The sequence below is a fragment of the Pseudomonas sp. LARHCG127 genome, from assembly GCF_052871455.1.
In genome coordinates this window covers 1-57,671 of record NZ_JBIXJT010000013.1, presented here as the reverse complement: position 1 = coordinate 57,671, position 57,671 = coordinate 1, and the positions used below count along the sequence as shown (strand labels likewise).

Below are 57,671 nucleotides of genomic sequence, written 5' to 3'. Positions count from 1 at the left end.
AGGGGCAAGGTCGGCCGGGCGTAGAACTCGTCGCGGTTGGCCGCCACGACCAGCGGCTGGGCGTGGCCAGGGCGCCAGGCAAATACGATCAGGCACATCAGGTTGTCCTGTTAACAATGCCAATCCGTTAAAAGAATAAAGCCGAACACCACCTTTGTGGCGAGGGAGCTTGCTCCCGCTGGGCTACGAAGTAGCCCCAAAAGCCTTGTTGGGTGGGCTTCGCCCACCAGCGGGAGCAAGCTCCCTCGCCACAAAGGCTATTCGTCGCATCCCCACCACTCTACCCATACATCACTGACGCATCCATCGCCTTCAGTAGAGCCCAAGCCCCTCGATCCGTTACCATGCCGCTCTTATTTCGGGGATGGGCGGGGAGAGTCTGGTGGAATTTGTGCTCTATCTGCTACTCGGCGCCTGCGCCGGCGTGCTGGCCGGGTTGTTTGGTGTAGGGGGCGGGATCATCATCGTCCCGGTGCTGGTATTCAGTTTCACCCTGCAGGGCTTCGACCCGCAGGTGTTGACGCACCTGGCCGTCGGCACCTCCCTGGCGTCGATTATCTTTACCTCGGTCAATGCCGTGCGCGAACATCAGCGCAAAGGCGCGGTGCGCTGGCCGGTATTCGCCTGGATGACCGTCGGCATCCTGATCGGTGCCGGTTTCGGCGCGATCACCGCCGAAGCGATTTCCGGCCCACACCTGCAAAAGATCATTGGCGTGTTCGCCTTGGTCGTTGCCGTGCAACTGGCCCTGGACTTCAAGCCCAAGGCCAGCCGCACCGTACCGGGCAAGGCTGGGCTGACCGTGGCCGGCACGGTGATCGGCTGGGCCTCGGCGATTTTCGGCATCGGTGGTGGTTCGCTGACCGTACCGTTCCTGACCTGGCGCAGCGTGCCGATGCAACAAGCGGTGGCGACGTCATCGGCCTGCGGCTTGCCGATCGCCCTGGTCAGTGCATTAAGTTTCATGATTCTGGGCTGGCACGATCCGTTGCTGCCGGCCCATAGTCTCGGTTTTGTGTATTTGCCGGCGCTGCTGGGCATCGCCTTGACCAGCATGATCTTTGCCCGCTTTGGTGCGCGGCTGGCCCATCGCCTGTCGCCACGCTTGCTCAAGCGCTTGTTCGCCGCCTTGCTATTCTGCGTGGGGGTGAGTTTTCTGCTCTGACGCAATCCTGGCTTAATCCCGTGGTGGCAGCGTCGCCCGGGTATTTTTGACGTTTACGAGGAATATCAATGCTGCCTTACCCGCAGATCGATCCGGTAGCCCTGGCCATCGGCCCGCTGAAAATCCACTGGTACGGCCTGATGTACCTGATCGGCATCGGCGGCGCCTGGTGGCTGGCGTCGCGCCGGCTCAACCGCTTCGACCCGACCTGGAACAAGGAAAAGCTCTCCGACCTGGTGTTCTGGCTGTCCATGGGCGTGATCGTCGGCGGACGCCTGGGCTACGTGCTGTTCTACGACCTGAGTGCCTACCTGGCCAACCCGACGCTGATCTTCGAAGTCTGGAAAGGCGGCATGTCGTTCCACGGTGGGTTCATTGGTGTGATGCTGGCGGCGTTGTGGTTCGGCAAGCGCAACAACAAGTCGTTTTTCGAGCTGATGGACTTCGTCGCGCCGATGGTGCCGATCGGCCTGGGTGCCGGGCGCATCGGCAACTTCATCAACGCCGAGTTGTGGGGCAAGCCGACCGACGTGCCCTGGGCGATGATCTTCCCGCCGTTCAGCGACCCGGCGCAGTTGCCGCGCCACCCGTCCCAGCTGTACCAGTTCGCCCTCGAGGGTGTGGCACTGTTCCTGATCCTCTGGCTGTTCTCGCGCAAGCCGCGCCCCACCATGGCGGTGTCGGGCATGTTCGCGCTGTTCTATGGCATCTTCCGTTTCATCGTCGAATTCGTCCGTGTGCCGGATGCCCAGCTCGGCTATCTGGCGTGGAACTGGCTGACCATGGGCCAGGTGCTGTGCCTGCCGATGATCATCGGTGGCCTGGCGCTGATCTGGCTGGCTTATCATCGCGCGCCGGCTGCGGCGGCCAAGGTTTAAAATTCGAACCCCGGGGCGCAGGCCCCGGGTTCAAGGACACAGGTAACCCATGAAGCAATATCTCGATCTGGTGGCCCACGTCATCAAGAACGGCACCAAGCAAGCCAACCGCACCGGTGTGAACACCATCAGCTTCCCCGGCGCCATGCTGCGCTATGACTTGAAGGAAGGCTTTCCCGCCATCACCACTCGCAAGATGGCCTTCAAATCGGCCATCGGCGAGATGTGCGGTTTTCTCCGTGGCGTGAACAATGCCGCTGAGTTTCGCGCCCTGGGCTGCAAGGTCTGGGACCAGAACGCCAACGAAAACGCCCAGTGGCTGGCCAACCCGTTCCGCCAGGGCGAAGACGACCTGGGCGAGATCTACGGCGTGCAGTGGCGCAAGTGGCCGGCCTATAAGCAGATTCCGGTAAGCAACCCGGCGGCCATCGAGCAGACGCTGGCCCAGGGTTACCGGCAGATCGCCGAGGGCGAAGAAAACGGCCAGGCCTACGTGGTGCTGTACAAGGCCATCGACCAGGTTCGCCAGTGCGTCGACACCATCATCAAGGACCCGGGCAGCCGGCGCATCCTGTTCCACGGCTGGAACTGCGCCCAGCTTGATGAAATGGCCCTGCCGCCGTGCCATCTGCTCTACCAGTTCCACCCGAATGTCGAGACCAGGGAAATTTCCCTGACCCTCTACATCCGCTCCAACGACCTGGGCCTGGGCACGCCGTTCAACCTCACCGAAGGCGCCGCGCTGCTGAGCCTGATCGGCCGCCTGACCGGCTACACGCCGCGCTGGTTCACCTATTTCATCGGCGACGCCCACGTCTACGAAAACCACTTGGACATGCTCAACGAACAGCTCACCCGCGAGCCGTTCCCGATGCCCAAGCTGGTGATTTCCGAGCGCGTGCCAGAGTTTGCCAAGACTGGCGTGTACCAACCTGAGTGGCTGGAGTTGGTGGAACCGAGCGACTTCTCCCTCGAAGGCTACCAGCACCACGCGCCGATGACCGCGCCGATGGCGGTCTAGAAAACACCACCATTCCCCTGTGGGAGCGAGCTTGCTCGCGATAGGGCCAGTACATTCAACATCAATGTTGACTGATAGGTTGCTATCGCGAGCAAGCTCGCTCCCACATTAGATCGCCATGTGCTTCAAGAGCAGTTCAATGCCCATGACTCCTGCCCACATGTGAATGCTCCACCTCCGGCGCCACCGCCCCGCTCACCTCCAATCGCTGCAAGATCCCGCATTGATCCAGATCCGGCCCTTCGCCACAGCGATGGCGCAGGTCGATCAGTTGCGCCTGCAAGGCCAGCAGGCCATCGATGCGGGCCTTGACGTGGTGGATGTGTTCGTCGATCAGCGCATTGACGCTTTCACATTGATCCTGGGGGCTGTCGCGCAGGGCCAGGAGACTGCGGATTTCCTCCAGGGTCATGTCCAGGGTGCGGCAGTTGCGGATGAACGTCAGTCGTTCGGCATGGGCCTGGGTGTAGACGCGGTAGTTGCCGTCGCTGCGGGCCGGTTCCGGCAGCAGGCCTTCGCGCTCGTAGTAGCGGATGGTTTCGACTTGGCAGTCGGTGATTTTCGCCAGTTCTCCGATCTTCATGGTGCGATCTCCCCAATAGGTGCTTGACCCTATAGTGGCTACAGGGTCTTTACTGCGCAACAGGCACTTTTCACGGACGTCACCCGATGAGCGATTCCCTTCACATCCACAAACCCGACCACGGCCATGACCACGGGCATTCCTGCTGCGCCTCGAAAGCGGCGCCGGCGGTGGTCGATCTCGGCAAAACGCCGACGGACGGCGCGCGGCTGAGCAGTTTCCGCATCGAAGCCATGGACTGCCCTACCGAACAGACGCTGATCCAGAACAAGCTCGGCAAACTCGAAGGCGTGCAGCGACTGGAGTTCAACCTGATCAACCGCGTCTTGGGCGTGACCCACGATCTGCCCAGCGACGCGCCGATCATCAAGGCCATCGAATCCTTAGGCATGCAGGCCGACCCGCTGATTGCGGGCGAGAAACCGCAAAGCCACGACCTGCCCGCCCCGGCCAAGCCCTGGTGGCCGTTGGCGCTGTCCGGCGTGACGGCCCTGGGCGCCGAGGTGATCCACTTCACCAATGCCGCGCCAAACTGGGTGGTCGCGCTGGTGGCGTTGGTGTCGATCCTCAGCGGTGGCCTGGGTACCTACAAGAAGGGCTGGATCGCCCTGAAGAACCGCAACCTGAACATCAACGCGCTGATGAGCATCGCCGTGACCGGCGCCGTGCTGATTGGCCAATGGCCGGAAGCGGCAATGGTGATGTTCCTGTTCACCGTGGCCGAACTGATCGAAGCCAAATCCCTGGATCGGGCGCGCAACGCCATCAGCGGCCTGATGCAGATGGCCCCGGAACAGGCCACCGTGCAGCAGGCCGATGGCACCTGGCAGGTCCAGGAGGTCAAGGCCATTGCCCTCGGCGCGCGGGTGCGGGTGCGGCCCGGCGAACGCGTCGGCCTGGACGGCGAGGTGATCGCCGGCCGCTCGACCGTCGACCAGGCACCGATTACCGGTGAAAGCCTGCCGGTGGAAAAAATCGCCGGTGACAAAGTGTTCGCCGGCACCATCAACCAGGCTGGCGAACTGGAATATCGGGTGACGGCGGCGGCCGATCAATCGACCCTGGCGCGAATCATCCACGCCGTGGAACAGGCACAGGGCTCCCGGGCGCCGACCCAGCGCTTCGTCGACCGCTTTTCGACGATCTATACCCCGGCGGTGTTTGCCCTGGCCCTGGCGGTAGCGGTCATTCCTCCGCTGTTCATGGGCGCCTTGTGGTTCGACTGGATCTACCGGGCCCTGGTGCTGCTGGTGGTCGCCTGCCCGTGCGCGCTGGTGATTTCCACCCCCGTGACCATCGTCAGCGGCCTCGCCGCCGCCGCGCGCAAAGGCATCCTGGTCAAGGGTGGCGTCTATCTGGAGGGCGGCTACAAGCTCGACTATCTCGCGTTGGACAAGACCGGCACGATCACCCACGGCAAACCGGTGCAAACCGACTATGTGGCCTGGGACCCTACTCTGGAAAGCACAGCCCCGGCCCTGGCCGCCAGCCTCGCCGCCCGCTCCGACCACCCGGTGTCCCGGGCGATTGCCAACGCGGCGGTGGATAAGCAAGTGGTGCAGCAGGCTGTGGATAACTTCGCCGCGCTGGCCGGGCGCGGCGTGCGCGGCGACATCGACGGCCGGACCTATCACTTGGGCAACCACCGCCTGGTGGAAGACCTCGGCCTGTGCTCTCCCGAACTGGAAGAAAAACTCTTCACCCTGGAAAAACAAGGCAAGTCGGTGGTGCTGCTGCTCGACGCTACAGGCCCCTTGGCGCTGTTTGCCGTGGCCGACACCGTGAAGGATTCCAGCCGCGAGGCCATCCGGCAACTGCATGAACTGGGCATCAAGACCCTGATGCTCACCGGCGACAACGCCCACACCGCCGAAGCGATTGCCGCACAGGTGGGCATGGATCAGGCGCGGGGCGACCTGTTGCCGGAAGACAAGCTGCAAGCCATCGAAGCGCTGTACGCCCAGGGTCACCGCGTCGGCATGGTGGGCGACGGCATCAACGACGCCCCGGCCCTGGCCCGTTCGGAAATCGGTTTCGCCATGGCGGCGGCCGGCACCGACACGGCCATCGAGACCGCCGATGTCGCCTTGATGGACGATGACCTGCGCAAGATCCCGGCCTTCATTCGCCTGTCGCGGCAGACGTCCAGCATTCTGAAACAGAACATTGCCTTGGCCTTGGTGATCAAGGCGATCTTTCTCGGGGTCACCTTCGCCGGGTTCGCCACCATGTGGATGGCGGTGTTTGCCGACATGGGGGTGAGTTTGCTGGTGGTGTTCAATGGGTTGCGGTTGTTGCGCAAATAAAAAAACGGGGTGATTGGGCTGGACCCATCGCGAGCAAGCTCGCTCCCACAGGGAGCTCCAGTGAACACATATTCTGTGGGCAACAGAGAACCACTGTGGGAGCGAGCTTGCTCGCGATAGCGGTATGTCAGCCAACGCGGTGCTGGAGCAGGTGCAAAGCCTGTTCCAGCAACCCAGAGTTCAAGTTTGCGACGTATCCCTGTGGCGAGGGAGCTTGCTCCCGCTGGGCGGTGTAGGAGCTGGCGAAGCCTGCGATCTTTTGATCTTGATCTTCACTCCGGACTCAATTGGTAGTGGAAAGATCGCAGCCTCGTTGCACTCGACAGCTCCTACAGGACCGAGCGGGAGCAAGCTCCCTCGCCACAAGGGCAGCGAAGGCGGCCGCGTCAATCACGCTTCGGCTCGCGGATCTTGTACCAGGCCACATACAACGCCGGCAGGAACAGCAGCGTCAGCAACGTGGCGATGATGATCCCGCCGATCATCGCGTAGGCCATCGGCCCCCAGAACACTTCCCGGGCAATCGGGATCATCCCCAGGCTCGCCGCGGCGGCCGTGAGCAGGATCGGCCGGCGCCGGTGTTCGGTGGCCTCCACCACCGCGTCCCAGGGTTCGTAGCCGTCACGCTCGTATTCATCGATCTGGGTCACCAGGATCACCGAATTACGGATAATGATGCCGATCAGCGCGAGAATCCCGAGGATCGCCACGAAGCCCATGGGCGTGCCCGTCGGCACCAGCGCCAGCACCACGCCGATCAGCCCGAGGGGCGCGACGCTCGCCACCAGGAACAGTTTCTGCACGCTGTGCAACTGGATCATCAGGAAAGTCGCCATCAAAAACAGCATCAGCGGCACGACGCTGGCGATCGGTCCCTGGGCCTTGCTGCTCTCTTCCACCGTACCGCCCGTGGCGACCTTGTAGCCCACCGGCAGGCCGGCGGCGAACTTGTCGATGTCCGGTTGCAGTTGCTTGACCAGGTCGGTGGGCTGGATCTCATCGCGCACCGCGGCCTTGATGGTGATGGTCGGCTTGCGGTCACGACGCCACACCAGCGGTTGCTCCAGTTCATAGCGCACCGTGGCAAACGCCAGCAACGGAATCGAGGTGCCACTCGGGGTGACGATCTGCAGGTTCTGCAGGGTTTCCGGCGAACCGCGCTCGGCATCCTCGGCACGGCCGACCACGTTGATCAAGTAGATATCATCGTTGACCTGGGTTACCGGCGAGCCGCTGACGATACTGTTCATCAGCCTGGCCACATCATCGGACGACAAGCCCAATTGCCGCGCCTTGTCCTGGGCGATGTCGATGCGCAGCACTTTGCCCGGCTCGTTCCAGTCGTAGATGATTTCGCCAATGTGCGAGTTCTTGTCCAGTTCGGTAGCCAGTTCGATCGCATGCTTGCGCACCAGGTCGATGTCCTTGCCGCTGACCCGGTACTGGATCGGCCGGCCCACCGGCGGGCCCATTTCCAAGGCCTGGACGTAGCTGCCAATCCCGACGAAATCCTCACGCAGACGCTTTTGCAGGCGTTCGGTCAGCGCCGTGCGCGACTCCAGGCCTTTGCTGACGATCACCAGTTGCGCGTAGTACGGGTTCTGCAACTGCTGGTCCAGCGGCAGGTAGAAACGAATCGCGCCTTCGCCGATGTAGGTACTCCAGCGCTCAATGTCCGGGTCGCCCTTGAGGGTCGCCTCCAGGCGATCGACGGCTTTGCGGGTCTCGTCCATCGAAGCGTTTTGCGGCAGGTTGAGGTCCACCAGGATTTCTGGCCGGTCCGAGGACGGGAAGAACTGGTTCTGCACAAAACGCATGCAAAACACCGCCAGCACGAACAGCAGCACGGTGATACCGATGGCCCACCAGCGATTGCGCATCGCCCACAACAGGCCGCCGTTGAATGCCCGGCCGATCCGCCCCGGCTCGGCGCTGTGGGGTTTGACGTTGGCGCTGAGGATATGCACGCCGATCACCGGGGCAAACAGCACCGCGACGATCCACGATACCAGCATCGCCACGGCAATGACCGCGAACAGGGTGAAGGTGTATTCACCGGCGGAGCTGGCGTTCAAGCCGATAGGCACGAAACCGGCCACGGTCACCAGGGTCCCGGTGAGCATGGGAAACGCCGTCGAGGTGTAGGCGAACGTCGCGGCCTGCTCCTTGCTGTCGCCTTTTTCCAGGCGTGTGACCATCATCTCCACGGTGATCATCGCGTCGTCCACCAGCAGGCCAAGGGCGATGATCAACGCGCCGAGGGAAATCCGCTGCATGGTGATGCCGCTGTATTCCATGAACAGGAAGACCATCGCCAGCACCAGCGGAATCGAACAGGCCACCACCAGCCCGGCCCGTACGCCAAGGCTGATGAAGCTGACGACCAGTACAATAATCACCGCCTCGAACAGCGCACTGGTGAAGCCGCCGACCGCCTCCTCCACCACTTCGGCCTGGTCCGACACGGTATGTACGCCAACGCCCACCGGCAGGTCGGCGGTCAATTCGGTCATGCGCGCGTGCAGCGCCTTGCCGAAATCCTGGATGTTGCCACCCTTCTTCATCGCAATGGCGAGGCCGATGGCCGGCGTGCCGTTGAAACGGAACATCGGTGTGGCGGGGTCGACGTAGCCGCGACGGATGTCGGCGATGTCGGCCAGTCGATAGAACCGGTCATTGAGCCGCAGGTTGACGTTGGCCAGGTCTTTTTCCGACTGGAACTGCCCGGACGTACGTACGGAAATCCGCTCCGGTCCCGCATCGATCACCCCGGCCGGGGTCACGGCATTTTGCGATTGCAGGCTCTGCACCACCTGGCGCTGGTCGATGCCCAGGGCGGCGAGTTTGCGCGTGGAGAAGTTCAGGTACAGCACTTCGTCCTGCTCGCCCACCATCTCGACCTTGCCCAGGCCCGGTACCTCGCGGATCTCGGCACGCACCTGTTCCACGTAGTCGCGCAACTGGCGCATCGACAGGCCGTCGCCGGTGAAGGCGTACACCGAACCGTAGACATCGCCGAACTCATCATTGAACCCGGGCCCTTGCAAGCCTTCGGGGAAGTCGCCGCGAATGTCGTTGATCTTCTTGCGTACCTGGTACCAGATCTCGGGGATTTCCTTGGCCCCGGTGGTATCGCGCAGGTACACGAACACCGTCGACTCTCCCGGGCGGGTGTAGCTCTTGACGTAGTCGAGGGAGTCGAGCTCTTCGAGTTTCTTCTCGATGCGGTCGGTGACCTGCCTGAGGGTTTCTTCCTGGGTCGCGCCCGGCCAGCGAGTCTGGATGATCATGGTCTTGATGGTGAACGACGGGTCTTCCTCGCGACCCAGGTTCATGTACGAAAACACGCCCATCAACAGCGCCACGAACATCAGGTACCAGACGAACGACTGATGCCGCAGGGCCCATTCGGATAAGTTGAAAGGCCCTTTCATCGTACGTCCTCGTCGAGTTTCACTTTCTGTCCTGGCTGGAGGCTGTGCACGCCGGCACTGACCACGCGGTCGCCGGCCTTGATGCCGTTGGCCACCAGCACCGAGTTGGCCGAACGCTCGATAATCCGTACCTCACGGGGAGAGACGGTCTGCGTTTGCGGGTCGATCAGCCAGATGCGTGCCTTGCCATCAATCTCTTGCAACGCGCTGAGCGGCAGTTCGATGCGCGGTTCGATGGTCGAGCTCAGGGTCACGCTGATGGCCGTGCCCAGGCGAAAACCTGGCGGTGTGTCGGTCAGCGTCAGGCGCGCGCGGCGGGTGCGGGTCGCGCTCTGGGCCTGGGGCTCGATCTCGCGGACGATGGCGGTGGTGTGGATGCTCGGGTCCAATTGCGCGGCGACCTCGAATACCACGTCCGTGGGCAAGCGTTCGACCAGCCCGGCCGGCAGGTCGATCACCGCTTCCTTGATGTCCGGGCGGGCCAGGGTCACCACTTGCTGGCCGGCGGTGACCACCTGCCCGGCTTCGGCGTTCCAGGCGGTGACGACGGCGTCGTGGTCCGTGTGCAATTGGCTGTAGTTGAGTTGGTCGCGGGCCTGTTCCACCGAAGCCCGGGCCTGTTCAAGGGACGCCCCGGTGGTTTTCAGGTCGGTCTGGGCGACGTCCAGTTGCGCCTGGGCGCCGACACCACGGTCGAACAATTGCTGCTGGCGACGGGCATTGGCCTGGGCATTGATGTACTGCGCCTCGATCCGCGCCAGATCGCCCTGGGCGGCGCGGAGCTGGTTCTGCTGGTCGGTGGGATCGAGCGTGGCGAGCAGGTCGCCCTTCTTCACTTCGGCGCCAACATCGACGTTGCGGCTGGCAATGCGTCCGGGCACGCGGAAACCGACGTTGCTCTCGTAGCGGGCCTGGATATTCCCGGCGAAACGCCCGAGGGCCTGCTGGTCGAGGGCCCGGACTTCAACGGACAATACCGGGCGTACCGGTTCGGGCGGTGCTTCTTCCTGGGAGCAGGCGGCCAGCAAGAGGCCGGCCGCGACCATCCACACACGCTTCATGGCTGGGCTCCCGGCGTGGATTTTTCATAAGTGTTTTCAGCGATCTCGACGCGTACGCCGGGGTGCAGCAACTGCCCACCGGCGGTGACGATTTTCTCTCCCCCCTTGAGGCCCGCGCTGATGATGACCTTGCCGGTCAGGTAGCGGCCGACCGTCACCGTCTGCAACTGCGCCTTGCCGTCACCGTCCACCAGCCACACGGCCGGCTCACTGAGGTTCTTGGTCAGGGCCGACCAAGGCAACTCGAAGGCGGTCTTGCCGGCGGACTTGGCCGTGGCGCTGACCACCGACCCCAAGCGCATGCCTTCGGGCAAATCATCGAGGGTCACCTTGACCTGCACGGTGCCGGTCTGGGCGGACACCGCCGGGGTGATCTCGCGCACCGTGCCGGTGGTCTTGATGGTGGGGTTATCCAACAGGCTGATGGTGATTGCAGGGTCCGACGGCGGTTCGCTCAACAGTGATTCATAGATGTTGAACACCGCGTCGCGTTCACCATCCCGGGCCAGGCTGAAGATCGGCTCCGTGGCCTGCACCACTTGGCCGACTTCCGCCTGGCGCGCAGTGATGATGCCCGGCGCTTCGGCAATCAGCGCGGTGTAGCTCAGTTGTTCGCGAGCGTTGGCCAGTTGGGCCTGGGCGGCGGTCAGCGCACTCTGGCTGCTGCGCAGTTGGGCCTGGGCCGCGTCGTATTCGCTCTGGCTGGTGTAGCCCTTGGGCAGGAGTTTCTGTTGGCGCACGAACGCCGCCGCACTCTGCTTGACCCGCGCCTGCTCGGCGGCCACCTGGGCTTGGGCGGAGTCGACGTTGGTCTGCAGGTCCCGGGGATCGAGCCGGGCCAGCACTTGCCGGGCCGAGACTCGGTCGCCGACATCCACCTTGCGCTCGATGATCTTGCCACCCACGCGAAACGACAGGTCGGCCTGCACCCGCGCCTGGACATCGCCGGTCAGGGTCACCGAGGCCGCGTATTCACTGGGCACGGCCTGCTGCACGAAAACCCGTGGCAGGGCCTTTTCTTCGGGCTTCTTGTCACCACACCCCGCCAACAACGCACACACGCCCAAGCCAACAATCAATTTGATTCCGGGACCAGCCATGCAGACTCCTTTGCGTTGTACGGACGTACCAGTGACGATACGACTGTGAGCTTAGAACAGGGTTCCACGAATACAACGGCTGCGGCAAATCAGGCAAACTGATCGCCTCCCGTAGGAGCTGTCGAGCAACGCGAGGCTTCGATCTTTTGTTCTTTCGCTTGAGATTCAATTGGGTTCGGAAAGATCGCAGCCTCGCTGCGCTCGACAGCTCCTACGAACCCACACAGCAGGAGTCTGCCCATGCTCAAGACATTGGCGGTGGCCAACTACCGATCCATCAATAAATTGGTCATCCCGCTGGGCCGGTTGAACCTCATCACCGGCCCCAACGGCAGCGGCAAATCCAATCTGTACCGTGCCCTGCGCCTGCTGGCCGAGACGGCCCAGGGCGGGGTGGTCAACGCCCTGGCCCGGGAAGGCGGACTGGACTCGACCTTCTGGGCCGGGCCGGAGGAAATCAGCCGTCGCATGCGCAACGGCGAAGTGCCTGTCCAGGCGGTTGTGCGCCAGGGCACCAAGCGCCTGCGCCTGGGCTTCGCCGGCGAAGACTTCAGCTATTCCATCGCCCTCGGCCTGCCTGCACCCAGTCGCTCAGCGTTTTCCCTGGACCCGGAAATCAAGCGTGAATGCATCTGGGCCGGCCCGGTGTTTCGTCCCGCCAGCCTGCTGGTGGACCGCAACGGGCCGATGGTCCGTGCCCGCGAAGGCCGTTCATGGGATGTACTGGCCCAGCACACGCCCACCTTCGACAGCCTGTTCGACCAGGTCGGCAGCCTGCGCGCTTCGCCGGAGGTCCTGCAGATGCGCGAGTTCATTCGTCGCTGGCGCTTCTACGATCATTTTCGCAGCGACGCCGACGCCCCGGTGCGCCAACCACAACTGGGCACCCGCACGCCGGTGCTGCATCACGATGGGCGCGATCTGGCCGCCGCGCTCCAGACCATTCTTGAAATCGGTGACGTCGAGGCCTTGCATGCCGCCATCGGGGACGCGTTCCCCGGCGCCCGACTGCACATCGATAAGCTGCAAGGTGGACGTTTCGCCATCGCGTTCCAGCAGCACGGCCTGCTGCGGCCGCTGTCCGCCGCCGAGCTGTCGGACGGGACCTTGCGCTATCTGTTGCTGGTGGCCGCCCTGCTCACCCCCAGACCGCCCTCGCTGATGGTGCTCAACGAACCGGAAACCAGCCTGCACCCCGACCTGTTGCCGGCCCTGGCGCGGTTGATTATCCGCGCCTCGGCAAATTGCCAGGTCTGGGTGGTGTCCCATGCCTCGCGTCTGATTGCCGCGTTGGAGCAGGATGAACAGTGCAATTGCATCGTGCTGGAGAAAGACCTTGGACAGACCGGGATTGTCGGGCAGCGGGCGCTGGATGAGCCGGCCTGGCATTGGCCGGACTAGGCAGTGTCCTGTGGCGAGGGAGCTTGCTCCCGCTCGGCTGCGCAGCAGTCGCAAAAGCGGCTAATACGGTCAGCCTGCAGGAATGCAGGGGCCTGCTTCGCAGGCCAGCGGGAGCAAGCTCCCTCGCCACAGGACTATGGGTTACCTGCTGGATCACATTCTTCAGCCCATCACCCCTGCCACTTCCCACCCTCGACAATCACGCTCTCAGGCTTGGTGTCATCGCTCAGTTCCTTGCGCACATATTGGTCGTACAGCTTGAGCAAATACTTCTCTTCACCCAGCTTCGCCAGCTCGGCATTGACCCAATCGCGCAACTCGACATTGCCCTTCTTCACCGCTGGTGCAATCGGTGCTTCGGCGCCCAGGGTCTGCTCAAGCACACGATAGCCAGGGTTCTGCTTGGCCCAACTGAACAGCACCAGGTTGTCTTGGGCATACGCATCGCCGCGACCATTGGCCAACGCCTGCAAGGACTCGGAATTTTTCTCGAACTTGAGCAACTTCCAGTCCGGGTGATTCTTGGTCAGCCAGATGTCCGCCGTAGTGCCGGTGGTGACGATGGTGGTGCGGGTCGCCAGGTCATCGAGGCTTTTCACCGCGCTGGCTTGTGGCACCAGCGCCTGCACCGCGACTTTCAGGTTCGGGTTGGTGAATTCAACCGCTTCCTTGCGCTCCAGGGTCACGGTCATGTTGGCGAGGATCAGGTCGACCTTGTCGCTTTGCAGGAACGGAATCCGGCTCGCCGGTTCAACCGCAACGAACTCCACCTTGTTCTCATCGCCGAGCAGATCCTTGGCGAATCGACGGCCGATGTCGGTATCGAAGCCGACATACCGCCCTGCCTCATCGACGAAGCCAAACGGTGGCTTGTCGGTAAAGACGCCGACGATCAATTTGTCCCGTGCCTTGATTTTGTCCAGGTAGCTGACCGGTGCGGTGCCTTGGCTGGCGACGTTCGGCTTCGGCGGTTCTTCGGGTTTATTGCAGCCGGCCAGTAAGGCGGCGAGCAGCGGCAGTAGCAGCAGAGAAGACTTGGCAGCTTTCATGACAGTTCCAGTTCCTTTTTTTGAGTCGTTTCAGGGAGTGCGGCGACGTAGGAGAACTTCTCCAGGAACTGCTGCGCGCGTGCGGTTTGCGGGTTCGTAAAGAAAGTCTCGGGTGGGTTTTGTTCAAGGATGCGCCCGGCGTCCATGAACACGATGCGGTCAGCCACGGCGCGGGCGAACGCCATTTCGTGGGTGACGATCAACAGCGTCTTGCCTTCGCGGGCCAAGCCCTGGATGACTTCCAGGACCTCCTTGACCATTTCCGGATCGAGGGCGGCGGTGACCTCATCGAACAACATGACCTTGGGGTTCATGCACAGCGAACGCACGATGGCGATACGTTGCTGCTGGCCGCCGGAGAGCTGGCGCGGGAAAGCATCACGCTTGTCCAGCAGGCCCACCCGCGCCAGCAAGGCTTCGGCCTGGTCGCGTGCTTCGCGGCGATCGCGCTTTTGCACCTTGACCGGGCCCAGCAGCAGGTTATCGAGCACGCTCATGTGCGGGAACAGGTGATAGCTCTGGAACACCATGCCGATCTGCTGCCGCACTTCGCGCCAGTCGGTGCCCTTGTCCAGCAACTCGCGACCGGCGAATGCCAGGCTGCCGCTGTGGGCCGCTTCCAGCCCGTTGAGGCAACGCAGCAAAGTACTTTTGCCGCAACCACTAGGGCCGAGAATGACGATCACTTCGCCTGGCTTCACGTGCAGGTCGATGCCATCCAGCACCTGCTGTTCGCCGAAAAACTTGTTGAAACCCTTGAACTCGATCAATGCGTTCATGCTTGCGTCCAACGCCGCTCCAGCACGCGGGAGGCGGCCGAAAGCGGGTAGCAGATGAAAAAGAAAAACAGGAACAGCGCGCCGTAGATCAGCACGGATTCGTAGGTGCGTTCGATGATCTGCTGGCCGACCTTGATCACATCCACCACGCCAATCAGCACGGCCAGGGAGCTGGTCTTGATGATGCGTGTGTAGACGTTGATGGTCGGCGGCGTCATGCGTCTCAGCGCTTGCGGAAGCAGCACATGGCCGTAGAGTTGCGGACCGTTCAACCCAATCGACAAGCCCGCCTCGCGCTGGCCGCGCGGCAACGAATGCAAGGCGCCGCGCACCACTTCACCGACCTCACTGGCACCCCACAGCGACAACACCAGGACCGCGCACCAAAAGCTTGGAAGGCTCACACCGAAAAAGATCGGCAAGCCGAAGAACAGCAGGTACAACCAGACCAGCACCGGGATCGCCCGGAACAACTCCAGGTAGACCCGCAGGACGGCGTCCAGCCACTTCACACCCAGCGTACGCAACACCCCATAAAGCACACCGCCCACGGTGCTGAAGGCGATACTCAGAAAGGAAATCGACAAAGTTTGCGCAGCGCCCTTGCCCAGTTGCGGCAGAGACACCCAGAGCAACTCAAGACCCGAACTGGCCATGCTGGAGCCTCCTTTCCAAGCGGCTGAGCAACAGCGACAGCGGCAAAAACAGCAGCACGCAAATCAACGTCAGCACGGCGAGCATTTCGTAGGTCTTGTAGTAGAGCGCGATGTAGCTTTTGGTGGTGTAGAGGATCTCCGGCACCGCCACGGCCGAGACCACGGTGGTCTCCTTCAGCAGGAAAATGAAGTTGGCGAACAACGACGGCAGGCTGAGAATACCGGCCTGTGGCAGGACTACGTAGCGCAGCAATTGCCCGTGGGACAGCCCGATGGAGCGACCGGATTCCAATTGCGCCTGGGGCACCGCGTCCACCCCCGCCCGCAGCACTTCCGTGAGGTAGGCACCGCCCAGGAACGTCATGGTGATGATCGCAGCCGCAAACCCCGAGACCTTGACGCCCAGCGCCGGCAAGGCGAAGTAGACGAAGAACAACTGGATGAGCAGCGGCGTGTTACGGGCCAGCTCCACATACAGCCCCACCAAGCGTTGCAGGTAAGGCGTGCGCGACACGAGGATCGTCGCGTTGACCAGCGCCACCAGCAGCGACGTGGCGATGGCGATAAGGCCGACCTGCAGCGTCACGCCCACAGCCTTGAGAAACGCCGGGAGGGTGCTGAGGATAAAAGCGTAATCGAAGTTCATTGAGCATCCTGGACGCCGCTCGGTAAGCGACGGTGATACGGTCCATGGGCAGCGGATAGCTGCTCGGCAGGAGCTGACTTTAAAGGCATAAGAACTGTAATTTAAATACCGTTAAAGCATATTGATATCACACAAAAAACTATCTTCGGATTTGCCGGAAAGGACAAAGACGACTATTTTCCTTGTGCCGCAGGGAGCATCTTTTCGACATCCCCCTCACCATTACAAGGAAGAAAAACATGGCTGACGTGAAAGTGCCGCAGCGACTGGAACCACAGGAAATAGTGAAATTATTGGTGGCGTTGCGCCGCGCGTTGAAGACCAGGGTGGCCTGATTTGCGCCTCTGATCTGTGACCTGTAGGAGCTGTGTAGGAGCTGACGAGTGCAGCGAGGCTGCGATCCTTCCAAAGACACTTGAATCCCAAGCGAAAGATCAAAAGATCGTCCGAACGCGGCCCGAGCCTTCGCCAGCTCCTACAGAGCCGAGCGGGAGCAAGCTCCCTCGCCACAGGTAATCCTGTCCTCTACCCAAGCAATCTTTCGAGCATAAAAAACGCCGACGCTGTATCAGCCGTCGACGTTTGAAACCGTAACAGGGTTAACCGCGCGAATCAGAACGCCGGCAGTACCGCGCCGCTGTATTTCTTCTCGATGAACGCCTTCACTTCAGGACTGGTCAGGGCCTTGGCCAGTTTCTGGATGGCCGGGCTGTCCTTGTTGTCCGGGCGGGCAACCAGGAAGTTCACGTATGGCGAATCCGAACCTTCGATCACCAAGGCGTCCTTGGCCGGGTTAAGACCTGCTTCCAAGGCGTAATTGGTGTTGATCATGTCCAGGTCGACCTGATCCAACACACGCGGCAGCATGGCCGATTCCAGTTCCTTGAACTTGAAGTTCTTAGGGTTCTCGGCAATGTCCTTCGGCGTCGCCAGGGCGTTTTTCGGATCCTTGAGTGTGATCAGGCCAGCCTTCTGCAGCAGGATCAGCGCACGGCCGCTGTTGCTGCCTTCGTTAGGGATGGCAATGGTTGCGCCGTCCTTCAGCTCAGCCAGGCTCTTGACCTTTTTCGAGTAGCCGCCAAACGGTTCGACGTGCACGCCGATGACCGTCACCAGGTGAGTGCCTTTGCCTTCGTTGAAGCTCGTGAGGTAAGGCAAGGTCTGGAAATAGTTGGCGTCCAGGCGTTTCTGGTCGACTTGTACGTTGGGTTGGACGTAGTCGGTGAAAACCTTGATCTGCAAATCCACGCCTTCTTTAGCCAGGGCCGGCTTGATCAGCTCGAGGATTTCCGCGTGGGGTACTGGCGTGGCGGCCACGACCAGCTTCTCCGCGGCCTGGGCCAGGCCCGAGGCCAGGGCTGCCGCCAATGCGGTGAACAACAGAACCTTTTTCATGCAGTGTCCTTATCGAAAATCACGGTCGTCATGGACGACGGCTAAATGTGGGTGTGCCAGTGAAGTGCTATCGCTGGCGTGATGCGGACAATACCGATATTTTTTATTCCTTAACAATATCTTTTATTCAAGTTCATATTCATTTCTCTCATATAGAAAACACCGTTTTTGTGGCGAGGGAGCTTGCTCCCGCTGGGCCGCGCAGCGGACCCAAGATTTTGCGGTCGCTGCGCAACCGAGCGGGAGCAAGCTCCCTCGCCACAGGTGGGTATCCAGTCTAGAGCGTTTGGCTCAATTGATTGAGCAGCGCCTTGAGGGCTGTACGCTCGGCGTCCGAACCCAGGGCAATGACCTGCGCCACTTGCTGATCGATCAGCTCCAGGGCCGATGGTTGGGACGGCAGATTCAAATGCTCCGGCAAAATTTCATCCCCTGTGCTCACCAGCAATGCAAAGTGAATGACGTTCTCCAGCTCGCGAGTGTTGCCCGGCCAACTGTGCCGCTCAAGAGCTTGCTGCGCGGCTTCACTGATCAGCGGCACGGCCAGGCCGAGTCGCTGACTGTAGATGCCCAGGAAATATTCGGCCAGGGACAGGATATCGCCCACCCGTTCGCGCAGCGCCGGCAGTTCGAGCCGACCTTCGCCCAGATAGTGGTAGAGCCGTTCGTGGAATTTCCCGGCCGCCACCGCTTGCGCCAGGTCGATGCTGGTGGCCGCGACCAGGCGAACATCCACCGGACTGGGCTGATGAGCGCCGACACGGGTGACTTCATGGTTTTCCAGGGCCGCCAGCAGCTTGATCTGGATCGGCAGCGGCAAATCGCCGATTTCATCCAGGTAAAGGGTGCCGCCGTTGGCCGAACCGAACCAGCCGGCCCGGCTGCTGGCCGAACCGCTGTAGCTGCCGGCGGCATAGCCGAACAGTTCGGCGTCGGCGTAGGTCGGGCTGATGGCGCCGCAGTTGACCGACACAAACAATCCGCCGCGATCGCTTTCGCGATGGATATGCCGGGCCAGCAGTTCCTTGCCGCTACCGGTTTCGCCGCGTATCAGCACTGAAATCGCCCGGGGCGCCAATTGCTCCAATTCCTGGCGCAACTGCCGTGAACGGGGATCGACGAACACCAGCGCCTTGGCGCGAATGCTCAGGGGGCTTTTTTCCGCATCGGGAAAGGTCAGCAAGGGCTGACCGAAGGTTTCATGCAAACTCATGGCAGGCTCCCGCCCCAGACCGCCGGGAGACGGGGGGCGCTAAAAATTCAGGCGCGACGCAGGGCGTGATGCTCCATGCGGTTTTGCAGACGGTAGAGGTAAGCGAAACCCTGCTCCCAACGCTGGTGGCCAGACTTCACATTGATATGCCCCGCCCCTGACAGGATCCCGGCCTCGGCGCCCCAGTTGCGGGCCAGCTCCAGGGCGCGCGGGGCGCTCACGGCGGCGTCGTTGTCGGAGCTGACCACTTGGCTTGGGAACGGCAGCAGATCATTGGGAATCGGCGCGAAGTTGCGCAGCGCCGGGACGCAGGCCGGCCGCTCGACATCCGCCGGCGCCACCAGCAACGCCCCGCGCACCTGCCGCAGGAACTGCACCGGTGCGGTGGCGGCCCAATGGGCCACGGTGATGCAACCCAGGCTATGGGCAATCAGGATCACCGGCGTGCTGTCGGCGGCCACGGCCTCGGCCAGCGCCGCGACCCAGTCCTCACGCCGGGGCGTCATCCAGTCGGCCTGCTCGACCCGGGCGCTGTTGGGCAGGCTGTTCTGCCAGTGGGTTTGCCAATGATTTTCCGGCGATCCTTGCCAGCCCGGCACAATCAGGTAGCGAATCGATTCGTTGCGCATGGGTGCTCTCCTGCGTGTCTGTTCCCGGACGAGTATAGGGAGGAGAGGTATATTACTTAAGGAATAAGAAGCTATTTGTTAATGCTTAAAACGAATAACAAGTTAACCCTGTGGGAGCGAGCTTGCTCGCGATAGCGATATGTCTGTTGCATCAGTGTTGGCTGACGGTCCGCCATCGCGAGCAAGCTCGCTCCCACAAGTTATTGCCCAAGCCCTGCATCGGCATCACTCACTGCGGCCCTTGCGCAACAGCACGTCGAGTTGATCCACCACCACCGCCCAGTCCGCATCCTCGAGGATTTCGTCGCGCAGGAGTTGCCGCTGACCCTCGCTCCAGAAGAAGGCATCGGACAGGTGCAGATCGGGTTTAAGGGGAGAATGGCTGGCAATGAATTGATCGATGCTGATGGCGTCGTCAGGCAGGCCGAGTTGTTTGAACAGGGCGGGAAGTGTATGGATCGGGGTTTCCATGCGGGACTCCTGGGCATGAATGGATGGCTGGGCGCTATTCCTGCAGTCTAGTCCCTTGGAGCTGAGCACACCGTGGCGAGGAGGCTTGCTCCCGCTGGGCCGGTCCGACGCTTCGGGCGAAGCGGCCCCACGACTTTGCGGTTGCTGCGCAACCGAGCGGGAGCAAGCTCCCTCGCCACAAAAGCGGGTTGAATCCCGCTACGGAGGGAGTGAGTTCAACGCCTCGTAAGGCCCCTGCGCCCAGCGCAGGACCCGCTCACGCAACAGCGCCGAAGCCTCCCGGCGCTTGTCCTCGCTGTCGCCAACAAACACCTGCGCCGGCTGCTTGGCATGTTGCCCGACCGCTGCGAACATTTGTTTGCACTGCCCTTCATCGAGGCCGAAAAACGCCGCCAGTCTGCCCGTCATCGCCTCAGGCAGGTCAGTGTAGTTGACCGCCATCCCAGCCAATGCCTGGCAGTGGTCCAAGCCCGTCGCCAATAACCGTCCCACCCGGCGCGGGATGAAATCTTCCTGGCCGGCGAACGGCAATCCATCGTCCAGGACCGTCGCACCGATCATCCCCGGCACCATGTGCATGCCGGGACGGCGCAGGTGAGAGACCGAGATTTCCAAGGGGTCGCGGTACACGAACAACCAGGGCGTGTCGGGAAAGCACTCACGCAACAACGGCAGTTCACCGATGTTCCAGGCGTCGAGCTTGACCACCAGCCGTTGCTCCACGCCTCGGCGGCGCTGCCCATAGGCCGACATCAAGCCCTTGAGCGCCACGCACCGCTCGGGCAACGGCAAATCACTGCGCAGCAGCGTATCCAGGGGCGGTGGTTCCGAAATGACGATGTGATGGTCCAATTGGGCAAGCATCTGGCTGATCAATGTCGAGCCGCAACGGGAAGCATGGAAAATGAACGCATTGGGCGCCAGGCCCGGGCTTTGTCGTTGCCACTGACCGAGCACCTCCAAGGGTGTCTGGCGGCGGAACGCCTGGTTGAAGGGCAGGCGCAGGGCGTCTTCCACCGCATCTCCAAAGAACGGCTGTGACAGTCGCATGTCGCCGAACCAGCACCAATCGACCCGCCACTGCCCGGCCTCTTGCCATACGCGGATCGGCAACCAGCCGTGCAGATTCAGGTCTTCCACTGGTTTCTCCACTGCTGGCGACCGGTGCGCATCGCAGCCCGCAATTCCTCCCGGGTGAAGTGAAGCCCTTGTTCGGCCCCCAGTGCCAGGGCAGAGTCAATGAAAGCGTCCAGCTCATGCAAGTTCTGCAAGGTTCGCGCGAGATGAGGATCCGTTTCCACGCGCTGCTGAAAACGGACAAAGTCGCCTGGCCCGACGCCCGCGGCGGGTGTGGTGGGTAGCCCATCGGCAATCTGCTGCGCCAGCCACGGCCCGGGGCGACAATCGAGCACCAGGTGAACCCGCGAATGAGCACTTCGATTCATAACGCGATGGGGCCGCGCCAGGTCGAGAAACCAGCACTCGCCGGCCGTCATCGGAATAATGTGTCCATCCAGGAAAAAATCCACGTCAGGTGGGCTGAGCAGCGGCACGTGCAGGCGCAGATCAGCATCCGGCCCGCCCAGATCATAGTCGCGATGCTCGTGGATGCGCCCACCGGGGCCCAACCGCAGCAGCCGGGCCGAGACGATCTCCAGGGGCCAGTCATGCAATGCCTCTTGCCAGCGACTGTCCGCTGTCCAAGGCGCGCGATGCACGGGCTGACCGTGCCCGGGCGACAGTTCGGTAACGGCATCGGCCGCCGATATCAGCGCCACGCCGCTCCAGTCGCCGCTGTGATAGGCACTGTTGAAGTGCCCCTGCCAACGTGCGTCGTCAATGGCCGCCAGTGCGTGCAACAGCAACGGCAGGTTCACCGCCACCGGCAGCCGGGAAAACGCCGGGCGCGTCATCATGGTTGCGCCCGGTTATTGAGTCACCGTGGCAGGCTTCGGCAGCGTTATATCACCCTGGGCCCAGGCCGCTTCGCGGTTGGCCAGCGCCATGGCAATCGACTGGACTTCGGTCGATTGCACTTCGTTCGGCAGTGGATCGAGGCCGGCGCTGGCAAAGATCTGCCCGTAGGCGTTGCGCAGGTCGGCATAAGCCAAGTCCCGACGCAGGTCGGCCTGCAAGGTGTTCAGTTCACCCTGGATCAGGTCCAACTCGCCAATGCCGGCAGCCTGGTGACGGCTACGCAATTGACCGACAATCTGCCCATCGATGTCCGACAGTTGCTGGCTGGTCTTGAACTGGCGCAGGGCTTCACGATAGTTGGCATTGGCCACGTACAGCTGCGCCAGCACGGCGATTGACATCGCCTGACGCCGTGCCGACGCCACTTCTTCACCGGCCTTGGCCACGTCGATGGCCGCCGGGGCGGAGATCACGTTGAACAGGTTCCAGGTGACTTTCACGCCATAGTCGGCCCAGCCTTGTTCCACCAAAAACGAGTTGCTGTCGTAGTGCCCGCCGGCGGAAAACTCCAGCCCCGGCAGCAGGCGCAACATGGCCTTGCGGGTTTCGGCGGCGGTGATGCGGGTCTGGTAATCCTGCTCGCGCAATTCCGGACGACTGGCCAGGGCTTCCTGTTCGAGACGAGCCAGGTCGACCTTGAGTTCCGGGATGGTGTATTCATCCTGGGTCGCCAGGGTCAGCTCGGTGCCCAGGGGCAAGTTGATCAGCGTCGCCAGTTCGGTCTTGGCCAGGGACAGCGCCCGGCGTTGCTCTTCCAGTTGGCGGGTGGCCTGGATCAGCGAACGCTGGTAACCCAGGGCTTGCACCGGGTCGCCGATGCGCTGTTCACTCATGCTCTGGCTGTTGTCACGTGCCGCCTCGACCCGGACCATCAGGCTGTCGATCTGCTTGAGCAGGCGCTCGGCGGCCATGGCGCGCCAGTAGGCCGAACGCACGTCCTGGACGATGGTGTTGATCACCTTGCGCCGACGTTCCTGCACGATCAGCCGCTGGTCCCCGGCTTGCTTGGCACTGATGTAGCTGACACCGAAATCGAGCACGTTCCAGACCATGGTCAGGTCCGCCACTTCACGGTCACGGTCTTGGGAGGTCGACGGCTCCAGGGACTGGGTACCGGTTTCCACGCTCTGGCTGCTGGAGGCACTGACGTTGTTACGGCCCACGTACCCGGCGTCCAGGGCCATGCGCGGCAGCATGTCGAAACTGGCCAGATCCAGCTGACGCTTGGCCAGGGCTTCCTCCATGATCTTCAAGCGACCTTCGAGGTTGTACTTCACCGCCCGGGCCATGGCCTGGTGCAGGGTCAGGGGGCCGCTCAGCGGCTCCTGGTCCTTGTACATGTTCTGCAGGTCGGTTCGAGCGCGCTGTTCGCTGACGCTACGCTCGATCGGATCGCTGGTGACCGCACATCCACTCACCACCAACGCCAGCACACTCATACCGAATAACTTCTGACTTCTATTCATTCCCTGGATTGCCCCTGGCTGCCCCAATATTTTTTAGAATTCAGGCCTGCACTTGGCTGATGCCGACCTGTCGTAACGCGGTTGCCAGGCTGTCGACCTGATGTTGTTCAGTGTCCTTGAGCTGTTGCAGTTGCTGACCCAGGGTGGGCGCCCCGAACACCCCACGCACCCCTTGGGACACATCGCCGCCCTGCATCGACTGGCTGCCGAAGGCCTCCATCGACTCGCCCTCGGAACCAGAGTCCTGGTTGAACAGGGTCGAAAGCGTGCTGCTGCCGAACACCCCGCCATCACCCCCCCCAAAGCCCAGGAACCCCTGGCCGCTACCGTCGCCGGCGGCGTCAGTGCTGAACACCTGGGCGATATAGCTCGGCGCCAGGGCGCCATGGTTGATGAAAATATCCCCGATCGGCCGCAGGCCCCCACCCACGTCCCGTTGCTCGAACAGCGGCGGGAAGCCCAGCGGCGAACCCAGGTTGCCGGTCGGCGGGGTAAAGACGATCGGTTGCAGCGGCACCTCGGACGGCGGGATCACCGTGACCGGGTCGGACGTCAGGAACTCCGGTGGCGGCTTCACGTCGTTGGGCACCACGGTGTCGATCGCATAGTTGTTGGACACCGCCACGCTGGCCCCGGCGTTGCTCGTCAGGTCGCTGACGTTGCTGGTGTCCAGGGCGATGAAGTTGCTCGGGTCGGTGAGGTTCACCGTTGGCGTGAATGTCGCCGTCCAGGTCTTGCCGCCGTCGCTGGTGGTCAGGTTGGTCAGTTCACCGTTGGTGACGCTGAGGTCCGACAGGTCGAAATCCGTCACCGCTTCGCTGAAGGTGAAGGTCACTTGGGTCGTCTCGCCCACCGTCAGGTCCGGATCGGCGACGACGATGGTCGCCGTCGGCCGGGTGGCGTCGAGTGCATAGTTGCTGGAAATCGCGATGCCCACCCCGGCGTTGCCGGCCAGGTCCTGCACAGTGCTGGCGTCGAGCAGAATCAGGTTGGTGGCATCGTTGACGCCCGCAGTCGGCGTCAGTGTCGCCGTCCAGGTCAGGCCGCCGTTACTGCTGGCGAGGTTGGACAACACGCCATTGGCGACGCTGAGGTCCGACAGGTCGAATCCGGACACCGCCTCGCTGAAACTGATGGTCACGGTGGTGCTCTGGCCAATGCCCAAGGTGGTATCGCCGACGGTGATGGTCGCGCCTGGACGAACCGTGTCGATCGCGTAGTTGTTGGAGTTCACCACGTCGACACCACTGTTGCCCGAGGCGTTGACCACGCCGCTGGTGTCCAGGCTGATCAGGTTGCTGGTGTCGGTGATGCTGGTGGTCGGGGTGAAGGTGGCCGTCCAGGTGACGCCGCCGTCGGAAGAGGAAACGTTGCTCAGCGTGCCGTTGCTGATGGTCAGGTCGCTGTTGTCGAAACCGCTGACCGCTTCCGAGAAGGTGATGGTGACCTGCGAGGTTTCCCCTATCCGCAGCGCACTGTCGGCCACCACGATGGTGGCCGTCGGGACGCGTGTCTCGACCGCATAGTTGGCCGAATCGGTCGTGCCTGTCCCGATGTTGCCGGCCGCATCGCTCACACCGGTATTGTCCAGGGTGATCAAGTTGCTGGCGTCGGTCACGCCCAGGGTCGGCGTAAACGTCGCGGTCCAGGTCAGGCCGCCGTCGCTGCTGCTGACGGCGCTCAGGGTGCCGTTGGCCACGCTCAGGTCAGCGTTGCTGAAACCCGTCACCGCCTCGCTGAAGGTGATGGTCACCTGGGCAGTTTCGCCCGGTTTCAACACCGAATCGCTCAGCACAATGGTGGCAGTCGGACGCTGGCTGTCGACGCTGTAGTTGTTCGAATCGGTGGTGCCGCTGCCGGCGTTGCCCGCCAGGTCGGCGACACCGCTGTTGGCGAGGGTGATGAGATTGCTGGTGTCGGTGATGCCAACAGCAGGCGTGAAGGTCGCGGTCCAGGTGATGCCGCCGTCGCTGCTGCTCAGCCCGCCGAGCGTACCGTTGGCGACGCTCAGGTCGGCGTCGGTGAAGCCCGTCACGGCCTCATTGAAGGTGATGGTCACCAGCGAAGTTTCACCTGCGGCGATGGCCGTGTCGGCAACGACGATGGTTGCCGTTGGACGCACGGTGTCGATGGCGTAGTTGTTCGAATCGGTAGTGCCGACGCCGGCGTTGCCCGAGACGTTGACGACACCTGTATTGTCCAGGGTGATCAGGTTGCTGGTGTCGGCAATGCTCGCGCTCGGCGTGAACGTGGCCGTCCAGGTAACGCCGCCGTCGGAGGACGACACATTGCTCAGCGTGCCGTTGCTGATGGTCAGGTCGCTGTTGTCGAAACCGCTCACTGCTTCGTTGAAGGTCATGGTTACCTGGCTGGTTTCACCGATGCTCAGGGACGTATCGGCCACCACGATGGTCGCCGTCGGCACCTGGGTGTCGATGGCGTAGTTGGCCGAGTTGGTCGTGCCCGTGCCGGTGTTGCCCGCCGCGTCGCTTACGCCGCTGTTATTCAGGACGATCAGGTTGGTCGCGTCCCGCACGCCGAGGGTCGGCGTGAAAGTCGCGGTCCAGGTCAAGCCGCCATCGCTGCTGCTGACAGCGCTGAGTGTGCCGTTGGCAACGCTCAGGTCCGAATTGTCGAAACCGCTGACCGCCTCGGAGAAGGTGATGGTCACCAACGAGGTCTCACCGACACTGAGGTTGGAGTCGGCCAGCACGATCGTTGCGGTGGGACGTTCAGTGTCCAGCGCATAATTGTTGGAGTCGGTGCCGCCGACGTTGACGTTGCCGGCCAGGTCGACGATGCCGCCACTGTTGAGCGAGATGACGTTACTGGTGTCCGTGACGCCAGCGGTCGGCGTAAAGGTCGCGGTCCAGGTGATGCCGCCGTCGCTGCTGCTCAACCCTGAGATCACGCCGTTGGCGACCGTCAGGTCGGCACTGGTGAACGCCGTCACGGCCTCGCTGAAGGTGATGGTCACCAGCGAAGTCTCGCCGGCGGCAATGGCCGTGTCGGCCACGACGATGGTCGCGGTCGGACGCACCGTGTCGACCGCGTAGTTGTTCGAGTCGGTAGTGCCCACACCGGCATTGCCCGCGCCGTTGATCAAGCCAGTGTTGTCCAGGGTAATGACGTTGCTGGTATCGGAAATGCTCGCGCTCGGCGTGAACGTGGCCGTCCAGGTGACGCCGCCGTCGGTGCTGCTCATGGTGCTCAGGGTGCCGTTGCTGACGGTCAGGTCCGCATTGTCGAACCCGCTGACCGCCGAGTTGAAGGTCACGGTGACCACGGTGGTTTCACCGATGCTCAGAGACGAGTCGGCCACCACCACGGTCGCCGTCGGCACGTTGGTGTCGATGGCGTAGTTGTTGGAACTGGTCGTGCCGGTGCCGGTGTTGCCCGCCCCATCGTTGATCCCGGTGTTGTTCAGGACAATGAGGTTGGAGACGTCGGTGACCCCGAGGCTGGGCGTGAACGTCGCGGTCCAGGTGATGCCGCCATCGCTGCTGCTGACCGCACTCAGCGTGCCGTTGGCTACGCTCAGGTCCGAATTGTCGAAACCTGTGACCGCCTCGCTGAAGGTAATGGTCACCAGCGACGTTTCGCCGACGCTCAGCGCCGTGTCGGCCACCACGATGGTAGCGGTCGGACGCTGGGTATCGACGGCGTAGTTGTTGGAGTCGGTGGTGCCGCTGCCGGTATTGCCCGCGCCGTCCACCACCCCCGTGTTATTGAGGGTGATCAGGTTGGAGGCATCGCTGACGCCCGCGCTCGGCGTAAAAGTCGCGGTGTAGGTAATGTTGTCGCTGGTGCTCAGGCCGCTCAGGCTGCCGTTGGTGACACTCAGGTCCGCCAGGGTGAAACCGGTCACCGCCTCGCTGAAGGTGATGGTCACCACCGAGGTTTCGCCCACGGCGATGGCCGTGTCGGCGACCACGACGGTGGCGGTCGGACGCGCGGTGTCGACGGCGTAGTTGTTGGAGTCGGTGGTGCCGCTGCCAGCATTGCCCGCCGCGTCGCTCACGCCGGTGTTATCCAGGGTGATGAGGTTGCTGGTGTCGCTGGTGCTGGCGCTTGGCGTGAGCGTCCCGGTCCAGGTAATGCCGCCGTCGCCGCTGCTCAGGCCGGTGACCGTGCCGTTGGCGACCGTCAGGTCGGCGGTGGTAAAGCCGGTCACCGCTTCGTTGAAAGTAATGGTCACCAGCGAGGTTTCGCCGACGCTCAGGGAGGTGTCGCTCACGACGATACTGGCGGTTGGGCGCTGTGTGTCGACGGCGTAGTTGTTGGAACTGGTGGTGCCGCTGCCGGCGTTCCCGGCCGCGTCCGCCACACCGGTATTGGCCAGGATGACCAGGTTGGTGGCATCGCTGATGCTGGCGCTCGGGGTGAGCGTCGCGGTCCAGGTGATGCCGCCGTCACCGCTGCTCAGACCGCTCAAGGAGCCGTTGGCCACGGTCATGTCCGCCAGGGTGAAACCCGTGACGGCCTCGCTGAAGGTGATCGTGACCAGGGACGTTTCGCCGATGTTCAGCGCGTTATCGGCCACCACGATGGAAGCGGTCGGACGCTGGGTATCGACGGCGTAGTTGTTCGAGTCGGTGGTGCCGCTGCCGACGTTGCCGGCCAGGTCGGCAATGCCACTGTTGGTCAGCGTGATCAGGTTGCTGGTGTCATCGATGCTGGCGCTCGGGGTGAGCGTCGAGGTCCAGGTGATACCGCCGTCACCGCTGCTCAGCCCGCTCAAGCTGCCATTGGCAGCGGCCAGGTCCGCCAGGGTGAAACCACTCACCGCCTCGGTGAAGGTGATCGTCACTACGGAGGTTTCACCGATCCTCAGCGCGGTATCGGTCACTACGATGGTGGCCGTCGGGCGTTGCGTGTCAATGGCGTAGTTGTTGGAGTTGGTCGTCCCCACGCCGGCGTTGCCATTGAGGTCGGCCACGCCCGTGTTGTTCAGGACAATGAGATTGGAGGTATCGGTGACAGTCGCATCCGGTGTCAGCGTGGCCGTCCAGGTGATGCCGCCGTCACTGGTGCTCAGGCCGCTGATCGAGCCGTTGGCGACGGTCAGGTCGGCCGTGGTGAAGCCGGAGACGGCCTCGGAGAACGTGATGGTGACCGTCGAGGTCTCGCCAATCCTGAGGGCCGTGTCACTCACCACGATGGACGCCGTAGGCGCCACGGTGTCGTTGACGATGTAATTGTTCGAATCGGTGGTGCCCACCCCGGCATTGCCGGCCAGGTCGGCCACGCCGGTATTGTTCAGGGTGATGATGTTGGTGGTGTCGGCGATGTTGCTGGCCGCGGTCAACGTACCGGTCCAGGTGATGCCGCCGTCGCCACTGGTCAAGGTGCCGACGGTGCCGTTCTGCACCGTCAGGTCCGCCGCGGTGAGGCCGGTCACGGCTTCGGAGAAGGTGATGGTCACCGTCGACGTGCCACCGGAGTTCAGGTTGGTATTGGCCACCACGACGGTCGCGGTGGGCGGCGTCTCGTCCGGCACATAGTTGGTGTTGATGGTGCCGCCATCGCCGTAGACGTTGGCCACCGACGCTGGCGAAACACCTGCGGTGCCCGCACTCGTCCCACCCACGCCGCTGCCGCCGACGTTGCCGGCCAGGGCGGCGAAGTTGGCGGCAGTGATCAGGATCGAGCCCTTGTTCCAGATGGCACCGACACCGACACCGCCCGCACCACCTGCCTGGAGATAGCTACCGCCCGCCCCGCCGCCACCACCGCCACCACCGGCGCCGACGTTGTTGGAAATGGTCGAGTTGCCGATGATCCGCAGGGTCGCGCCGGTGTCGTTATAGATACCACCGACCGCACCGCCGCCGTCGCCGCCGAAGTTGTCATACCCGTCACCACCGCCGCCACCGCCGATGGACAAGCCACCGCTGGAGGCCGTGCCGCCGGCCGAACCGGTGCTGTAGCCCGGATACGCCGCACCACCCGCGCCACCCGTGGTGGAACCGCCACGCCCGCCAATGTTGAAGAAACCGCCGCCCGCGCCGCCCTGCCCGGCCGAGCCATTGGAGCCCGTGGAGTTGAGCGTGTCGCCGCCCTTGCCGCCGATACCGCTACCGACCGCACCACCGCCACCGCCGCCGCCACCGGCGTACTGCGGCGTCACACCGCCGCCGCCACCGCCGCCTGAAGCGGCGTTCGCGGTGACCGTAACGTTGCGCAGGGTCAAGGTGCCGGCGTTGTAGATGCCGCCGCCCTGGGACACCAGCGCATCGTCGCCGCCATTACCACCGTTGCCTGCCACCATGCCCCGGGTGATCACCAGGCCATCGAGGGTGGCCGTGGTGCCGGACGTCACTTGCATGATCTGGGTGCGGTTCTGGCCGTCGAGGGTCACGTCGGCGACGTTGTCATTGTTCAGGTCACCATCGATGGTGACGTTCCTGTTGACCACCAGCACCTGGGTCAGGGCGACGGTCATGCTGGTATTGAACGTGACAATGTCGCCGTTCTGCGCGGACGTCAGGGCGGCGCGCAGGGAGCCCACGCCGCTATTGAGGTTGTTGGTGGCGGTCCAGGTAGCCAGGCCCCACTGGTACTCGCTCATGGCATTGGCCGAGAGCACGTTGGCGCTTTCGATGGTGCCGGTGGCGATTTCCAGGTCCCAGTCGCCACCCAGGCCGGTGCGGTCGTTGGACGCCGCCACATCGCGGCCGGTCAACTGCGCCAATGAATCCACCAGGCTCAAACCACGCTCGCCTTCGGCGGTGTAGCAGCCATAGATCAGGATATCGCCACCGGCGTTCATGTCCTGGCCGATCTGCGCCAGCACTTCGCTACGGGCCTGGACGTTATCCGCCGACAGGTAGCTGTTGCCCAGCCACAAATCACCGGCGTTGCCGTGGGCGATGATCTGCACCGAGCTGACGCCCTGGTGGGTGTCCAGGTAATCGGCAATCTGCTGCAAGCCGTCCTTCGTGGCATCCAGCTGTACGACCTGGGTACCGGGCGCCACGCCTTCGAGCAGGCTGGCGGAATCCTTGACCCGGGAATCGACAAACACCACGGATTTGCCCGGCACGGCAGCCTGGGTGGCATCGACCTGGCCCTGGGGCGCATGGGTATCGGTCGCCTGGTCCGCCGTTGGCGTCTTGGCCGCCTCGGCAGTGGGCTGCGCGTCCGGCTGCGCGGCATCGGCCACGGTGGCCGCCACCGCGCCGTCGAACAGCATTCGCGGTTCCAGGGACATGATCATTGGCGATGCCAGGGCCTGTGTGCCCTCGGTTACCCGCGATTTGCCTTTGCTCCACCACATGACGATCACCTGGACTCGAACTTTCTGAAACGCAAATGAAAAAAACCGCAGTCAGCTGACGGCGGCGTCGGTTTTCATACGAATGACATTGGCGGCGCTTGCTGACCCATCGCGCCAGAACGACAACTCGGCATACTTTTCAAACAGGTCCGGCGGCAACAAGGTCCGCCGGGCTTGCGGCGCGACCTTGGGCTTGACCTTATGCAGGCCGGCCACGCCCAAGGCCTGGTCGAAGGCCGGTGCGTCGTAGGTCAAGTGATTGAAATCGTGTTCGAACCAGGGCTCGCCGATGAACTCGTACACCAGGCGCATCACCCGCTCCGGGGCCTGGCTCAACAAGTCGTAGTCGACGATCAGCAGCGACTCGGCGTTCTCGCCGTAATAGGCCTCTTTGAGCGCCGTCCAGGCGAACCCCACCAGGCGGTTGCGCTGGGCCAGGGTTTCACAGCGGCTGTAGACGGTGTTGCGCTCGTCATCGTCATTGAACAGCTTGGTGTTCTCGAACGGGTTGGCACGGTAGAGCCGCTCCAGGCTGTCGAGCACCCAGGCCACGTTGCGCACACAGGCGATGGTCTTGGCTTGGGGGAACAGGTCCTGCAGGGCTGGCAGGCGGGCACACCATTGGCGGTTGGTGTCGAAGATGACCGGCTTGTCGGCTTTGTCGGCGTAGTAGGAATCGAAGAGGCCGCGCAAGAGGCGGCGGCGCAGGTCGGTGTCGATCACCGAGCCGAACTCGCTGCCGGCGCTGCATTGCTGCAGGACGCTGTTGAACAGCGTGCCGACGGGACTGGTCATGCCGGCATGAAAGCGCGGGTTCTGCAACAAAATGGCAGAGAGCAGGGTCGAGCCTGAGCGCGGCAAACCGGAAATGAAGTGAAACTGCGGCAATCCATTCACCTTTGTTTGTAGTCCTTTTGTAGCCGAAGCGTAGCCGAGGAAACAATCTTCGCCTAGTAGTACTTTGATATCAGATTCATCCCAAGCCATAAAAGAAGATGGACGGTAGCGACGCTCGGGAACCTGAATCGATTAAGCCGTGTCGCGACATTTTTCCGCCCGCTTCGCTCGGCAAAATCAAACATCCCGGTCTACGCTCAGCCGTGCGTGACCAGGCCAGGGAAACAAGGAGTCGGGCTGATCGCACTCTTGTCCTTCACGTCCGGGCACTGCAAGAACCAATCACCTGAAGGATGAGGAATCTATGGAAGTATTCATCGGCACTATCCAGTCGTTCGCCTTTAACTTTGCACCCAGGGATTGGGCGCTGTGCAACGGGCAGACGCTTGCCCTTTCCCAGTACCAGACCTTGTTCGCCCTGATCGGCGTGACCTACGGAGGCAACGGCCAGACCACCTTCATGCTACCCAACCTGCAAGGTCGCCTGCCCATGGGCCAAGGCAGTGGCCTGGGCCTGACCCCGCGGGTCATCGGAGAGATATCCGGCACCGAAAACGTCACGGCAACGCTCAACAACCTGCCCAACCACACCCATGCCCTCACCGGCATTACCGCTTCCACTACCCTGCAGTTGGCCAACCCGGCCAGCAACCCGGTGAATACGCCCACGGCAACCAACTCGTTCATCGGCACCTCGGGCACCGGGCCGGGCTCGGCGGCGATCTATTCCGACCAGATAGGCGCTTCGCCAGTGCCGCTGCAAGGCGTGACCACCACGGTCAACGGCACGGTCGCCCCCACCGGCGGCAACACGCCGATGACGGTCATGAACCCGTTCCTGGCCATCAACTTCAGCATCGCCCTTCAAGGCTACTTCCCGTCCCGTAACTGATGAGCCGCCGGAGGGCTGCGGTCCTCCGGCCCTTTGGAGTGTCGACATGCTGCAACAGGTTCATAGCCGCCATTTCCAACCGCTGCTGGGCCAGACCGGCAGCCTGACCCTCCCCGACGGCAGCTGCCTGCCGGTGCGCTTCGAAACCCTTGAAGAAAGCCCACGGGCGAAGATGCCGAACACCGCGCGGATGCCGTTCAGCGTGGAATTCAACAGCCTGGAAGGTACTGAATTCGTCGACGGACTCTGCGCTCTGGAAGTGCCGGAACTGGGCAAGATCGAGGGGGTGTTCGTATCACGGATACCGCCCATGGGGCGGGATCCGACGCTGGGGTATTTCTACATCGCGTTTAATTAACGACTGATGAGAGCCCTGTGGGAGGCCGGGGTACAAGCAAGAATAGCGGTCGCCACAAGTCCTTGTGGGAGCGAGCTTGCTCGCGATGGCGGCGGGTCAGCTTGCATCCATGCGGGATGTGCCGCACGCATCGCGAGCTCGCTCCCACATGGGCCATGCATGGGGTAGATCAGTTGCCTTTCGGATACCAGACCAACCGCTCCGCCGCCGGGTTGCGCTCTTGCACTTCGAAGCCCAGCGCCAGGTAGTGCCGACGGGCGTGGGGGTTGCTGGCCCAGACCACGGTCGCCACCGGGCAGCGGATCTGTTGCGCGGCTTTCTGCACCCCTTGCAACACCGCCCGGCCATAGCCCTGGCCACGGGCCTGGGGGATGAAGGCCAGGTACAGCACGCGAATCTCATTGGGGCCGAAATCCGTACTCAAGGCGCCAATCGCAGTGCCGAGTTTTTCCACGACGTAATGCATGGCGTTGGGGAAGTTCTCGCCCAACCCTTGCTCCTGCACTTGGAACTGCTGGGCAATCACCTGCTGTACCTGTTCATGTTCGCCGTCGATCCATTGCAGGTCCGGCCGCGCCGCCTGGTACAGGCCCTGCAGGAACGGACCATCGCTGATCCGCGATGGACGCACCACCAACCCCTCTGCCGCCACCGAATCCATGCTTGCCCCCTAGGCCTAGAACCCGCTTTCCCTGACACCCAACGCCGCCAACCGACGCCAGGCCGCTCCCAACACCGACTCGCCCTCGCCCTGCAACACCGCCACGCCACGCAGCGGCTGCACCGGAGCGGACGTGGCGTCCACCGTACTCAGGCGCACGCCGTACTGGGCCTGGACCGGCTCGGCCCGTTGTTGCGAGTCGCGGCGCACCGCAATCGGCCCGTGATGGTCGGACGTCAACGCTTGCTGTTCGACCCAGGCCACGCCGTTGGTGTCGATTTCATTCAACCGCACGGCCATCGATGTGTGCATCGGATCGTCAGCGATGAACCGGCCCGTGGCACCCGGCCCGACCCGCCAAAGCTCGGCTTCGGTGAGGTAGCCGCGCAACCGCGAATCGGTCTGCACCACCCGCGCCAGTGCCTGTGTGGGTGACAACCAGCGCCCTATCGACAGTTGCGGCAACACATCGCGCACCTGGCCGGCATGGGGCGCACGCAACAACAGCCGTTCGCGCTGGGCCACCAGGCCGCGGTACTCGGCCACCGCTTCGGCCAGTTGCTGTTCGACGATGCCGGCATCGGCGGCGGTTTCGCTGCGCCCGGCCTGACGGCGCATCTGCAACTGCTGGATCTCGATTTCCCGGCGCACAATGGCCAGGCGCGACGCCATGTCCGGCGACTCCAACTCAATCAGCACATCGCCTTGGGCCACGGTCTGGCCGTCGTGCACATTCACCTGCTTGACCCGCGCCGCCACCGGCGCATGCAAGGCACTGGCGCGCCCGGCCTCGAGCATGGCCGGCACTTCCACCGCGCTGCGCCAAGGGAGCAGCAACACCAGCAGCAGCGCCAGCAACACCAGGCCACTCAGGAGCATCCGCCCGCCGTGGGCTTGCTCACGACGACTCCACCATTGCCGCCACTCATTCACGATGGGCATGAAAATGAACCACACCAATTCCACCATCATTAGAAAAATGCCCAGCACCTTGAAGAACAGGTGATAGACCGCCAAGGCAATCCCGAAAAACAACAATGCCCGCCACAGCCACGAGCCATAACCCCACACCAGCAAACGCCGACGCATCTTCGGCGACCAGGGTTCCGGCGCCGCCGCGCCATACCCGAACAAGGCTTCGCGCAGGCGCCAGCGACACAGGGCAAACGCCCGCCCCTGAAGGTTATCCACCGCCCAGAAATCACTGAGCAGGAAATACCCGTCGAAGCGCATGAAGGGGTTCAGGTTGATGATCAACGTGGTGATCCAGGTGGCGCTGGCCAACATGAACGCCGCGGTACGTGCCGGCCCGTCGGGCAACAGCGACCAGGCCAGCAGCGCGATGCACGCCAGCAGCAATTCGGCCAGCACCCCACCGGCACCGATCAGCAACCGTGCGCGGCGATCCCTGATCCGCCAGGCGTCGCTGACGTCGGTATAGAACATCGGCAACAGCACCATGAACGCCACGCCCATGCTCTGCACCCGGCAACCGGCGCGCTTGGCCATGAAGGCGTGGCCGAACTCGTGGCACAGCTTGGCGAAGAGCAACGCCGCCCCGAACGCCAGCGCACCGCCCAGGCTGAACAGGTGTGGAAACGTCGCGACGAATCGCTGCCAGTCCCGCGACACCAGGAAGATGCCGAGACCCAGGGTCAGCGGCAGGCCATAGCGCAGGATCCCGGGGCCGAACCGCGCCAACCAGGGCCAGGCCCGATTGAGGAAGGCGTCCGGGCGCCACAGCGGAATGCGAAAAAACAGGTACTGATGCAGCAGGATCTGCCACACGCTCTGGCGTTGTGCAGCGGTCTTGAACAGATAGCTGTCGCGCTGTTGCGGGTCCATCGCGCTGATCAGGTCATGACCACGCAAGAAGCCCAGCAGTTGCTCCAGCGATTCGCCATTGAGCGGCAGGCCCGGCTCGCGGTTCGCGGCCTGCAGTACCTGTTCCGGATCGCCCAGGGACCAGTGCCGCAACATGCGCATCGCCGCCGCGCCCAGTTTGAAATAGCGCCCGCGCACCGGATCGGCCAAGGTCCACTGCGGCGAACCGTCCGGGTCTGAGGCCGCCGGGGACAGTTGCAGGTCCGGCCGCAGGCTCGGCAAGTCCATGCTACAGGCCTACGCTCTGGCGCAGGCCGGCCAGCGGCCGCCGCAGCAGGTACAACGCCAGCGGGGCACGGTCGCCGAAGACCTTCGCCGTGCCTCGCAGGCCAATGCGCGGCGCCGTGGCATCGAAACGCGCATCCAATCGATACGCCAGTTGGCCGGCGGCGGTAGGCTGCGCTTCATAGGCCGAACGCTCGAGCCGGGCCAGGTGCCGCTGCAACGGGTCGCTGTCGAGAAACAACGCCACTTGCGCACCGGGCTCAAGGGCAATCGCGTCACCCACCGCCAATTCAATGCGTAACTCGGCCTGGTTTGGATCGGCGATTTCCATCAGCCGCTCACCGGTCTGCACGGGCTTGCCGAGCCAGCGCTCAGCGTCGGCAAACACCGCGATGCCATCCCGCTCGGCGCGCACTTCGCTGCGCTTGAGCAGTTCAAGTGCGTAGTTGCGCTCGGCGCGCTTCTGCTCGACGCGGGCAGCCAGCAGGTCAATCTTGGAACTGGATTCAGCGTCGGCAAACGAGCGCTGGGAATTGGCCTTGAGTTCGGCCTCGGCCACGCCCAACGCCCGCTCGGCCACATCGGCCTGGGCCTTGAGACTGGTACTTTCGAAACGCAACAACAGGTCGCCGTTCTTGACGCTCTGGTTGGGCTTGACCAGGAACTCGGCGATCACCCCATCCAACGGCGCCGCCACCACTTGCCCGCCCAGCGGTACCACTTCGGCCGGGGCCAAAACGGACTGGCGCACCGGGATCAGCAAGCCCAGCAGCAACAGCGCCACCAGCGCCACCTGGCGCTTGCGTGTCCAGCGCAGGCGCCATGGCTTGCGCGGTTGCAACGCCAACCACGCATGGCTGTAGGTGTCGCCCAGTTGCGACAGCAGCACTTGCTCCGGCGGCGTCCATGGCAGGTCGCGGGCCAACCACAAACCGCCGAACACCTGGCCCTGATGATCGATCAACGGCAGCCAGAACACTTGCCCGGCCGACAGGCTGCGCCAGTCTGCCCGGATGGATTCGCTCACCCCATCGGCGGCGATCACCCGGGCCTGGTTCAACAGGCCCTGTTTGAACAACTGCGCCACCGCCTGCTCGACAAACGCCACGAACGGCGCATTCGGCTCCACGGTACTGACGCCGGTCACGGCCTGGACCTTGCCGGCGATCAACAACGCGGCGTGGCGAAAGCCGAACAGCGCCTGGCCGTCGTTGACCAGGCTGTAACTCAGCTGCTCCGGTGTACGCGCAGCCCTCGTCTGGCGCTCCAGATCGAGGAAGCGGGCGAACACCTGCTCGGTACTGCCCGTCACTGGCGCGTTCACTTCGACTCCGAGAAACGCGCCGTGCCGCTCATGCCGGACAGCAGGCCGCTGGCATCCGGCACGTTCGCCACCAGCAGCAGCGTCTGGCTGCCCTCGTCGATGCGCGCGCCCAGGCGCTTGACCGTCGCTTGCAACGGCTTGCCGGTTTCATCGGGGACGAAGGTAAAGGGTTGGCCGGGCTTGAGCCGGTCCATCCAGCGTGAAGGCACCAGCAGGTGAATCTCCAGGGTGCGGTTATCGACCACATCCAGCAATGGCGCGCCGGCCGCGACGCTTTCATAACGCTGGACCTTGCGCGCCACCACCTGTCCATCGAACGGCGCGATCACGCTGCAACGCTTGACCTGCACCTGGTACACCTGGGATTGCGCCTGGGCCTCGCTGAGCCGCGCCTCGGCCCGCGACACCTCGAAACGCCCAACGGATTTCAACGCCGCCAACTGCCGGTTATGGGCCAGTTCTTCACCGGCACCACGGCTGGCCGCCTGGGCCGCATTGAGCTGGGCCTGATAGGCCGAACAATCGAAACGCGCCAGGGTGTCACCCTTCTTGAACGACTCGCCCTCGCTGAACGGCAACTCGACAATCCGCCCGGCCAACTCGCTGGCCAACACTGCCTGGTCCCGTGCTCGAAGCACGCCACGCGCCTCGCTGGCCGACGCACTGGTCGAGACGTTGCTCTCCAGCAACGGATCGTCGGAAGCCGGCGTCTGCGCCTGAACCTCGCACGTGATGAAGGCCAATCCCACAACCCAACTGCTCAAACGTCGCATGACCGTTACTCCCTGACGGATGGGCGGAGTCTACGACAGCGGTGGGGGGCGTCAAGGGAGTAGCGGTGAAGAAGGGGGAATTCTCTGTGGCAACGGTGGTGTTGACCTCGCGATTTCTTCAACTTAGGATTCGCTCACTGCTCAACCCCGTACGCAGAGATTAAGTTCTCTGGCCGTTGGGGTGAAAACACCGGCTTCGGCCGGTTTTTTCGTTTCTGGGGATTGAGAACAGCTCCAGAGTTGAACGCACTCCTTGTGGCGAGGGAGCTTGCTCCCGCTGGACTGCGCAGCAGTCCCAAACCCTAACGCCTCGGTGTATCAGGCAGATCGCATTCAAATTGCTTGGGGTTGCTGCGCAACCCAGCGGGAGCAAGCTCCCTCGCCACAGGTTCTGTGATCGACGGATCATCGCGCTGCCTACTCCACCAACCTCAACACCCCATCGCAATACACCACCTCGCGCCCCAACCAAGCCACATCCACCTGAGGCAATACCGCCGAAGGCTTGCGCAATTCACGCAGCAGCGTCGAGCCGTGGGACAGGCGGCCACCCATGCGCGCGATCACCGCACGGGCGCTTTGATAGTGGGCGTGGCGACCAGGGTCCAGGGTGTCCTCCAACAGGATATCCTCGCCCAAAATACCTTGAGCCTGCCCCGGGTAAATCAAGAAACCACTCGCCTGCTCGGTGCCTTCACGGCCGTCCTGCCAGAAGCTGCCGTCACGGCTACGAATGTCCGGGTGCGGGGTGAACCAATACGCCCGGTCCACCGCCGGCATGGCGTGATGCAAGCGAAAGAAAATCCGCATCAGGTTGTCGCGATACCATTCGCGCACTTGCAAGTAATAACCGCGCAGCCCCGGCAGGCCGGCGCCATGGGCCAGGCGAATCGCCAACGGCCATTGTGGGAAGGCCTGCAACGGCAGCTCGGTCGGTGCCGGGCGTGGCGTCGCTGGGTCGGTCTCCCACGGCAGCCGATGGGGGCTGTGTTCAAGGTTGTCATAGGCGGTCGGTGGCCGTCCCAGCCAGTCACCGCCACTGCTGGCCAAGGCGCTGGCGATGCACAGGTTGCCTTGCACCACGAACACGTAGAAACGGGTAAACCAGTCGGCCAGTTGCTGGCCGTCGGCGCCTTGTTCGGTCAGTTCGCGCAGCTCTCGGTCAAAACGTCGCAAGCCGTTTTCCAGCGTCAGCAAATGCCCCCGGGCGATGCGTTGCATGCGCAGGAACAACGGCAGCGAACGCAGCAGGCGCAGTGGCCGCCAAGGCAGGTGAGGGGTGGCCCCACCGACTTCGCCGGCGTAGCTGCTGGCGCTGATGCCCCAGTCGGCCAGCCGGGCGAGAAACAGGTCATTGTTGATGTACGAAGCGCCGCCAAACACTGCCGTGAAGGGCTCGTTGTCCTGCAGCACCCGCGAATCCCAACGCGCCATGATCGCCGGAATGCTCGCCGCCGCGCGGCGCTGGGCGTACTCCACCAACACACTGGGTCGGGGCGGCAGGATCTCGGCGATGTTGGCGGCGGTCAGATGGCGGCGCCAGCCGTAGTCGCTGATCGGCCGGTATTGCAGCAACCACAGTTGGGTACCGTCCCAGGCCCATTCGACGTCGCCGGGCACGTAGTGAAAGACCCGCAATACGCCTTGGAGAAAGCGCCATAGCGCCTCGGCGGTCAGGCCGAGGGATGGCTTGAACGTGCCGCTGTTCCATGACTCGCCGAGACGGGAAATAACCGCCCGCTCGGGGCTCACTTGGCCATCGGCCAACGACTCCAGGTGCCCCTCGACCCATTCCAGTTCAACGGACAGGTGACGCACGAACGCGATCCCGGACAGCCGTGGCGCGATGAAGCGCTGCACCACCACTTCCTCGACACCCGCCGCGCTCAACTCGGCAATCCGCGCTGGCACGTTGTGCGTCGGTTCGCGCAGGTACGTGGTGCTCAAGCCCGCATTGGCCGCATCGGCCTGGTCCTCACCGTAACTGGAGGAACGCACCGCCCAGGTAGCGTCCGGCTGGCCGTCCAAAAAAACCCGCAGGCGCGGATCATCGCAATGGTTGAGCGACAGTGCCGCCGGCACCGGCTGCCCCGCCAGCGCCGCGAGACGCAAGCGGCCGCCTTTGGTATGCGCGACAAAACCACGCTCGCCAGACTCCAGCCATGCCGTGAATTCAGCGGGCGAGTCGATCCATGGGTAGTGGCCCCAACCGGGCTTCAGGCTGATGGTCAGGTCGGCACGGGCCAGAATGGCCGACCAGGCCGCCGCCTGCGCGATGCCCAATACCTTGTCCTGATCGCCCCACACCAGTTCGACCGGGTCGGTGATCCATTCCAGCAACGGCAACGCGGTGTCGGCACGCACCAGGTCCCAGTGCGGCACAAAGGCTCGGCAACGAGCGTAGCCGGCGCCCATGCGTTGGTACTGCGCAGGCGTCCAGGCCTGGCTGGAGAACTTGTGGGCAAACAGCGTCGGCTTGTTCGCCAGCAGCCAATGAATGGTCTTGCGAATCGGCAGTGGCGACATCAATGCCGGCAGTCGCCGCTGCCACAAAAACGCGCCCACCGGCGCCAGCAACACGCTGCGGCAAAAATGCCCCGGCTGACGTTGCAAGGCGTGCAGCACCAGCAAGGCGTTGACCCCGACCGCCATGATCGCGCTGCCCTTGTCCGTTGCCGCCAGCAACGCCTGCGCGTAGGCCGCCAGGTCTTCGCAAGGAGCTTGGGAGTTGTTGCCAAAACCGGGCAGTTCCAGCGGCACCACGTCGTGGTGTTGAAAATGCGGCAACGCGTCGTCCCACCAATCGGCGGCGCTGCCGTTGCCGGCCAGCAGGTACATCCGGGGCTTGCTCATGGGCGCTCCTCAGGCCAAGTCGCGCAGGGCGGCGTCGAGCGTCGGGTAACGGAACGTATAGCCGGCCTCGACGAGACGATTGGGCACTACCCGCTGGCCGTCGAAAAACAACTGGGCCATCTCGCCGGCCAGGGCGCGCACTGGCGCGGCAGGAATGTGGAACCACACCGGGCGCTTGAGCACCTTGCCGACACTTTCGGCAAACAACGCCTGGCTGACCGACTCGGGTGCCACCAGGTTGTAGGTGCCGCACAGGCTTTCATCATCGAAGGCTCGGGCGATCACTTGGATGACATCGTCGCGGTGCACCCAGCTCATGATCTGTTTGCCGTCGCCCATGCGCCCGCCGAACCCCAGGCGAAACGGAATCAGCAACGGCAGCAACGCACCGCCCGGACCGAACACCACGCCCAGGCGCATCACCACCTGCCGCACGCCCAACTCAGTGGCAGGCCGGGCTGAAGCTTCCCAACGCACACAGAGTTCAGCCATGAAGCCATCGCCCTGGGCGGCGCTTTCATCGAGGCTTTCGCTGGCGTCACGCACGCCGTAAAAACCCACGGCTGAGGCCTGTATCCACAATGCCGGTTTGTGCCGGGCGTTTTTCAACCAGGCCATCAAGGCTTCGGTGGTGTTGACCCGGCTGGCAATGAGTTGCGCCTGGCGCTTGGGACTCCAACGCGGCCCGGCCACCGGGGCACCCGCCAGGTTGATCACCACATCGAACATTTCGTCATGGCCCAGCTTGCCCAGCGAACGCAGGCAGCGGGCGCGGCCGTCAAACAGATAGGCCGCTTTCAACGGATCGCGAGCCAGCACGCTGACCGTGTGCCCGGCGTCGAGCAATTGATTGACCAGGGTCTCGCCGATAAACCCGGTGCCCCCCGTGACCAGCACGCGCTTGTAGGCGCCGCCGGCAAACGGGTTGGCCGGCTTGCCTGCGCGTTGCATGCGCAAGGCCGCCAAGCCGTCGCGAATACCCGAGGCCGTGACCCCGATGGCGAACAAGGTCAGCAGCCAGCCGCGCCAACCGAGGTCGATCGCGCTCAGGCCGGTGGGCAAACTCGCCCACTGCGCCAGTTGCACGCCGTACAGCGCGAAAAAGGCCCCGCCGTTGACCGCCAGCACCGTATGCATGATGCGCTCGATGGCCGGCAGCTTGCGGCTGCGGTCCTCGACCACGAAGTCCCAGAGCGTCAGGCAAATCTCCAGGGCGAACAGCAGCGCGATGACAATCGCCCACGTTCCCTCGAAGGCCAGATGCGCCATGCCCAGGAACAGGATCCCGTAAAAGCACGAGCGCAAGGCGTGAATGGACAGCTCCAGCCGCGCACTGTGGCGATAGGGCAAGGCGACGGTGAGTTCGTGGTGATACAGGGTGTCCAGCGCACCGAGGATGGCTTGGGCAATCAGTAGGGCGATCGCCCAGTCCAGCAGTGGAAAATCAGCCATGGTTGGAATCACTCGACGCGTTGTCAGTCAGGGAGGCACGGCGGTCGTGGCGATAGAGCCAGAACAGCGGCGGCAATAAAACGAGCAGTGCGAAGCTGTCGAACCACAGGTGCGACCAGACCTGTGCCTGGGCGGAAATCCACATGTCCTGGGGTGCCCACAGCAGGATGCCGGCGATCAGCCAGCCCCAGGGCATGGCGCGTTTCAATCGATTGCCGATGTGGACGAGGGCGAGCATGTACAGCGCGTAGCTTTGCAACGTGGCGCCGAACAAGGCCAGCCACCAGACTTGTTGTGCGTGGGCCGTAGCGGGCACGGCATTGGTGCCCCAGAACGCTTGTTCGATGGTGTTCAGATAGTGATCGAGCAAGCCAGAGTGACCAGCCCACGTCAGCGTGACGCCGGCGAGCAGGTGCATCAGGGCCGCCGCGTACAACCAAACGACCAGGGCTTTGCGAAGAGGGCTGTAAGAGGTTGGCATTCCATGTCCTGAAGGCTTGCTTGAGGGCGGCCAGTCTAAAGGAAATGGGAGGGGCTTTACTGGCCTGATGGGTTGGCAGCGATAATTAAATCTCGTCAACGAGACCTGCTTCGCAGGCCCCCAGCGTTCCTTCCGGCACACCGCATCGCCCGGGTTTGCGACTGCTGCGCAGCCGAGCGGGAGCAAGCTCCCTCGCCACAGGTTCTGTGTACCGCTTACCTACAACTGAGTCCTAGGAGATTTCCTTCAAGTTGCGGCGATGTTGGTGAACTTGTCCGGCTTGAGGCTCACCGCTAGTCTGGGTTTGTCACTGAAAAAACGGTGACAGGGACGTGCAAGTCCGAAATATCTGTTTAGGGCGAAACAGCCCATGCCATTCAGCGATCTCAGTTGGATTCGCTGCGTAGCAAAGGCTCCTTACTGGTCGTTTAGGAGTTCCCCAATGACAACAGCAGAAACGAAGCCCACTTCACCCAGCTCCAGCACACTCGACGAAGCAGCCCAACGCGCCCTCGACTACTACCTCAACCCCAAACCGACCGATGAAGCCTCGGGCAAAACCCAAACCGCCCAACTCTTCATGGTCGCCCCAGACATCGACACCGAAACCCTGCTGGCCAATGCCTCCGAAGACCTGCTGTCCATCAGCGCCATCGCCGCCGACCTGGCTGATGATGTCGACGGTTCGCGCCGCAGCGTGATATTGGCGATCAGCCGGATGGCCGATGGGGTGCATTTGTTGGTGGAAAGGGCGATGGATCGGCTGGAGGTTCAAGCGGCGGGCTGACATACCTGTGGTGAATTGAAAACCGCCTTCGCGAGCAGGCTCGCTCCCACACTGGATCTGTGTCGAACCGAAACATCGAGATCAACACCGATCAACTGTGGGAGCGAGCCTGCTCGCGAAGGCATCGGCCCAGACAACCCCTGTGGCGAGGGAGTATTACTTCAGAACGGCTCACCGCTGCATCCCCCAACGCTTCACCGTCACCCGCTCCAAACTGTCGAACACCAGGTTCTCCACCAGCAACCCGATGAGGATCACCACCGCCAACCCGGCAAACACCTTGTCGGTGTACAGCTCGTTACGGTTCTGGAAGATGTACCAACCCAAGCCGCCCTTGCCGCTGGTGGCACCGAACACCAGCTCCGCGGCGATCAGGGTGCGCCAGGCGAACGCCCAGCCGATCTTCAACCCGGCGAGGATCGACGGCAGCGCCGCCGGGATCAGGATGAACAAGACAAAGCGCAGGCCTTTGAGCCCGTAGTTGCGCCCAGCCATGCGCAGCGTTTCCGACACGCCGAGAAACCCCGCATACATGTTCAACGCCAGCGCCCACAGCACCGAATGCACCAGCACGAAAATCAGGCTGTTCTGCCCCAGGCCGAACCACAGCAGCGCCAAAGGCAACAGGGCGATGGCCGGCAGCGGGTTGAACATCGAGGTCAAGGTGCTGAGCAGGTCGCGGCCCAACTGGGTCGACACCGCCAGGGTAGTCAGGCCAAACGCCAGGAGGATGCCCAGCAAATAACCCTTGAGCAGCACCACCAGGGAAATCCACACTTTGCCCAGCAGCTCGCCACTCAGCATTCCGTCGTACAACGCGCTGGTGGTCTGCAAAAAGCTCGGCAGCAGCAGGTCGTTATTTTGATAGCGGGCTACTCCTTCCCACAGAACCGCCAGCACAATCAGGATCAGCGCTTTACGCAGCCAACCCTGTTGCCAGAGGCGCTGGCCCAGGGGCAACTCCCGCTCCAGCGGCACGTGGGTCAGCGGTTGCAGGTCGACTTCGTATTCTTCGCGCACAGGCGATAACTGGCTCATGAAACGCTATCCTTAATACGCGATACGGATGTCGGTGAAATCCAGCTCACGCTCGGCGTCCGGCAACTGGCCTTGCTCGAACAGCAACGAATGAATCCGCCGCGCCGTGTGCTGGAAACCCACGCCGCCGAGGCTGTGCAGGTCGTATTGATGGCTGTGGATTTCCGCCCTCACCCGTCCCGGGTGCGGCGACAACAGCAAAATACGATTGCCCACCACCAATGCCTCTTCAATGGAGTGGGTGACGAACAACAACGTGAAACGCACCTCTTCCCAGAGCAGCAGCAATTCTTCCTGCATCTTGCGCCGGGTCAGGGCATCGAGTGCGGCGAAAGGTTCGTCCATCAAGAGGATTTTTGGTTGCATCGCCAGCGCCCGGGCAATGGCGACGCGGGCCTTCATGCCACCGGACAAGGTGTGGGGGTAGGCATCGGCAAACGCCGCCAGGCCGACCTTATCGAGGTAATGCAGCGCCCGCTCCTCGGCCTCGCGACGCTTGAGCGTGCCCGACGCCAGCAGCGCGAACATCACGTTCTGCTTGACGGTTTTCCACGGCGGCAATTGGTCGAACTCCTGGAACACCACGATGCGATCCGGGCCTGGCGCGTTGACGGTTTGGCCTTGCAGGCGAATTTCGCCTTCGCACGGTGCGATAAACCCACCAATGGCCTTGAGCAGCGTGGACTTGCCGCACCCGGACGGGCCGAGCAATACAAAGCGGTCCGCCGGATCGACCTCGAAACTCACTTGATGGGTGGCCCGCACCACACGCTGCGGGGTGCGGTATTCCAGGCTGACGTTGTCCACTGACAGCAGCGCAGTGTCAGCGGAGGTGGCGTTGCTGGCCGCGTGGCCTTGCAATGGCGCGTTCATGACGATCAGCTCCCCTGCAATGGCTTGGCGTCCTGGAAGAAATAATCTTCCCACGACGCTGGTTTGTTCTTGATGGCGCCGACGCGGTAGAGGAACTCCGCCAGCGGGTAGGTGTTTTTCGGGGTGACGGTGAATTCGATCTGCGGGTTGTCGATGATCTTCAGCAAGGTCGCCCGGTCGATCTTGGCCTTGGTCACCCGCAGGTAGATGTCCGCCGCCGCGCCTTTGTCCTTCTGGGCGAACTTGGCCGCTTCAGTCAGCGCCTCGACGAAGGCCTTGTAGGTCTTCGGGTTTTGATCGCGGAATTTCTCGGTGGCGAACAGCACCGTGGGTGAATTCGGCCCGAGCACGTCATAGGAATTGAGTACGACGTGGACGTTGGGATTTTGCAGGGCCTGGTCCTGGAACGGCGGGTTGGAAAAATGCCCGGTCAACTCGGTGCCGCCGGCAATCAACGCGGCCGTGGCGTCCGGGTGCGGGACGGCCAGGGTGTACTTGTCGAGGCGATTGAAGTCCTTGTCGCCCCACTGCTTGGCGGCGGCGAATTGCAGGAACCGCGACTGCACCGACACCCCCACCGCGGGGACCGCGATGCGGTCCTTCTCGGTGAAGTCGGCGATGGTCTTGACGTTCGGGTTGTTGCTCAACAGGTAATAGGGAAAGTTGCCCAGGGAGGCCACGGCCTTGACGTTCTGCTTGCCACGGGTGCGGTCCCAGACCGTCAGCAGCGGTCCGACGCCAGCCCCGGCAATGTCGATGGAACCCGACAGCAACGCATCGTTGACCGCCGCGCCGCCTGATAGCTGGGTCCAGTCGACCTTGATGTCGATGCCCTCCTCCTTGCCATGCTTCTCGATCAATTGCTGGTCGCGGACCACGTTCAGCAACAGGTAAACGATGCCGAACTGTTCGGCGATGCGAATCTCGCCCTCGGCGTGGGCGCTGGCGGGCGCGACGAGGCTGCCGGCCAGCAAACTGAACCCCAGGCCGATGGCGGCGGCCAGCGGGGCAAAAGCAATGCGTGTGGACATGGTGATTCTCCGGGCTTTTTGCGCGAGGCGCAGCCGATCAGAAAGGGGCGTCGCCCTGGATGGTGGTGCGGTACAGCTTGCGGCGCAGATGACTCGGGCAACCGGCGGCCAGGTGAATCAACGAGCGGTTGTCCCAGAACACCAAGTCGTGGGGCTGCCATTGATGGCGATAGATGTTCTGCGGCAGCACGCTGTGGGCATACAGATCCGTCAGGATGGCTTTGCTTTCATCTTCCGGCAGGCCGACGATGCGGGTGGTGAAGCCTTCGCTGACGAACAGCGCCTTGCGCCCGGTTTCCGGATGGGTGCGGACGATGGGATGCACGACTTCGGCGACCTGGGCCAGTTGCTCAGGCGTGAGCGTCGGGCGCCAGTTGCCTTCGAATTTGGTCTCGCTGTAGCGCGCCGTGTAGGAGTGCGCCGCCGAACGGCCCTCCACCGCTTTGCGCAGCGTTTCCGGCAACCCGTCCCAGGCCTTGTGCATGTCAGCGAACAGCGTATCGCCGCCTTCGCTCGGCAGCTCCTGGGCATGAAGCATCGAGCCGAGGCTGGGCAGTTCTTTATAGGAAAGATCCGAATGCCAGAACTTGCCGGCGTCCCCCAGGCCGATGGATTGGCCGTTTTCGATGATGTTGGAAACGATGAGGATTTCCGGATGCCCGGCCAGCAGGAATTGCTTGAGCACATGGATCTGCAGCACGCCAAAACGACGGCTGAAAGCAATGTGCTGTTCGGGTGTGATGCGTTGGTCGCGAAACACCACGACGTGATAGTCCAGGTGGGCGCGGTGGATGCGGGCGAAATCCTGGTCGTTGATGGGGCTGGACAAGTCCAGGCCAACGATCTCGGCGCCTACGGCATCGGGGAATGGACGGATGTCGAACGACTGCGGCGCGATGTTCGCGGCATTTGAATCTGGAGAAAAAGAGACGGCTGGCATACATCACTCCCACGCACGGCGCGCTTGAATGGGCGCGCAATCGATCAAAACTCACGGCGTTACCGTGTTGGTTTGTGTCGTGCGGCGCGCCGATTGGTCGGCAGGTACGCAGGGGGATGACTTTAAAGGTATAAGAACAGCAATTTAAATACTAAAAATGCATAACCATATGGCAGAACCGGTGGGAGCGACTCTGATCCTGTGGGAGCGAGCTTACTCGCGATGGCGTCAGGTCAGACACGCATCTGTCGCTGACACATTGCTATCGCGAGCAAGCTCGCTCCCACAAGGGTTTCGGGAGCACCACGGTCCTGTGGCGAGGGAGCTTGCTCCCGCTTGAGTGCGCAGCGCTCATCGCTTTTTTTGGGGCCGCTGCGCGACCCAGCGGGAGCAAGCTCCCTCGCCACAAAAGCGTCCAAATCATCAATCATAAATTGATCAACAGTAAATCCTGTGGGAGCGAGCTTGCTCGCGATGGCGTCAGGTCAGACACGCATCTGTCGCTGACACACTGCTATCGCGAGCAAGCTCGCTCCCACAACGATTTCGGGAACGCCACAGAGATATCGCTGGACCTGGCGACTCGGTGCTACCGCTCGTGCAGCGCCTCGGACCGGGCCTTGATGATCGGCTTGAGCAGGTAGCTGAGCACGGTTTTCTTGCCGGTGATGATGTCTACCGACGCCACCATCCCTGGGATGATCAACAAGGGCTTTTCAGGCGTGCCCAGATGGCTGCGTTCGGTTCGCAGCCTGATGATGTAGTAGGTGGTCTTCTTGTCTTCATCGGTGATGGTGTCGGCGCCGATCTGTTCCAGCTTGGCTTTCATCCCACCGTAGATGGTGTAGTCGTACGCGGTGAATTTCACCGTGGCGTCCTGGCCGGGGTGCAGGAAGGCGATGTCCTGGGGACGGATTTTCGCTTCCACCAGGAGGGTGTCGTCCAGCGGCACGATTTCCACCAGGTCGCTGCCGGGCTGGATCACGCCGCCGATGGTGTTCACCAGCAGTTTATTGACAATGCCGCGCACCGGCGAGGTCACCAGGGTACGGCTCACGCGGTCTTCCAAGGCCTTGCCGGTGGCTTGGGCCTTGTTCAGGTCGGTACGTGCTTCGTTGAGTTGGGTCAGGGCTTCGCTGCGGAACTTGCCGCGGGTCTCGTCGATCTTGCGCTGCACTTCCTTGATCGCCGATTCGGCGCGAGGAATCGCCAGCGTCGTGGCGTCCAGTTGCCCGCGGGTCTCGACTTCGGCGCGCTTGAGCCGCAGCACTTCCACCGGCGACACCGCGCCTTGGGCCACCAACGGCTCGGACATGTTGATTTCCTGGCGTTGCAGCGCCAGGCCGGAGCGGTACTGCGCCTGCTTGGACACGAACTCGCGCAGCTCCTGCTGGCGCTGGATCAACTGCTCCTGCAAGCCACCGATTTCATCGTGCAATTGCTGGCGACGGCTGATGTACAGGGACTCTTCGCTGGCGGCCTGGCCCGGCACCGCCTTGAGCACATCGGCCGGGAAGTTCAGCGGCCGGTCATCGACCTCGGCACTCAGGCGCTCGACTCGCAACAGCATGGACAGGCGATCCGCTTCGGTCTCACCGACGTTGGAGACGAACCGCGTGTCGTCCAGGCGAATCAACGACGCGCCGGCCTCGACGATCTGCCCTTCCTTCACGAACAGCTCAGCGACGATGCCGCCTTCCAGGTTCTGGATCTTCTGGATCTTGGACGAGGGGATCGCCTTGCCGTCGCCCTTGGTCACTTCGTCGATCTCGGCGAAGTTGGCCCACAGCACCAGGAACACAAAGAAGCCGATGATGCCCCAGATTGTCAGGCGCACCACCCGGGGAGCGTCCTCGATCAGGGCTTTGTTGACCTCGGGCAGCGGTTGGCCATGCAGTGAGTCGGAGCCTCTGAAGTAACGACCCACAGCGCCCTTGAAACCTGATTTAAGCAACACTGATCTGCCCCTTCTTCAACGCTTCCATGACAGCGGCTTTCGGGCCATCGGCGAGGATCTGTCCACGGTCGATCACCAGCAGGCGGTCCACCAGGGACAGCAAGGAGGCCCGGTGCGTCACCAGCAGCACGGTCTTGTTTTCCACCACGGCGGCCAGGCGCTGTTTCAAGCGTTCTTCACCGGTGTTGTCCATGGCGCTGGTGGGTTCGTCCAGCAGCAGGATCGGCGGGTTGAGCAACAACGCACGGGCCAGGGCGACATTCTGGCGTTGGCCACCAGACAGGTTCTGCCCGCGCTCGCCAACTTGCAGTTCATAGCCTTGCGGATGCAGGCGGGCGAACTCATGCACGCCGGCCAGCTCAGCGGCCTGGAGCACCAGTTCGTCTTCGACGTAACGGGCACCGGAGGTCAGGTTGTCCCGCAGGGTCCCGGCCAGCAATTGGATGTCCTGGGGCACGTAGCCAATGTTGTAGCGCAGCTCGCTGACGTCGATCTGGCGGATGTCCACGCCGTCCACCAGCAAGGCGCCGTCATCGGGCTGATAAAGGCCCACCAGCAACTTGGCCAGGGAACTCTTGCCCGAGCCGCTGCGGCCGATGATGCCGATTTTCTCGCCCGGCTTGATCACCAGGTTGATGTTCTTCAGCGCGGGGTTCTGTTGGTTCGGGTAGGTGAAGTTCAACTGCCGGCATTCAACGGCGCCCTGCAACACCTTGCGACTCAGCGGGCGCTCGTCGAAATTGCGCTCCTGGGGCAGCTCCATCATCTGGTCGACCGAGGTCATGGTCACCCGCGCCTGCTGGTAACGGGTCAGCAGGCCCGACAGCGAGGCCAACGGGCTGAGGGCGCGGCCGCTGAGCATGTAGCAGGCCACCAGCCCACCCATGCTCAGGTTGCCGGCGATGATCAGGTAAACCCCGAAGACGATCATGATCACCCCGGCCAATTGCTGGATCAGCAAGGTGATGTTCATCGCCAGGCCGGACAGCATCTTCACCCGCAGTTCGAGGCGGCTGAGGGTGCCGATGGTCTGTTCCCATTGGTACTGGCGTTCACTCTCGGCGTTGTTGACCTTCACCGCGTCCAGGCCGGCCAGGGTTTCGATCAGGCTCGACTGGCGCTCGGCGCCCAGGGCCATGGTGCGTTCCATGGTCGCGACCAACGGCTTCTGCAAGGCATAGCCGATCAGCAGGGCAATCGGGAACGCCAACACCGGAATCCACACCAGGTGCCCACCGATAATCGCGATGACCATGAAGATCAGCAGGGTGAACGGCAAATCGATCAGGCTGGTGAGGGTGAGCGAGGCGAGGAAGTCCCGCAGGCTCTGGAATTCATGGATGTTCTGGGCAAAGCTGCCGACCCGCGCCGGGCGGTGTTTCATGGCCATGCCGACGATGCGCTCGAACAGCGTCGCCGAAATGATCAAGTCGGTTTTCTTGCCCGCCAGGTCCAGGCAGAGGCTGCGCAGCATCTTGAGGATCAGGTCGAACACATAGGCGCCGGTGATGCCGACGGCCAATACCCACAGGGTCGATTCGGCCTGGTTCGGCACGACGCGGTCGTAGACGTTCATCACGAACAGCGGCGCGGCCATGGCGATGATGTTGATCAACAGGCTGGCGGCGATGGCATCGGCGTACAGCCAACGGGAGCGCTTGAGGGTGTCGCGAAACCACGAACGCGCCCGGGGAATGAGCGTGCCGTGGTTAACGTCAAATTTATGCTGCGGTTGGGCGAAGAACACCTTGCCGCTGTAGTCATCGGCCAGCAGCTCGCGGCTGACCGTCACCTCACCGCCGTCGCTTTCGCTGAGCAGCAATCGCGCCTGGTCGTCACCGACCCAGCCCAGCAATACGGCGCTGCGGCCGTCTTTAAGCAGCAGCAGCGCCGGCATGGCGATGGTCGGAATTTGCTCGAGTTTGCGCTGCAACACCCGACCTTGCAGACCGGCACGGGCTGCCGCGCGCGACAATAATTCGACGCTCAGCCGTTGCTTGGGCAGCGGCAGGCCGGTGGTGAGCATCGCCGCGCTGGCCGGCTTCTGATGCAGCATGCAGAGCGCCAGCAGACCGTCCAGCAGCGGGTCGTCGTGCAGCGTGCGCGGGTCATGAACTAGTTCGACTGGACTGACTTCTGATTCCACGCTCGGCACTCTGACTGATTAAAACGGGTGGTAGGACTCAATTCATCCCAGGCAACTGGACCTTGGGTTTCACGTCGTTCTGCACAACCGATGCCAACGGCGCGACCACACCCTGGCTTTTCAACAACTGGCCCATGGTTGCCTTGATCCGGTACTGGGTGAACAGCTGCACATTCTTGATTTCCGCCAGGCGACGGGAAGCGCTGAACAGCTCGTTTTCACTGTCGAGCAAGTCGAGCAGCGTGCGTTCGCCGAGGCTGAACTGTTTCTGGTAGGCGGTGCGCACGTTGGCACTGCGGTCTACGTATTGCTGGGCGACCGGCACCTGGGCGTTGGCGTTGTTCAAGGCGTTCCAGGCCAGGCCCAGTTCTTCGTTCAACTGGCGCAGCGCGTTGTTGCGGATGTCCAGGGCCTGGTTGGACAGGTACGACTTGGATTCCAGATCGGCCTTGTTGCTGCCACCGGCATACAGGTTGAAACGCATGCGCAGCATGGCTTGCCATTCATTGTTGTGACCGTTCTGGCCGTCCAGGTCGTTGTCGGCGGTGCGCCCCAACTCGGCGTCGAAGCGTGGGTAGAAGCTCGATTTGGCGGCTTCGTACTGTTGCTCGGCGGCAGCGATGTCGGCTTCGGCCGAACGCAGCACCGGACTGTTTTCCAGCATCTGGGCGCGGGCTTCGGTCAGGTTGGCCGGCAGCAATGCCAGAAAATCGGCAGGACGCTCCAGTTGATCGGGCAGTTGGCCAACGGCGCTGAGGTAGTTGGTCTCGGCATCGGCCAGGTTGGTTTGTTCGGTGATCAAGTTGTTGCGGGCCTGGGCCATGCGCGCTTCGGCCTGGTCCAGGTCAGCGCCGCTGCCCACGCCACGGGAAGTGCGCAGCTTGATCTGGTCGAAAATGCGTTCGTGGCTCTTGAGGTTTTCCTCGGCCAGGCGCACGAACTCACGACGGGTCAGCACGTCCAGGTAAACCTGGGCCACGGTCAAACCGGTGCGCTCGGAGGCGTCCAGCAACGAGTAGGCACGGGCATTGACGGTGGCTTGTTGACGCCCGACTTCGCTGGACGTCGCAAAACCGTCAAAAACCATTTGCGACAAGCGCAGGCTCGATTCGCTGCGGTTCAGGGTTTCCCAATGGTTATTACCGCCCGAACGGGTGGTGACGCTGTCGGTGCCTTCGCGGCCATATCCGGCTGCAAGGTCCACTCTAGGCAGGTAGCCGCCCTTGGCCGCCTTGAGTTGGTAATCCGCCGCAAGACGGCTGTTCACGCCGGCCTGGATTTCAGGATGGACATCCAAAGCCTGTTGCATGGCCTGCGGCAAGGTTTGTGCTTGTACGAAACTGGCGGCGAGGATGAAGGGTAAAGCCTTGAGCAGGTGCGAACGCATGGTTGGATTATTCCCAGAACTCTTGTCTTGAATCACAGCGAAACGTGGCGCTGCATCGGATGATGGCAACCGGAATGACCGTATGTCGGAAAGTTCAAAACAGGAGCAGGAACACGCACTGAAAGAACAGGTCGCCGCTTAAATATCAATGTGACATTACGTTGGCAATTGTTTAGGATGGCCAGCAGAAGGTCAATAGTTTGGCACAAACAAAAATGATCGGAAAAACAGCCAAAATATTGACAAAGAAAAGCGTCAAATAACCTTACCTTGTACACATGAACGTCCAGACCGCTGCTGCCCAAAAGCCGCCGGGTCCATGGAAGTCTACTGAGCGTGGCACCCGGAGAGTCTTCAATGAGCAGTGTTATTGCCGTTGTCAAAAGCATTGTTGGTCAGGTTTTCGTCGTATCCCCAGAGGGCATCCGGCGCGTACTCATTGAAGGCGATCGCCTGAACGTAGGCGACCAGTTGGACACCGGCCCTGCCGGCGCCGTCACATTGGAGCTGGCCGATGGCCGCACCCTGGACCTGGGCCGCGACACCCAGTGGAGCGCCAATGCTCCGGACTCGTCCACCGACCTGGCACAAGCCACCGCCCAGGCCGCGCCGTCGGTAGAAGAGCTGCAACAAGCCATCGCCGCGGGCGTCGACCCGACGACTGCCCTGGAAGCTACCGCCGCCGGCGCCACTGCCGCGGGTACAGGGGGCGCCGCCGGTGGTGGCCACAGCTTTGTGGTGCTGGATGCCACCGCCGGCAGCGTCGACCCTACCGTCGGTTTCCCAACCGAAGGCCTCGCTGCGGCGGCGGCCACCGATGACAACATCCTGGGTGGCGATACCACGGCCGATACGACCGCCAACGCCGTGCTCAATGCGACCATGACCCTGAGCGCCACGCCGACCCTGACCGAGGCCGGCGGCGTGCTGGTGTACACCGCGACCGTGACCCAGGCCCCGCAGACCAACCTGACCGTAACCTTGTCCAACGGCGCGGTCATCGTGATCCCGGCTGGCCAACTGACTGGCAGCGTCAACGTTCCACTGGCGCCGAACGACACGGTCTACAACGACCCAAGCCAGATCAGCGTGACCGTCACCGGCACCACCGGCGGCACCGGCATTGCCGTGACCGTGCCCACTACACCGGCCGTGACTCAGATCACCGACACCGTCGACACCACCACCGTCACCCTGAGCGCGGGCAATACGGTCACCGAAGGCGGCCAGATTACCTACACCGCGACGCTGACCAACCCGGCCCAGACTCCGGTGACCGTGACCTTGAGCAACGGCTCGGTCATCACCATTGCTGCTGGCCAAACCACCGGCACTGTCAACGTTGATACGCCAGCCAATGACGTCTACAACAACGGCAGTACCGTCAGCACCACCATCACCGGTGCGACCGGTGGCAACTTCGAAAACCTGGTGCCGAGCACGGCGCCTGCGGTCACCACGATTACTGATTCGGCGGATGCCACTGGCCTGACCCTGACGGCCAGCAATACCGTCACTGAAGGCGGCCAGATCACCTACACCGCCACCCTGACCAACCCGGCCCAGACCCCGGTGACCGTGACCTTGAGCAATGGCTCGGTCATTACCATTGCTGCTGGCCAAACGACCGGCACGATTGCCGTGGATACCCCGGCCAACGACGTCTATAGCAACGGCAGCACTGTCAGCACCACCATAACCGGTGCGACGGGTGGCAACTTCGAAAACCTGGTACCGAGCACCACGCCAGCGGTTACGACGATTACCGATTCGGTTGACACCACCGGCTTGACCTTGACCGCCAGCAACACCATCACCGAAGGCGGTTCGATTGTTTACACCGCCACCCTGACCAACCCGGCCCAGACCCCAGTGACCGTGACCTTGAGCAATGGCTCGGTCATCACCATTGCTGCTGGCCAGACGACCGGCAGCGTTAACGTCGAGACGCCAGCCAATGACGTCTACAACAACGGCAGCACGGTCAGCACCACGATTACCGGCGCAACCGGCGGAAACTTCGAAAACCTGGTGCCGAGCACTGCGCCTGCGGTCACCACCATCACTGACTCCGCCGACACCACTGGCCTGACGCTGACGGCCAGCAATACCATCACCGAAGGCGGCCAGATCACCTACACCGCCACCCTGACCAACCCGGCCCAGACCCCGGTGACCGTGACCTTGAGCAATGGCTCGGTCATCACCATTGCTGCTGGCCAGACGACCGGCAGCGTTAACGTCGAGACGCCAGCCAATGACGTCTACAACAACGGCAGCACCGTCAGCACCACCATTACCGGTGCGACCGGTGGCAACTTTGAGAACCTGGTGCCGAGCACGGCGCCTGCGGTCACCACGATTACCGATTCGGCCGACACCACCGGCCTGACGCTGAGCGCCAGCAACACCATCACCGAAGGCGGCCAGATCACCTACACCGCGACGCTGAGCAACCCGGCCCAGACTCCGGTAACTGTGACCTTGAGCAATGGCTCGGTCATCACCATTGCTGCTGGCCAAACCACGGGCACCGTCAACGTCGATACACCGACCAATGACGTCTACAACAACGGCAGCACCGTCAGCACCACCATCACCGGTGCGACCGGTGGCAACTTCGAGAACCTGGTGCCGAGCACGGCGCCTGCGGTCACCACGATTACTGATTCGGCGGATGCCACTGGCCTGACGTTGACCGCCAGCAACACCATCACCGAAGGCGGCCAGATCACCTACACCGCGACGCTGACCAACCCGGCCCAGACGCCGGTGACCGTGACCTTGAGCAACGGCGCGGTGATCAACATCGCTGCCGGCCAGACGACCGGGACCGTCAACGTCGAGACACCGGCTAATGACGTCTATAACAACGGCAGCACGGTCAGCACCACGATTACCGGCACAACCGGCGGTAACTTCGAGAATCTGGTGCCGAGCACGACGCCTGCCGTTACTACGATCACCGATTCGGCCGATACAACCGGCCTGACGCTGAGCGCCAGCGAAACCATCACCGAAGGCGGCCAGATCACCTACACGGCGACGCTGAGCAACCCGGCCCAGACCCCGGTGACCGTGACCTTGAGCAACGGCGCGGTGATCAACATCGCTGCCGGTGCGACCACCGGCACCGTCGCCGTGGATACACCCGCCAACGACGTCTACAACAACGGCAGTACCGTCAGCACCACTATTACCGGTGCGACGGGTGGCAACTTTGAGAGTCTGGTGCCGAGCACTGTGCCTGCGGTCACTACGATTACCGATTCGGTAGACCCTACTACCGTGACGTTGACTGCTACGCCAACCGTGAATGAAAACGGCACCATCACTTACACCGCGACCCTGACCGATGCCAATGGCAATCCGGTCACCGCGCAGAACGGTCCGGTGACGGTCACGCTCGACAGCGGCAAGACCATCACTATTGCAGCCGGCGCAAGTTCGGGTGCGTTGGATGTCGCGGTCGGAAACGATGTTTACCAAGGCCCAACCACCGTCACCGAATCGATTGCCTCGGCATCGGGCGGTAACCTCGAAGCCATCGCGCCTAACACCGCTCCGGTTAGCACCGTAGTCAGCGATGTCAACGACACCACCACCGTGACGTTGACCGCCACTCCGACCGTGAATGAAAACGGCACCATCACTTACACCGCGACCCTGACCGGTGCCGATGGCAAGCCAGTTACCGCGCAGAACGGTCCCGTGACCGTGACGCTGGAAAGCGGCAAGACCATCACCATCGCCGCTGGCGCAAGCTCGGGCACGCTCGATGTCGCTGTGGGTAACGACGTTTATCAAGGTCCGACCACCGTCACCGAATCGATTGCCTCGGCATCGGGCGGTAACCTCGAAGCCATCGCGCCTAACACCGCTCCGGTTAGCACCGTAGTCAGCGATGTCAACGACACCACCACCGTGACGTTGACCGCCACTCCGACCGTGAATGAAAACGGCACCATCACTTACACCGCGACCCTGACCGGTGCCGATGGCAAGCCAGTTACCGCGCAGAACGGTCCCGTGACCGTGACGCTGGAAAGCGGCAAGACCATCACCATCGCCGCTGGCGCAAGCTCGGGCACGCTCGATGTCGCTGTGGGTAACGACGTTTATCAAGGTCCGACCACCGTCACCGAATCGATTGCCTCGGCATCGGGCGGTAACCTGGAAGCCATCGCTCCAAACACTACGCCAGTTAGCACTGTGGTCAGCGATGTCAACGACACCACCACCGTGACGTTGACCGCCACGCCTACCGTGAACGAAAACGGCACGATCACTTATACTGCGACCCTCACCGGCGCCGACGGCAAACCGGTTACTGCGCAAAACGGTCCGGTCACCGTGACGCTGGAAAGTGGCAAGACCATCACCATCGCCGCTGGCGCAAGCTCGGGTACGCTCGATGTCGCTGTGGGTAACGACGTTTACCAAGGTCCGACCACCGTCACCGAAAGCATCAGTACCGCCACTGGCGGCAACCTCGAAGCTATCGCGCCAAACACCGCTCCGGTTAGCACCATCGTTAGCGATGTCGACGACACCACCACCGTGACGTTGACCGCTACGCCGACCGTGAACGAAAACGGCACCATCACCTACACCGCGACCCTGACCGGTGCCGATGGCAAGCCCGTCACCGCGCAGAACGGTCCGGTGACCGTGACGCTGGAAAGCGGCAAGACCATCACCATCGCCGCTGGCGCAAGCTCGGGCACGCTCGATGTCGCTGTGGGTAACGACGTTTACCAAGGTCCGACCACCGTCACCGAAAGCATCAGTACCGCCACTGGCGGCAACCTCGAAGCTATCGCGCCTAACACCGCTCCGGTCAGCACCGTGGTCAGTGATGTCGATGACACCACCACCGTGACGTTGACCGCTACGCCGACCGTGAATGAAAACGGCACCATCACTTACACCGCGACCCTGACCGGTGCCGATGGCAAGCCAGTTACCGCGCAGAACGGTCCCGTGACCGTGACGCTGGAAAGCGGCAAGACCATCACCATCGCCGCTGGCGCAAGCTCGGGCACGCTCGATGTCGCTGTGGGTAACGACGTTTACCAAGGTCCGACCACCGTCACCGAATCGATTGACTCGGCATCGGGCGGTAACCTGGAAGCCATCGCTCCAAACACTACGCCAGTTAGCACTGTGGTCAGCGATGTCAACGACACCACCACCGTGACGT

40 protein-coding genes and 1 pseudogene (1 of these 41 running past the window's edge) are annotated in these 57,671 nt (G+C 62.7%); 9 read left to right on the top strand and 32 right to left on the bottom strand.

The window, feature by feature from the left end; all coding sequences use genetic code 11:
• Nucleotides 1-98 carry the beginning of an NRDE family protein gene (locus ACIPQ1_RS21440; RefSeq protein ID WP_250964211.1) on the bottom strand. Its footprint begins 649 nt before the window's first position, so 98 of the gene's 747 nt are visible here — the first part of the coding sequence; its start codon is at nucleotides 96-98; the stop codon falls past the left edge of the window.
• A 284-nt stretch (nucleotides 99-382) separates the two neighbouring features.
• Between ACIPQ1_RS21440 and ACIPQ1_RS21435 the strand changes: the two genes are divergently transcribed.
• From ACIPQ1_RS21435 to ACIPQ1_RS21425, 3 genes are all read left to right on the top strand, one after another.
• Nucleotides 383-1,165, top strand: coding sequence for a sulfite exporter TauE/SafE family protein (locus ACIPQ1_RS21435; protein WP_250964212.1), 783 nt, complete (start codon nucleotides 383-385; stop codon nucleotides 1,163-1,165).
• A gap of 68 nt (nucleotides 1,166-1,233) precedes the next feature.
• Nucleotides 1,234-2,043, top strand: a complete 810-nt coding sequence (gene lgt, locus ACIPQ1_RS21430) for a prolipoprotein diacylglyceryl transferase (RefSeq protein WP_053117240.1) — start codon at nucleotides 1,234-1,236, stop codon at nucleotides 2,041-2,043.
• 49 nt (nucleotides 2,044-2,092) lie between these two features.
• Nucleotides 2,093-3,064: a thymidylate synthase gene (locus ACIPQ1_RS21425; RefSeq protein ID WP_250964214.1), complete on the top strand. Its 972-nt coding sequence runs from the start codon at nucleotides 2,093-2,095 to the stop codon at nucleotides 3,062-3,064.
• Nucleotides 3,065-3,200: 136 nt separating this feature from the next.
• Here ACIPQ1_RS21425 and cadR read toward each other — a convergent pair whose 3' ends face one another.
• Nucleotides 3,201-3,647: a Cd(II)/Pb(II)-responsive transcriptional regulator gene (cadR, locus tag ACIPQ1_RS21420; protein WP_186730349.1), complete on the bottom strand. Its 447-nt coding sequence runs from the start codon at nucleotides 3,645-3,647 to the stop codon at nucleotides 3,201-3,203.
• An 86-nt stretch (nucleotides 3,648-3,733) separates the two neighbouring features.
• Here cadR and ACIPQ1_RS21415 point away from each other — a divergent pair, with 86 nt between their 5' ends.
• Nucleotides 3,734-5,953 carry a heavy metal translocating P-type ATPase gene (locus ACIPQ1_RS21415; RefSeq protein WP_446534743.1) on the top strand — a complete coding sequence of 740 codons (2,220 nt, stop codon included), beginning with the start codon at nucleotides 3,734-3,736 and terminating at the stop codon, nucleotides 5,951-5,953.
• Nucleotides 5,954-6,339: 386 nt separating this feature from the next.
• Here the strand turns inward: ACIPQ1_RS21415 and ACIPQ1_RS21410 are convergent, their stop codons facing one another.
• Genes ACIPQ1_RS21410 through ACIPQ1_RS21400 form a run of 3 tightly spaced genes read right to left on the bottom strand, consistent with a single transcriptional unit; the run spans nucleotide 6,340 to nucleotide 11,548 of the window.
• Nucleotides 6,340-9,387, bottom strand: coding sequence for an efflux RND transporter permease subunit (locus ACIPQ1_RS21410; protein WP_411386174.1), 3,048 nt, complete (start codon nucleotides 9,385-9,387; stop codon nucleotides 6,340-6,342).
• Nucleotides 9,384-10,448 (bottom strand): efflux RND transporter periplasmic adaptor subunit, encoded by a 1,065-nt coding sequence (locus tag ACIPQ1_RS21405; RefSeq protein ID WP_446534742.1) that lies wholly within the window; start codon nucleotides 10,446-10,448, stop codon nucleotides 9,384-9,386. The genes ACIPQ1_RS21410 and ACIPQ1_RS21405 overlap by 4 nt, the downstream gene beginning before the upstream one ends.
• A complete protein-coding gene (locus ACIPQ1_RS21400; RefSeq protein ID WP_446534741.1) occupies nucleotides 10,445-11,548 on the bottom strand; it encodes an efflux RND transporter periplasmic adaptor subunit in 1,104 nt (367 codons plus the stop codon). Before ACIPQ1_RS21400 ends, ACIPQ1_RS21405 begins: the two co-directional genes overlap by 4 nt.
• Nucleotides 11,549-11,788: 240 nt before the next feature.
• Between ACIPQ1_RS21400 and ACIPQ1_RS21395 the strand changes: the two genes are divergently transcribed.
• Nucleotides 11,789-12,949 (top strand): AAA family ATPase, encoded by a 1,161-nt coding sequence (locus ACIPQ1_RS21395; RefSeq protein WP_446534740.1) that lies wholly within the window; start codon nucleotides 11,789-11,791, stop codon nucleotides 12,947-12,949.
• 170 nt (nucleotides 12,950-13,119) lie between these two features.
• On the opposite strand, the gene ACIPQ1_RS21390 is transcribed toward ACIPQ1_RS21395, so the two are convergent.
• The 13 genes from ACIPQ1_RS21390 to ACIPQ1_RS21330 all read right to left on the bottom strand — a co-directional run bounded on the left by ACIPQ1_RS21390 (nucleotide 13,120) and on the right by ACIPQ1_RS21330 (nucleotide 31,406).
• Nucleotides 13,120-13,998: a transporter substrate-binding domain-containing protein gene (locus ACIPQ1_RS21390; protein ID WP_446534739.1), complete on the bottom strand. Its 879-nt coding sequence runs from the start codon at nucleotides 13,996-13,998 to the stop codon at nucleotides 13,120-13,122.
• Nucleotides 13,995-14,777: an amino acid ABC transporter ATP-binding protein gene (locus ACIPQ1_RS21385; RefSeq protein ID WP_446534738.1), complete on the bottom strand. Its 783-nt coding sequence runs from the start codon at nucleotides 14,775-14,777 to the stop codon at nucleotides 13,995-13,997. The genes ACIPQ1_RS21390 and ACIPQ1_RS21385 overlap by 4 nt, the downstream gene beginning before the upstream one ends.
• Entirely contained in the window at nucleotides 14,774-15,433 is a 660-nt protein-coding gene (locus ACIPQ1_RS21380) for an amino acid ABC transporter permease (protein WP_250964222.1), read from the bottom strand. Before ACIPQ1_RS21380 ends, ACIPQ1_RS21385 begins: the two co-directional genes overlap by 4 nt.
• Entirely contained in the window at nucleotides 15,414-16,079 is a 666-nt protein-coding gene (locus ACIPQ1_RS21375; protein ID WP_411386168.1) for an amino acid ABC transporter permease, read from the bottom strand. Before ACIPQ1_RS21375 ends, ACIPQ1_RS21380 begins: the two co-directional genes overlap by 20 nt.
• 612 nt (nucleotides 16,080-16,691) lie before the next feature.
• Nucleotides 16,692-17,474 carry a MetQ/NlpA family ABC transporter substrate-binding protein gene (locus tag ACIPQ1_RS21370; RefSeq protein WP_411386167.1) on the bottom strand — a complete coding sequence of 261 codons (783 nt, stop codon included), beginning with the start codon at nucleotides 17,472-17,474 and terminating at the stop codon, nucleotides 16,692-16,694.
• A 277-nt stretch (nucleotides 17,475-17,751) separates the two neighbouring features.
• Nucleotides 17,752-18,687, bottom strand: coding sequence for a sigma 54-interacting transcriptional regulator (locus ACIPQ1_RS21365; protein ID WP_411386166.1), 936 nt, complete (start codon nucleotides 18,685-18,687; stop codon nucleotides 17,752-17,754).
• A gap of 47 nt (nucleotides 18,688-18,734) precedes the next feature.
• The gene (locus ACIPQ1_RS21360; RefSeq protein WP_446534737.1) at nucleotides 18,735-19,316 is read right to left on the bottom strand and encodes an alpha/beta hydrolase; all 582 of its coding nucleotides are present in this window, start codon (nucleotides 19,314-19,316) and stop codon (nucleotides 18,735-18,737) included.
• 225 nt (nucleotides 19,317-19,541) lie between these two features.
• Nucleotides 19,542-19,787, bottom strand: a complete 246-nt coding sequence (locus tag ACIPQ1_RS21355) for a DUF2789 domain-containing protein (RefSeq protein WP_250964227.1) — start codon at nucleotides 19,785-19,787, stop codon at nucleotides 19,542-19,544.
• 198 nt (nucleotides 19,788-19,985) lie between these two features.
• Complete coding sequence (locus tag ACIPQ1_RS21350; protein ID WP_411386164.1) at nucleotides 19,986-20,927, bottom strand: sulfotransferase family protein; 942 nt, start codon at nucleotides 20,925-20,927, stop codon at nucleotides 19,986-19,988.
• Nucleotides 20,915-21,700: an aspartyl/asparaginyl beta-hydroxylase domain-containing protein gene (locus ACIPQ1_RS21345; RefSeq protein WP_446534775.1), complete on the bottom strand. Its 786-nt coding sequence runs from the start codon at nucleotides 21,698-21,700 to the stop codon at nucleotides 20,915-20,917. Before ACIPQ1_RS21345 ends, ACIPQ1_RS21350 begins: the two co-directional genes overlap by 13 nt.
• A 15-nt stretch (nucleotides 21,701-21,715) precedes the next feature.
• Entirely contained in the window at nucleotides 21,716-23,230 is a 1,515-nt protein-coding gene (locus ACIPQ1_RS21340; RefSeq protein WP_446534736.1) for a TolC family protein, read from the bottom strand.
• A gap of 40 nt (nucleotides 23,231-23,270) precedes the next feature.
• Nucleotides 23,271-30,509, bottom strand: coding sequence for an Ig-like domain-containing protein (locus tag ACIPQ1_RS21335; protein WP_446534735.1), 7,239 nt, complete (start codon nucleotides 30,507-30,509; stop codon nucleotides 23,271-23,273).
• A gap of 51 nt (nucleotides 30,510-30,560) precedes the next feature.
• Nucleotides 30,561-31,406, bottom strand: coding sequence for a sulfotransferase family protein (locus ACIPQ1_RS21330; RefSeq protein WP_411386162.1), 846 nt, complete (start codon nucleotides 31,404-31,406; stop codon nucleotides 30,561-30,563).
• Nucleotides 31,407-31,710: 304 nt separating this feature from the next.
• Here ACIPQ1_RS21330 and ACIPQ1_RS21325 point away from each other — a divergent pair, with 304 nt between their 5' ends.
• The gene (locus ACIPQ1_RS21325) at nucleotides 31,711-32,298 is read left to right on the top strand and encodes a phage tail protein (RefSeq protein ID WP_411386161.1); all 588 of its coding nucleotides are present in this window, start codon (nucleotides 31,711-31,713) and stop codon (nucleotides 32,296-32,298) included.
• A gap of 46 nt (nucleotides 32,299-32,344) precedes the next feature.
• Entirely contained in the window at nucleotides 32,345-32,656 is a 312-nt protein-coding gene (locus tag ACIPQ1_RS21320; protein WP_250964233.1) for a DUF6916 family protein, read from the top strand.
• Between the two features lie 169 nt (nucleotides 32,657-32,825).
• On the opposite strand, the gene ACIPQ1_RS21315 is transcribed toward ACIPQ1_RS21320, so the two are convergent.
• The 7 genes from ACIPQ1_RS21315 to ACIPQ1_RS21285 all read right to left on the bottom strand — a co-directional run bounded on the left by ACIPQ1_RS21315 (nucleotide 32,826) and on the right by ACIPQ1_RS21285 (nucleotide 42,246).
• Nucleotides 32,826-33,317, bottom strand: a complete 492-nt coding sequence (locus tag ACIPQ1_RS21315; protein WP_186709457.1) for a GNAT family N-acetyltransferase — start codon at nucleotides 33,315-33,317, stop codon at nucleotides 32,826-32,828.
• Between the two features lie 15 nt (nucleotides 33,318-33,332).
• The gene (locus tag ACIPQ1_RS21310) at nucleotides 33,333-35,429 is read right to left on the bottom strand and encodes a biotin/lipoyl-binding protein (RefSeq protein ID WP_411386160.1); all 2,097 of its coding nucleotides are present in this window, start codon (nucleotides 35,427-35,429) and stop codon (nucleotides 33,333-33,335) included.
• A 1-nt stretch (nucleotide 35,430) separates the two neighbouring features.
• On the bottom strand, nucleotides 35,431-36,750 hold the full coding sequence (locus ACIPQ1_RS21305) for an efflux RND transporter periplasmic adaptor subunit (protein WP_411386159.1): 1,320 nt from the start codon (nucleotides 36,748-36,750) through the stop codon (nucleotides 35,431-35,433).
• On the bottom strand, nucleotides 36,747-37,523 hold the full coding sequence (locus ACIPQ1_RS21300; protein WP_250964236.1) for an efflux RND transporter periplasmic adaptor subunit: 777 nt from the start codon (nucleotides 37,521-37,523) through the stop codon (nucleotides 36,747-36,749). The genes ACIPQ1_RS21305 and ACIPQ1_RS21300 overlap by 4 nt, the downstream gene beginning before the upstream one ends.
• A 417-nt stretch (nucleotides 37,524-37,940) precedes the next feature.
• Nucleotides 37,941-40,376 (bottom strand): alpha/beta hydrolase, encoded by a 2,436-nt coding sequence (locus ACIPQ1_RS21295; protein WP_446534734.1) that lies wholly within the window; start codon nucleotides 40,374-40,376, stop codon nucleotides 37,941-37,943.
• Between the two features lie 9 nt (nucleotides 40,377-40,385).
• Entirely contained in the window at nucleotides 40,386-41,828 is a 1,443-nt protein-coding gene (locus tag ACIPQ1_RS21290) for a TIGR01777 family oxidoreductase (RefSeq protein WP_446534733.1), read from the bottom strand.
• Nucleotides 41,821-42,246, bottom strand: coding sequence for a cell division protein (locus ACIPQ1_RS21285; RefSeq protein ID WP_446534774.1), 426 nt, complete (start codon nucleotides 42,244-42,246; stop codon nucleotides 41,821-41,823). Before ACIPQ1_RS21285 ends, ACIPQ1_RS21290 begins: the two co-directional genes overlap by 8 nt.
• 505 nt (nucleotides 42,247-42,751) lie before the next feature.
• On the opposite strand from ACIPQ1_RS21285, the gene ACIPQ1_RS21280 reads away from it, so the two are divergent.
• Nucleotides 42,752-43,096 (top strand): DUF6124 family protein, encoded by a 345-nt coding sequence (locus tag ACIPQ1_RS21280; protein WP_446534732.1) that lies wholly within the window; start codon nucleotides 42,752-42,754, stop codon nucleotides 43,094-43,096.
• A 171-nt stretch (nucleotides 43,097-43,267) separates the two neighbouring features.
• Here ACIPQ1_RS21280 and ACIPQ1_RS21275 read toward each other — a convergent pair whose 3' ends face one another.
• From ACIPQ1_RS21275 to ACIPQ1_RS21245, 7 genes are all read right to left on the bottom strand, one after another.
• Nucleotides 43,268-44,134: an ABC transporter permease gene (locus tag ACIPQ1_RS21275; protein WP_411386153.1), complete on the bottom strand. Its 867-nt coding sequence runs from the start codon at nucleotides 44,132-44,134 to the stop codon at nucleotides 43,268-43,270.
• A 12-nt stretch (nucleotides 44,135-44,146) separates the two neighbouring features.
• A complete protein-coding gene (locus ACIPQ1_RS21270; RefSeq protein WP_411386152.1) occupies nucleotides 44,147-45,007 on the bottom strand; it encodes an ABC transporter ATP-binding protein in 861 nt (286 codons plus the stop codon).
• Between the two features lie 5 nt (nucleotides 45,008-45,012).
• Nucleotides 45,013-46,038, bottom strand: a complete 1,026-nt coding sequence (locus tag ACIPQ1_RS21265; protein WP_446534731.1) for an ABC transporter substrate-binding protein — start codon at nucleotides 46,036-46,038, stop codon at nucleotides 45,013-45,015.
• A gap of 37 nt (nucleotides 46,039-46,075) precedes the next feature.
• Nucleotides 46,076-46,978: a TauD/TfdA dioxygenase family protein gene (locus ACIPQ1_RS21260; RefSeq protein ID WP_446534730.1), complete on the bottom strand. Its 903-nt coding sequence runs from the start codon at nucleotides 46,976-46,978 to the stop codon at nucleotides 46,076-46,078.
• Nucleotides 46,979-47,567: 589 nt separating this feature from the next.
• Entirely contained in the window at nucleotides 47,568-48,935 is a 1,368-nt protein-coding gene (locus ACIPQ1_RS21255; protein WP_446534729.1) for an HlyD family type I secretion periplasmic adaptor subunit, read from the bottom strand.
• Nucleotides 48,925-51,081 (bottom strand): type I secretion system permease/ATPase, encoded by a 2,157-nt coding sequence (locus tag ACIPQ1_RS21250; RefSeq protein WP_186709500.1) that lies wholly within the window; start codon nucleotides 51,079-51,081, stop codon nucleotides 48,925-48,927. The genes ACIPQ1_RS21255 and ACIPQ1_RS21250 overlap by 11 nt, the downstream gene beginning before the upstream one ends.
• Before the next feature lie 37 nt (nucleotides 51,082-51,118).
• Nucleotides 51,119-52,468 carry a TolC family outer membrane protein gene (locus ACIPQ1_RS21245; RefSeq protein WP_446534728.1) on the bottom strand — a complete coding sequence of 450 codons (1,350 nt, stop codon included), beginning with the start codon at nucleotides 52,466-52,468 and terminating at the stop codon, nucleotides 51,119-51,121.
• 357 nt (nucleotides 52,469-52,825) lie between these two features.
• Between ACIPQ1_RS21245 and ACIPQ1_RS21240 the strand changes: the two are divergent.
• Nucleotides 52,826-57,671 (top strand): annotated as a pseudogene (locus ACIPQ1_RS21240) (LapA family giant adhesin); the annotation flags it as partial.

Coding starts and splice junctions, on each gene's coding strand:
- lgt (WP_053117240.1), top strand. CDS start 1,234: ATGCTGCCTTACCCGCAGATCGATCCGGTAGCCCTGGCCATCGGCCCG.
- ACIPQ1_RS21425 (WP_250964214.1), top strand. CDS start 2,093: ATGAAGCAATATCTCGATCTGGTGGCCCACGTCATCAAGAACGGCACC.
- cadR (WP_186730349.1), bottom strand. CDS start 3,647: ATGAAGATCGGAGAACTGGCGAAAATCACCGACTGCCAAGTCGAAACC.
- ACIPQ1_RS21415 (WP_446534743.1), top strand. CDS start 3,734: ATGAGCGATTCCCTTCACATCCACAAACCCGACCACGGCCATGACCAC.
- ACIPQ1_RS21410 (WP_411386174.1), bottom strand. CDS start 9,387: ATGAAAGGGCCTTTCAACTTATCCGAATGGGCCCTGCGGCATCAGTCG.
- ACIPQ1_RS21405 (WP_446534742.1), bottom strand. CDS start 10,448: ATGAAGCGTGTGTGGATGGTCGCGGCCGGCCTCTTGCTGGCCGCCTGC.
- ACIPQ1_RS21400 (WP_446534741.1), bottom strand. CDS start 11,548: ATGGCTGGTCCCGGAATCAAATTGATTGTTGGCTTGGGCGTGTGTGCG.
- ACIPQ1_RS21395 (WP_446534740.1), top strand. CDS start 11,789: ATGCTCAAGACATTGGCGGTGGCCAACTACCGATCCATCAATAAATTG.
- ACIPQ1_RS21390 (WP_446534739.1), bottom strand. CDS start 13,998: ATGAAAGCTGCCAAGTCTTCTCTGCTGCTACTGCCGCTGCTCGCCGCC.
- ACIPQ1_RS21385 (WP_446534738.1), bottom strand. CDS start 14,777: ATGAACGCATTGATCGAGTTCAAGGGTTTCAACAAGTTTTTCGGCGAA.
- ACIPQ1_RS21380 (WP_250964222.1), bottom strand. CDS start 15,433: ATGGCCAGTTCGGGTCTTGAGTTGCTCTGGGTGTCTCTGCCGCAACTG.
- ACIPQ1_RS21375 (WP_411386168.1), bottom strand. CDS start 16,079: ATGAACTTCGATTACGCTTTTATCCTCAGCACCCTCCCGGCGTTTCTC.
- ACIPQ1_RS21370 (WP_411386167.1), bottom strand. CDS start 17,474: ATGAAAAAGGTTCTGTTGTTCACCGCATTGGCGGCAGCCCTGGCCTCG.
- ACIPQ1_RS21365 (WP_411386166.1), bottom strand. CDS start 18,687: ATGAGTTTGCATGAAACCTTCGGTCAGCCCTTGCTGACCTTTCCCGAT.
- ACIPQ1_RS21360 (WP_446534737.1), bottom strand. CDS start 19,316: ATGCGCAACGAATCGATTCGCTACCTGATTGTGCCGGGCTGGCAAGGA.
- ACIPQ1_RS21355 (WP_250964227.1), bottom strand. CDS start 19,787: ATGGAAACCCCGATCCATACACTTCCCGCCCTGTTCAAACAACTCGGC.
- ACIPQ1_RS21345 (WP_446534775.1), bottom strand. CDS start 21,700: ATGACGCGCCCGGCGTTTTCCCGGCTGCCGGTGGCGGTGAACCTGCCG.
- ACIPQ1_RS21340 (WP_446534736.1), bottom strand. CDS start 23,230: ATGAATAGAAGTCAGAAGTTATTCGGTATGAGTGTGCTGGCGTTGGTG.
- ACIPQ1_RS21335 (WP_446534735.1), bottom strand. CDS start 30,509: ATGTGGTGGAGCAAAGGCAAATCGCGGGTAACCGAGGGCACACAGGCC.
- ACIPQ1_RS21325 (WP_411386161.1), top strand. CDS start 31,711: ATGGAAGTATTCATCGGCACTATCCAGTCGTTCGCCTTTAACTTTGCA.
- ACIPQ1_RS21320 (WP_250964233.1), top strand. CDS start 32,345: ATGCTGCAACAGGTTCATAGCCGCCATTTCCAACCGCTGCTGGGCCAG.
- ACIPQ1_RS21315 (WP_186709457.1), bottom strand. CDS start 33,317: ATGGATTCGGTGGCGGCAGAGGGGTTGGTGGTGCGTCCATCGCGGATC.
- ACIPQ1_RS21310 (WP_411386160.1), bottom strand. CDS start 35,429: ATGGACTTGCCGAGCCTGCGGCCGGACCTGCAACTGTCCCCGGCGGCC.
- ACIPQ1_RS21300 (WP_250964236.1), bottom strand. CDS start 37,523: ATGCGACGTTTGAGCAGTTGGGTTGTGGGATTGGCCTTCATCACGTGC.
- ACIPQ1_RS21295 (WP_446534734.1), bottom strand. CDS start 40,376: ATGAGCAAGCCCCGGATGTACCTGCTGGCCGGCAACGGCAGCGCCGCC.
- ACIPQ1_RS21290 (WP_446534733.1), bottom strand. CDS start 41,828: ATGGCTGATTTTCCACTGCTGGACTGGGCGATCGCCCTACTGATTGCC.
- ACIPQ1_RS21285 (WP_446534774.1), bottom strand. CDS start 42,246: ATGCACCTGCTCGCCGGCGTCACGCTGACGTGGGCTGGTCACTCTGGC.
- ACIPQ1_RS21280 (WP_446534732.1), top strand. CDS start 42,752: ATGACAACAGCAGAAACGAAGCCCACTTCACCCAGCTCCAGCACACTC.
- ACIPQ1_RS21275 (WP_411386153.1), bottom strand. CDS start 44,134: ATGAGCCAGTTATCGCCTGTGCGCGAAGAATACGAAGTCGACCTGCAA.
- ACIPQ1_RS21270 (WP_411386152.1), bottom strand. CDS start 45,007: ATGAACGCGCCATTGCAAGGCCACGCGGCCAGCAACGCCACCTCCGCT.
- ACIPQ1_RS21265 (WP_446534731.1), bottom strand. CDS start 46,038: ATGTCCACACGCATTGCTTTTGCCCCGCTGGCCGCCGCCATCGGCCTG.
- ACIPQ1_RS21260 (WP_446534730.1), bottom strand. CDS start 46,978: ATGCCAGCCGTCTCTTTTTCTCCAGATTCAAATGCCGCGAACATCGCG.
- ACIPQ1_RS21245 (WP_446534728.1), bottom strand. CDS start 52,468: ATGCGTTCGCACCTGCTCAAGGCTTTACCCTTCATCCTCGCCGCCAGT.